The following is a 57671-nucleotide window of genomic DNA, read 5'->3' as shown; positions in this document are numbered from 1 at the left end:
AAAACCCGGGCGGATGATATCCTTCCGGCACTCAAGCCGACCTGGCAGTCCAGTGCCATCTACTTGCCACTACCGGAGAGTGCAGTATTGTCTAACCCGAATTTATAGGCTTGCGAGACTTCCGGAGTTTTCAAAAACTCCGGAAGTCTTCTTATAAAAGATTTGATTATGATGCAGAGAAAATTTTTGCTGTTGTTTTTATGGCTTTTGGCCGCTGTAGGCACAACCTATGCCGCCAAAGGGAAAACCACCGTCACGGGAAAGCTTACTAATTTCAAAGGTGGTGTGGTGTCGCTGAGCTATCAGGAGTATACCTTATTGAGCGGCTTGCAAAAACAAGAAGTGGAGGTGGGAGCAGACGGAGAATTTCGTTTTGACATCGAAATTTCAGGGCCTGCCAGGGCCTTTTTGATATTGGGAGATACGCCTATGCCTGTTGAGGAGAAGTTTACCCTAACCAAGGGAGATGGCCGGGATACAACGATCACGACCACGACCAGACGTAGCGATATGATCTATCTCTACCTCAAGCCAAAGGCTAAGCAACATGTCGAGGCAACTATCGGAGATATCTCCAAAACACTGCACATCACCGGAAAAAACAGTGCCGACAGCTACTATCTGAATGAGGAGGATTGGCGCTTCAACCGATATGAGGATAAGCACCTGAAAAATTACTTTGGCTATGTAAACTATGATGCCGTACAATACCAGGCCTATGTGGAGGAGAGAAGGGTGGAGAGAGCGCAGTTCCTGGCACAGTTTGCCAGAGAACATAAAATGGACAAGCACTTGAAGCATGTCAGCGAATGGGCTATATATACGGATGCGGTCATGGCGAGGCTACTATACCCGTCGATGCGTAGCAGCTACCGCAAGGAAAGCTTCACGGCAGGACAGGACTACTACGGCTTTCTGTCGGATGTAAAAGTGGACAAAGCCAAAGAAGAGAAGGGTATAGGCTATTTTTATTTTCTGGATTATTTCCTGAAAGAATCGTATCGGATATCCGGTTCGCAGGAAGATTATTTTGATTTTGTGGCAGAAAAACTTTCCGGTAGGCCCTTGTACGAATATTATGCCTTTGCTTTACGGACCAATTTCAAGAGAAAACTATATGAGAAATTTGGTGCTTCGTCCCCATATCGTGATATAGCCAAAAAGGTAAAGGAAAAATACAAGGCTATGGAAGGAATGCTCGAAGGCAATCCGGCTCCTTTGGTCGCCTTGCAGGATACTGCTGGCAACACCTTCACCTTTGACAATTGGAAAGGCAAGTATATCTATATTGATTTTTGGGCCACCTGGTGCGGACCCTGTATACAGGAGATCCCATCGCTGAAAAAACTGGAACATGACTATGCAGACAAAAAAATCGTCTTTGTCAGTATATCGATGGATAGGGAAAGGGATCGGCAAAAGTGGATAGATTTTGTGCGCAAAGAGAAACTGGAAGGTATACAGGTCTGGCTGGATGCCGCCAATAACAAACAGATCTCGCAGGCCTTCAACATTCTGCAGATACCGCGCTTTGTCCTGTTGGACGACAAAGGCCAAATCGTCGACGCTAATGCGCCCAGACCTTCGGATGACCGTATACGGACGATCCTGGATAAGTTGTTGTAATTGTAAAGGAGGTGTCCCTAAAGTGCGAATGTTACCCTTTTTGTCATCCTGAACGAAGTGAAGGATCTGAAACTATACAGATTTACAAGTGTTTAGATACTTCGGTAAGCCTCAGTATGACAAAATAAACAGTTTAACAATCCTTTTTAGACACCTTCTTTACAACCCATAATAAATAATAAATCCAACATTCCCTGTAAATTTGTATTTTTCCTCTATAAAGTATTTTTCAATGGCTGAGGAGAGAACGATAAAAATGCTTTTATATATGCGTGATTATAATTGCATGCAACAGCATTTTTATCTAAGTTTGTAGTTTGACAATAAAAGACAAGAATAAAACATGTTTTCAAATCTTCAGGACAAGCTGGATAGAGCCTTTAAGGTATTAAAAGGACAAGGAAATATTACCGAAATCAACGTCGCAGAGACGATGAAAGAAATTCGCAAGGCCCTGTTGGATGCCGACGTGAATTATAAAACGGCCAAAACCTTTACGGACGAGGTCAAGCAAAAAGCGTTGGGCCAGAATGTATTGACCAGTATATCTCCCGGTCAGTTGCTGACCAAGATCATGAACGATGAACTGACGGCATTGATGGGAGGAGAGGTAAACGAATTGGACTTGTCCAAAAATCCAACGGTGATCTTGATCGCGGGGCTCAACGGTGCGGGTAAAACAACCTTTACGGGCAAGCTGGCCAATTTCTTAAAAGATAAGAAAGGCAAGAAACCCTTGTTGGTGGCGGGCGATGTGTACCGTCCTGCGGCGATCGATCAGTTGCAGATCTTGGGCGAGCAGGTCGGTGTCCCGGTCTATGTGGACAGGGAGTCTACCGATCCGATTGCTATTGCCAGAGCAGGTGTAGAAGAAGGAAAACGTAACGGCAACAATGTCGTCATCATTGATACCGCCGGACGCTTGGCAATCGATGAAGCATTGATGACCGAGATATCGGCTGTAAAAGAAGCAACACAGCCCCATGAAATCCTATTTGTCGTCGACTCAATGACAGGTCAGGATGCGGTCAATACGGCGAAGGCCTTTAACGATAGACTGGACTTTACCGGAGTCGTACTGACCAAATTGGATGGTGATACCCGTGGTGGTGCGGCGCTATCGATCAAGTCGGTGGTCAACAAGCCGATCAAATTTATCGGTACGGGCGAGAAAATGGATGCCCTCGATGTATTTCATCCCGACCGTATGGCTTCCCGTATCCTCGGCATGGGTGACGTGGTCTCCTTGGTCGAGCGTGCGCAGCAGCAGTTTGACGAGAAGCAGGCCGCTGAACTGCAACGGAAGATTCGTAAGAACAAATTTGATTTCAACGACTTCAGATCCCAGATCCAACAGATCAAAAAGATGGGTAATATGAAAGACTTGGTCGGCATGATCCCCGGAGCCGGCAAGGCCTTGAAGGATGTGGAGATCGAGGACGATGCCTTCAAGCCCATCGAGGCCATCATCGATTCGATGACACCTTTCGAACGTGAAAACCCCGATGCCATCGACCAAAAGAGAAGGATGCGTATCGCCAAAGGCTCGGGTACGGATATCAACGAGGTCAACAAGCTACTGAAACAATTTATGGACATGCGCAAGGTCATGAAGCAGATGTCCAATCCTGCGATGGCGGCCAAGATGATGCGCAATATGCCCAAAATGCCGGGCAAACCTTTTTAGAATATTTTTGTAGAGACGCAATGCGTTGCGTCTCTACGGATTAAAAAAATAATTCTTAATTTTGTAACATGGACGACCATCCCGCGCAGTTATCAGCTTATGGACACATTCTCTTGATCGGAGTAATAGGAGTCCTATTGGTATGCGTGACCATGTTACTGGCGAAAGTGCTGTCTCCTAAAAAACCTAACCCTATCAAATTAAGTACATACGAATGTGGTGAAGAGCCTACAGGATCATCCTGGACACAGTTCAACCCTCGTTTTTATGTCATCGCCCTTATTTTCCTGTTGTTTGACGTAGAGCTGATCTTTGTATTCCCGTGGGCGACGGTATTTGGCAATAAGGAATTTATCGCGGCGGATGCACGTTGGGGATGGTTTACGCTGATTGAAATGGCCATCTTCATCGTTATTCTGGTATTGGGATTGGTCTATGTCTGGAAAAAGGGATACCTGAACTGGGTGAAGACGACACATGTCGTTCCGACGACGGATGTAGCGATCCCGGCTTCGGTGTACGAACAGTTGAACAACAAAACCTATCCCATAAGGGATTATAAGCGTATAGCAGAGGAAGAGGAATCGCAGCCTGTATCGCAGGCCGATCCTGCCCCGAAACCAAAATTAGGGTTCCGGCCTAAATTCAAAAGTCCAAACGCATGAGTATCGAGCAGCAGTTGAAATCGGATGGTGTGGTCATAGCCAAGATCGATGACCTGTTGAACTGGGCGAGGCTATCGTCGATGTGGCCCGTCAGTTTCGGTATAGCCTGCTGTGCCATCGAGATGATGGGAGCCATGGCGGCGACATACGATCTGGATAGGCTTGGGGTTTTTCCACGCCCGTCGCCGAGGCAGTCCGATGTCATGATCGTGGCGGGTACGGTGACCTTCAAGATGGCGGACAGGATACGGACACTGTACGAACAGATGCCCGAGCCGAGGTACGTGATCTCGATGGGTTCCTGTTCCAATTGCGGAGGGCCATACTGGCAGCATGGTTATCATGTCGTCAAAGGTGTGGACAAGATCATTCCGGTCGATGTGTATGTACAGGGCTGTCCACCGAGACCTGAAGCACTGATCGGCGCTTTTTTGGAATTACAAAAAATAATAGAAAAAGAACATATCCTCCATCAAAAGTATTTTGAGGAAGAGGAGGTATAAAAATCAGAGTAGTTTTTAATACCTTGTGATAAGTAAAACCACATAGAGACATAGAAAAATATTTATAAATAGACCAAGGAGTTATGCAAAGGAAATGTATTTCTCACATAGTAGACTATGCTGATCTATTGTAAAGCTCAAAGAGCCTTAAATATAAAACTGGAGATAGAAAAAACTATGTTCCTATGTGGTTAAAAAGATAAAGAAAGGTCAATAATAATTATGGCAAAAGATTTTTATGGTGAGTTGCAATTAGGTATTCTTGGCGGCGGTCAATTGGGACGTATGCTGATCCAGGAAGCGATTAATTACAATGTCAATATCCATATCCTGGATCCGGACAAAAATGCACCCTGTCGTAAGCTGTGCAACCACTTCGAATGTGGTTCATTGGGCGACTACGATACCGTGTACAATTTTGGCAAGGGACTGGACATGATCACCATCGAAATTGAAAAAGTCAATGTCGATGCCTTGGAAAGATTGGAAGACGAAGGCGTGCTGGTATACCCACAGTCCAGGGTGATCCGTCTCATCCAGGACAAAGGCTTGCAGAAGCAGTTCTTTAAGCAAAACGATATCCCTACTGCGGCATTCCAGCTGATGTCGAATAAGGAGGCACTGGCCAATACCTCGCTCCGACTGCCCTATGTGCAAAAATTGCGTAGGGACGGATACGATGGCAAGGGGGTGAAAATGATCCGTACTTCGGAAGACCTAGCGACAGCCTTTGAAGAACCTAGCCTGGTCGAAGAGATCGTGGATTTTGAAAAAGAGATTGCCGTGATCGTGGCGCGCAACGATCGGGGAGAAGTCAAGACCTTTCCGATGGTCGAAATGGAATTCAATGCACAGGCCAATCTGGTGGAATTCTTGATCTCACCCTCGACCTATAGCTTTGAGATCCAGCAGCAGGCGGAAGAATTGGCTAAAAAAATTGCCAATGACTTGCAGATCGTCGGATTATTGGCTGTCGAGATGTTCTTGACCAAGGAGGGAGAGATACTGGTCAATGAGTTGGCTCCACGTCCGCACAATTCGGGACACCATACGATCGAAGGCAATTATACGTCCCAGTTCGGACAGCACCTGCGGGCTATCTTCAATCTGCCATTGGGCAATACCGAGGCCCGGGCCAATGCCGTCATGATCAACCTATTGGGTGAGGATGGATACGAAGGCCTGGCCAAATACGAAGGTGTAGAAGAGGTGTTGGGATTGGATGGGGTATATGTACACCTTTACGGCAAGAAATATACGAAGCCTTTCCGCAAGATGGGGCATGTGTGCGTCGTGCACCATGATCGGGAAACGGCTATTGCCAATGCCCGCAAAGTACAGGAAATATTGAAGGTGATAGCGTAAATCCTCAGTTGCTGTCGCAAGTTTAGTTCCGATTTATCGGGATAACTTGTGGCAGGTTATAAGCTAAGTTTTCAACTTAGCAGATACATATTGAACATAGCAAGTTATAAACTTGCTTTTTTATGCTTCCAAGTTGCACGTTCTGCCTTACGGACAGCCCGCTAAACTTGAAAGAGGAAGAGCATTCATAAGAAAAACAAAGATGAATACAGAAAATAAAATTCAGGTCGGCATCATCATGGGAAGCAAATCAGACCTTCCGGTCATGCAGGATGCCGTGGAAGTATTGAAAGAGTTGGGTGTGGGCTTTGAAGTGACCATCGTGTCGGCCCACCGCACACCACAACGAATGTTTGACTATGCCGAACAAGCAGCCTCCAGAGGTCTGAAAGTCATTATCGCCGGGGCCGGGGGGGCGGCGCATTTGCCCGGTATGGTGGCATCCATTACCCACTTGCCCGTGATCGGAGTGCCCGTCAAGTCTTCCAATTCGATCGATGGTTGGGATTCGGTACTGTCTATCTTGCAGATGCCCAATGGTATCCCTGTGGCGACCGTAGCCTTGAATGCCGCAAAGAACGCCGGTATACTGGCGGCACAGATCATCGGTACTACCGACGAAACCATAGCCAACAATATTCTCCGCTTTAAGGAAGGTCTTCGTGAGAAGGTAGAGGAAACGGCGGCAGAAGTGGAAAGAATGCGGTTTTAGTTTGTATGAGAAAGCTAATTTTATAGGTGTCGGTATATTCGATTTTCTTGATCATGAAATGGTATGCACTAGCGACCTAGTATCTCACGATGGGATGTAAAATGGTGTAAACGACCTTCAGTAACATCGGCTTCCGCACGTTCTACGAGTGCTTGTTCCTTCTTTGTGATTTCTTTTACAGACTCCTGTGCGTCATAGGTGATATCCATAGCTTCTAAGATAGTCTTAATAGCGGCCCATTTTTTTTTATTGTCGATATGTAAGGTAACCTGTGTCATAAAAAGAGATTTAAAACAAAAATACCGATAAGATACGTGTTTTCAAAATGTTGTATCTCTACAGGCGCAAGCGTCTAACCGACACTGGCGCACGCGTGCCGCGTGTGCTTGAATGGTCACAAGTTACCCTTTGGTAAACTTGCGACAGGTAGGATGCTTGAATGGCCGTGTACCAATAAAATTAAAACTCATCCCCTTATCTTCACCTGGATATCTGCGGTAGACAATTCGGCGGCATCCAACCTCGAAGCATGATAAGGCAATTGCTCAAGCGTGGGCACATCATTGCGGAAGTATTGGATAAAATATTCCCCTTGATAGCTATGCTCTTCCAGATATTGAACCATCTGTCCGATATCTTCTCTGGAATAGAGTGCCTCATGCCAGGTGGTCCTTATCTCAAAAGGAATGGCTGAATGCTGCAGCAAAGCTAAAGTCTTGGCAAAGGTGTGGAAGGTCTTGGATACCGTGATAGCTTCATGTTGTTTTCCGATACCCTTGAAATCCAAGGCTATGTAATCTATAAGCTTTTCAGATAGCATTTTTTCCAACATCTTGGGCCTTGTTCCGTTGGTATCGACCTTGACCAGATAACCCATTGCCTTGGCCTCTCGGGCCAACGAGACCAGTGAGGGGTGCAGGGTGCATTCCCCGCCGCTGAATACAACTCCTTGCAGGAGGTTTTGGCGGGATCGGAGAAACTGTGTCGCCTCCCCAATAGAAAGCTTTCCTTTGCCCAGCACAATGTCTGGATTATAGCAGTACACGCAACGCATATTACAGCCCGCAAACCAGAGGATGCAGGCTGTATGGTTTGGATAGTCCAGCATGGTGAACGGTGTAATGCTATAAATAGGCTTAGGCATACTTTTCTTTAAAGTGTGTGCGTTGGCGATGCTCGCCCTTTTTGCCGATGTTAAAGCTTTCGACCGGTCTGTGATAGCCCATTACACGTGTGTAAACCAGGCATTTGCTGCGTTGTTGCTGATTTTGCTGCAAGATCAGCATACGTTCTGTGGTGTTTGTAATCATCATGTATTTATATTTGAGTGTTTATTTTTGACTTAATACATAACAAAAAAGTTTTTTGTCATTGTGTATGTCCTCTTGTTGTTTGTTCTACAACTTTGTTCTCGAATTGCCTTTGTAGAACGTTGTCCCCCTCTTTGAGGGGGTAGGGGGAGGATGTTACTCAAGTGGCTTATTTTCAGAATTTTGAAAATTTTCCCTCTCCCAATCCAGCCCTTTGCCTTCCACGCCCCTCTCCAGAGAGGGATAGCATTTAACAAAGCCCGTGCAAACACATCGTGTAATGTAGCATGCGTTCTATCTGTATGACGTGTTCTTCTTGTATCATGTATTTATATTTGAGTGGTTTGAGACAATGATATCGTCGCATTGTGGGCAGTATTCGTGCTCGCCATTGAGGTAGCCATGCACGGGGCAGATGCTGAATACAGGTGTGACGGTAATATACGGTAGTTTAAAGTTGGAGAGGACGGTACGTACGAATTCCCGGCAGGCATCGGGCGTACTGATACGCTCGCTCATGTAGAGGTGCAGAACAGTGCCTCCGGTGTACTTACATTGCAGTTGATCCTGTAGCAACAGTGCCTCGAAGGGATCGTCCGTATGGTCCACGGGTATCTGCGAACTGTTGGTATAATAGATATTTTCATCCTCACCGGCTTGCAGGATGTCCGAAAACCGTTTTTTGTCTTCTTTGGCAAAACGATAGGTCGTCCCCTCGGCAGGTGTAGCCTCGAGGTTGTAGAGATTGCCCGTTTCTTCTTGGAATTCACGGAGCCGCGTACGGATATGATCGAGCATATCGGAAGCGAAGGTTTTGCCCCATTCGGTGATCATGTTCTCCTGATCATCGGTAAAATTACGTATCATTTCGTTCATGCCATTGACACCGATGGTCGAGAAGTGATTGCGGAAATGGGGCAGGTAGCGTTTGGTATAGGGGAATAGCCCATTGTCGTACATCTGCTGTATGAATCTTCGTTTTTTTTCCAAGGTAGACTTGGCCAGCAACAGCAACTGATCCAAACGCTCGATCAGCTGCTGCTCCCGACCTTTGTAGAGGTAGCCCAGTCGGGCCATATTGATCGTTACTACGCCGATGCTTCCGGTCATTTCGGCACTGCCGAATAGGCCGTTGCCTCGTTTGAGCAGCTCGCGTAGGTCCAACTGCAACCGGCAGCACATGCTACGTACAGCATTGGGTTTGTAGGCGTCGGGGTTTTCGACCTTTTGGCCATTTTCATCCAGAATGTATTGGCTACCGATAAAGTTTTGGAAATAGGAAGAGCCTATCTTGGCCGTATTCTCGAACAGGAGTTGTGCATTTTCGCTTTGCCAATCAAAATCCTCGGTGATATTGACCGTTGGGATGGGAAAGGTAAACGGTTGCCCATTGGCATCGCCTTCCGTCATGACGGTATAATAGGCTTTGTTGATCATGTCCATTTCGTGTTGGAAATGGCGATAGCAGAGGTCTTCGAGCTGTTGTACACCCCGTTGTTGTGCTTCGAGGAGCAGTTCGGCGTCTTGTAGATTTTTGAATAGGTGCTGTCCTCCTCGTGTGGGCATCTGTTCTTGCAGATCCTGTGGCACGTTCCAGTCCAGGGTGATGTTGGTAAAAGGTGATTGTCCCCACCGGGCCGGTACATTGAGGTTGTAGACAAAACTGCGTACGGCCTTGAGCACTGCTGTGTAGTCCAGTTTGTCCTTGAATACATAAGGTGCGAGGTACGTATCAAAAGAGCTGAACGCTTGTGCACCTGCCCATTCACTTTGAAGGATCCCTAAAAAGTTGGCCATCTGTCCCAAAGCCTCCCTAAAGTGTGATGGAGGGCGGCTTTCCACACGTCCACGGACCCCGTTGAATCCTTCGTCCAGCAGTACCCTGAGGCTCCATCCGGCACAATATCCCGTGAGGCAGTCCAAGTCGTGGATATGGAGGTCTCCATTGCGGTGTGCATAGCCTTCTTCCTTGCTGTACACCTTGTCCAGCCAATAGTTGGCAATGATCTTTCCGGCGGTATTGTTGATCAATCCGGCATTGGAATAGGAGGTGTTGGCATTGGCATTGATGCGCCAGTCGATCTGGTGTATATATTCTTCGACGGTCTGGCTGCTGTCCACATAGGTGGTGTCATCGTTAAAACCGTCGATGTGTTCACGTTGCAACTTGCGGGTGTGCCGATATAGCATGAAGGATCTCATGACTTCGAAATAACCCAGTTCATACAGGTGGCGTTCGATGGCGTTTTGGATTTCTTCCACGCTCCAAGTATCTTGGTTTCTCAGGTCTCGCAAAACTTTCTCGTACACACGGTCATCGATGGGGTAAGCCACACTTTTGAAACCTTTGTCGATGGCGTCCTGGATTTTGTAGGGCAGCAGCGGTTCGTAGTTTCCATTTCTCTTGATTACGTATTTTTCCATGGTTTTGTCGTATTAAGGGGTGATTTGTTGTTTGCTAACAGGCTCTAACAAATATAAACGTGAACCCTTCTTTATTTTATGACCGCAAGCACAAAAGGAAATAATTTTTTAGACTATAGGGTTCTTGCTCCTTATTAACGATCGGACAATCTTAAAATATTATATTTTTGGGATGACAACATGAATTAGGTATTTCTAAAAAAAGTGACATCTGTTATTTTTATGATGGATTCTTTCTGTACCTTTGGTGAAGGTTAATTACGATAAGAACCAGAAAGTTTTGAGAACTCTTTGTACATATATTCTATTGCTCGCTTTGACACTGCAATCATTTTATCGCAGTATCATGGCCGTAGAATATCAGATACACCTGCCCGACTACATTGCAATGTGTATCAACAAGGACAAACCTCAGCTCCATTGTGATGGTCAGTGTGTGCTGATGAAGAAAATCAGGGAAAAAGAGAAAGAGGAGACGAAAAAGAATCTTTTGGTATATGAATACAGTGCGCTTTATGTGCATAAGGAGCGTCCTGTATTGACCCTATACCGGCCCAATGAAGAACCCCTCGACAAACCTTTTTCGCCTTATCTGATTGATTACAGATTTAACTACAATACCCCCATATTCCGCCCTCCGATCAGTTAGTCCATACCGATTGGATGTAGCTTAGTTTCGGCTTGACAGATTTTTAATGGAATTTTCGTCTATCGCTTTGGTGGTGATACGAGATCGAAATTGATCATGCTTGCTACATTCATTTCAAATAAGTTTTCACGAAATATTGGATTAATAATTCATCTCAGATGAAAAAACTACTATTTTTTCTCACTGCATTATGCTTTGCGGTGGTGTCTTGTACCAAAGAAAAAACGGATTACGAAGGGGAAATAGATACGGTAGTTACCGAGTACCATGAGTTTAAAGAGGCTTATACCATACATAGCGATGGTTATGAAGTCAATATTGAAGCCTTGAACGGAACGTTCTATAAGGGCTACAATGAAATCCGTCTAAAGATTACGAATGGCCAGACCAACGAAGAGATAAGTGCTTCGGCGGTGACCTTTTTACCTGTCATGACCAGTGCCGACGGCGGTCAGTCCTCTTGCCCTCATCGATACGACTTAGTGCATGGAACGGATGACAGTTATTATTGGGGATATGCGGTGTTTACGGATGAAAGCAGTTCGGGGCGAAGCTGGGAGCTTTACATCAGCTTCACCATTGCAGGGCAAACCCATACGGCAAAGCAGGATATTTCTATTAAAGAGCAGGTCAATAAAAACCTAAATATGACGGCATTTGTCGGAAAGGACGATGAGCAGTACTTCATCGCTTTGGTGGCACCGCAAAAACCCAAAGTTGGCGAGCATGAACTGATTGCCGGAATTTACAGATACAACAAGCCGACCGACCCGCCATCCGGAGATTTTCCCGATGCCTCGCAGTTTTCGTACACCGAGGTGAGCGGTTATACCTTACAGTTAGACCCACGGATGCCCGAACCTTCCATGGGCAACCATTCCTCCGAAAACAATAAAGATCTGACACAGCAAAACGATGGTTTGTACCACGGGGTCGTGAATTACACCATGACGGGAAACTGGACGTTGAACTTTATCCTATTGAACCAACAGGGGCAGATACTGAAAGGTACTATAGTGCCCACGGACTTTACACCCGGTGTGGAGGGCGTGAAAAGTGAATTACATATCGATATTTTGTTCTAAGATGATAAAAAAGATAAGCATTTCCTTTTTGGTCCTTTCTTTGGGAATGAATGTACAAGCCCAACATAGACATGTGCACAGCGACAGCACCAAACGGCTGGACGAGGTGACCGTGACAGCTATTGCCAAGCGCAAGATCGAGACAGACATGAAAATGGCGGTTTCGGTGGATGAGTTTTTGGCATCGTCCGACAATATCAGTTTTATCAAGCGGGGTGCATATGCTTGGGAGCCTTTGCTCAACAACATGAGTACGGAACGCTCTACGCTCACGATAGACGGAATGCACGTATTTGGTGCCTGTACCGACAAAATGGACCCAATCACCTCGTATGTCGAAAGCAATAACCTGGCGACCATAGACATTACTTCCGGTCAGGAAGGTAGCCTACATGGTGCGACCGTGGCCGGAAGTATAGACCTCAGGAGGAAAAGTACTCCATTCGGTATGGAAAAGAAATGGGGTGGGGCGTACCAGACCGGATTTGAATTTAACAACAGGCAGTATTTCAACCTCGGCAACGTTTCTTATTCCGACGATAGGTTTGTGGCAGACGGTAGTATTTCATTCCGTAAGGCGGGCAATTATTATGACGGAAAAGACAGGGAGATCGACCATTCACAGTACAACAAATTTAACACTTCCCTAGGATTGGCCTACAAGACCAGTCCGCTCTCCTCCGTGCGTATAGATGCGATCTATGATAAAGCCAAAGATGTAGGCTTTCCGGCACTCCCCATGGATCTGTGGCTCTCGCGTGCGATCATTACATCGGCATCCTACAAACAGCTGTTTGAAGATGGGTTGCTGCGGGTCTGGGATAGCAAGATTTATTTCAACGCTGTTGAACACTATATGGATGACACCACACGTCCTGAAAATCTTGTCCATATGGATATGCCGGGTTGGAGTACTACCTACGGGCTAGTGTCCAAGGTCCATCTGAAGAAGGACGATTATTCGTCCGAAATCCAGCTGAACGCTTACGACAACCTCTCCATCGCGGAGATGACGATGTATCCGCAAGACCGGAGCAAGAAAACGATGTTTGCCTATAGCTGGCCCTGGGTCACGACCCGCTTTGCAGGGCTTTCGATGAATAATGCATGGGATATTTCGGAAAGGAGCCGATTGAATTTCGGCGGATCTTTGGGCTGGAATTACAACCATTCCAAATATGTGGAGTTCAACTGGATCTTCCATCCCGGCACACCACAGGAAAAAAATAGGGTGTTGCCCGGCTTGCATACCAGTTATCAACTGCATATAAATCAATTTGATTTTTCTGTCGGAACAGGTTACGGGCATAGAGCACCATCGGTTTCGGAGGGGTATGGATATTATATCTACAACAGTTTTGACCGCTACGACTACATCGGAAATCCTGATCTGAAAAACGAGATTTCCTATGAGGCCAATGCAAGTGCAGGGTTCAAAAATAAGCGAATGGGTATAGAAGCTAAAGCAAACTATTTCCATATACAGCATTATATCGTTGGTCAGATTTTGAGTTTGGGCAGCCCGATGAACTATCAATCGGTCGGGGTGAAGGGATACACTTCCTTGGATCACGCTAAGCTTTTCAATCTGGCACTGAATGCCAATTACGATATACTGCAACACCTGCATTGGAAGGGAACGCTTACCTATGCCCGGGCAACGGACGACAAAAACGGGAACTTACCTTTCATCCGTCCGTTGAGCTACCAGACATCACTTTATTTTATGCACAGGCAGTTTGGTGTTCGTACTGCTGTAAACGGTGACCTCGCACAGCGGAATTACAGTCCTGAATATGGCGAGGATCAGACACCGGCCTATACGGTGTGGAATATCTCCGCGGATTATACATTCAGCTTTAAAAACTATAAAATGGTTTTGCAGACTGGGGCAGAAAACCTGTTCAACGAGCATTACAGTACCTATGCAGATTGGGGCAATATCCCAAGGATGGGGCGCAATATTTTCACTTCGTTAAAATTCAGCTTCTAGAAAGATGAAAAAACCTGTTAGTGTGTTATTGATGGTATTATCCTTGCTGATCGGCTTTCAGCAGGCAATTATCGTGATGCACTTCAAACTCAATCAGGAGATCATCGAACAGAAATTTTGTGTTAACAAAGACAGGCCAGAACTGCATTGTGACGGTACGTGCTTCTTGAAAAAACAGTTGCAGAAATCCGGAAGTTCGGATTCGGCCCCTGCCGCTATGTATCCTAAAGTAGATATGTTGCCCATTTCATTCCACAGGTTTGAGGCGAGAAATATAACGGTTGACATAAGTAGTATTATGCCGCGTTATCAGGAGATTTGCTATAGGGAGCCCTGTCGCGAAATCTTCGTGCCGCCACCGATTGTCTGATTTACTATCAAAGTTTTATTCAAATAGGTCACTAAATCAGAAAACACAATCAAATAATAAATCCATGAAAACATTAACAAAATATTTCTTTCTATTGGCAATGGTATCGGTATTGGCATCCTGTGAAAAGGACGAGAACCCTGTTGCCAACAATATCACATTGCATTTCAACAATACTTTCAAAAATACAACTATCGTACTCGGGGATGCTGCCTCGACTACGGCCACGGTGAACACGTCTGTCGAGGGGCAGGTACACCGCTTTTCAGAATTGAAGTATGTGATCAGTAACATCCGCCTCGTCAAAGCGGACGGAGGTGAGTTTCCGTATCATATCAATGATCTGGACAAAGGAGCGACCGTCGTAAACCATGCAAAACCGCAGACCTTGGACTATGTGCTCAGCAATATTCCCGTAGGAGAATACAGGCAGATCAAATTCGGTCTGGGTGTGAAGTGGGAACTCAACACGTTGGATGAGGTCAAATTCCCTAAATTCTATGCCGAGGCCGGAGCTAATGATACCGAAATGATGTGGCAATGGGCAACCGGTTATCGTTTTACCAAAATCGAAGGTTTTTATGATGTGGATAACAAGTCTATGTCTATTCATACCGGGAGTACCGTGGATGGAACTGAGGGTGATCCAGATACCTATACACAAGGTGTAGACGCCTATCGGGATATCGCCTTGGTCCTTCCTAATAATGCGGTTGTCGGCAAAAATACGCCTAAGATCACGATCAATGCCGATTTTGATAAACTCCTGAGTGGAAAAAGTAACACAATGGTTTTGGTTGGAGGCAATGCGACAACCCCGAGTTATCATAGTAGCATGGAAAATATGGTAAAATTTGTGGATAATATCGGTGGAAACGGGACAAGTGATATCTCGGGCATGTTTTCTATCGGTAGTGTAGAGAATTAATAAATAGTAACATCCAATTGTCATCCCGAAGCTTGCCGAGGGATCTGTCGTATGAAAGGTTACATTGCAGATCTTCCAATGTTCGGACAGGCTCTCCAAAGTCGGGATGACAAAAAAGAAAACTATATCGTCATTCCGAGAGCTTGCCCCGAAAGCATTCGGGGAGGTACGAGGAGGAATCTGAGGACACAAGATAACTTTCTTTCCAGCCATAGATTTCTCTTCGTCGTACCTCCTCATCGAAATGACGGCGCAAGGAACTTGTATTATATATGAAAAAGGTACTCATCATATTATCCATCTTCTTGCTGTTGCTATCCTGCAACAGAGAGGATGATATTGAGCAGATGCCATATGACAATCCCGAAATTCCATTGCATATACCCATGGGCTTTCCGTCCTTAAACACTGCGGTAAACGAAAATAAACCCACAAAATACGGTGTGGAACTGGGCGAAAGGCTTTTCCACGAAAAGAAATTCAGCACCAATAATATGATTTCCTGTGCCAGTTGCCACAATCGGGGCAATGCTTTTGCGGACAATGAGGTGCAGGCTGTGGGGGTTTATGGCCGGGTCGGGCTTCGGAATACGCCACCTATTCAGAATCTGGCGTTTATGAAATTTTATAATTGGGACGGCAGTAAGCTACGTTTGGAAAATCAGCCATTGGTGCCGATCATCACGCACGAAGAGATGAATTCTTCTATTGTGGAAGTTATCGGAAAAATCAGTGATGGCCATGAATATAAGGAGTTGTTCAGAAAAGCATTTGGTGATGAAAATATTACGCCAGACCGTATTTATCGGAGTATTGCGCAGTATGAATATACGCTGGTCTCGGCCAACAGCAAGTACGATAAGGTCAAACGAAATGAAGGTGAAGTATTTACGGAAAGTGAAGCACGGGGCTATCAAACGTTTACAATAAAATGTGCGAGCTGTCACGGTACAGAACTGTTTACCGACCAAAGTTTTCGCAATGTAGGCTTTCCTGTCAACCCGAGTACAGAAGAGGCAGGGCGTGCCAGGGTGACAGGAGTTCCTGCGGACTACATGAGTTTTAGGGTACCTTCTTTGCGGAATGCCGAATACACGGCGCCCTATGGCAGCTTTGGCCAGTTTCCGACATTGAGAGCTGTTTTGGATTATTTTGACACTGGCGTTTTGGAGGCGGATAACCTTGACCCCATTTTGAAAGATAATGGCAATAGGATACCAATGACCGAACAGGAAAAAGAAGATATTATTTCTTTTATCAAGACATTGAGTGACAGAGAATTTGTAGGGAAATAAGGAGAGAATTTTTTTTGATATTAAGAATAAACGAAGGTTTAATTTAATCGATGATTTGTATTTTTTCTCTCCCGCTACCTGTCCGTCCTCATGGCCGGACAGGCCTAGTCCTTTTGTGAGGCAAAAGGACCAAAACCTTTTGCCCATTCCAAGGCATCTTTTCACACAATTCCGACGCTCAATAGCCCTGCAACTGCTACCCTTGGTTTTGTCTCCCTAGGGCCATTGCCCACCAATCCATCAACAAAACTGGACAGAGCTAGGGGCAACCCACCACAAAGCCTCCCGTTGCAGGGCTATTCTTACCGCTGCTGGTGAAATGGACGGGCGCAGTCCACAACGGTTAGCTTTACCTGCACATCAGTACGTTATTTGCTGGGTGAGGTAGAAAGCAATACCTATCATCGACCTTGTGCGGCATGGAGAGCAAGCCCGTGGAGCGACGGTCTTGATGACGGACAGCTGGCACAATGCAAGCCTTTTCAGTCTTTGGGCGGGAATTGTGCGTTGGAGACCTCAAAAGGTGCTTCCGTAGTGGAGCGTGGCGGCTTGAACAGGGTGCACAGAGTCTTGACTTTTTTGCTTCGTTTTTGTGTCAAGACAAAAATGAAGGGCCCGTCCGGCCCAAGGACAAGAACTGTATGATTTATACCTTCGTTTCCTCTCTACACGAAAGTGAACATGTCTAATAAATCAGTTTTTTCTGGGATACCGACTTAAAGTAAATTCAACTGTTCTTTCCCGGCTTCGGAAATCATATTGAAATTCCATTCGGGTTCCCATACAAGTTGGATGGAAGGTGTCCTGTCGGGAAAGGTTTGCCGTAGTACATTCAACACACCCTGTTCAATGGCATCACCCATCGGACAATGCGGCGTAGATAAGGTCATTCGGACAATAATTTGGCCTTCTGTGGAAAAATCAACGCCATACACCAATCCGAGATCGACAATATTGACGTTGAGCTCAGGATCGATGACCTGCATCAGTGCCACCTGTGCTTTGAGTTCCTCCTGTGCATACGGGTTATTCAGCTTTATTTCCATAATCTATAGTGGTTTTATGAAACCTGTATGAGCTGCCACTCTAAAAAGTATATGAATAATCAGATCACGCAAGCTTCATCGCCTTTTAAAAACGATTTATTCTGATGAAAAACGATCCGAAACACATTATAGCCATATACCAAAGCTATGACAATCCATAGTATCGCTGCGGTCTGTATCGTCAGACGGTGATCCACTACGATGCCCAGACATGTCAATACTATAGTACCAATATAAGCATAGTACTGGTACTGGATAAGGTTTTCGTTATAGAGATGCTTTGGCATGGGGATCTTGGCCGTTCCGTTCAGATTTTTGTATCGTTTGTTCCATACGATGAATGGCAAGGTCTTGAACGTTTTGCCGAGGATAATGCCTGTGATCCATCCGAGGAATATCAATGTGCCGTACAGCGCTGTCCATTTGGTTTGATGGTTTGAAAGCATGATCGGGATCACACCAAAAGCAAGTCCTTGTGCGACCAGGGAAATGAGTGTGTGCCGCATCAATGTATCGGCTTTCTTGCGTGCACGATGGCGGTAGGCATCGATAATATAGAGTAGCCAACATAGGGTTCCCAGAAAGACCAACAGTGCATAGAAGTACATCCGTACATGCATAGGATTGAAATAACCATCGGCCAAAAAGGCGATAAGTCCCAGGTTTTGCAGGATCAAGGCGGTATGCAATAGCCAGTTTCTTTTTGATTTTCCCAACAGGAACATGGGGATGAGTTTGGCACCCACGCCACATATCAACTGCAAAAACCAACCGGCAATACCTGCATGGGCATGCAATTTTAAGATGTCCAAATGATTTCGGGGAATGAAATTATAGCTGAGGTTGATGGTCAGCAACAATCCGACCGTTGTCGTAAAACAGAGCCAAAAAGCTGAGATGAGCAGAAAGTTTTGATGTATCTGCGACCGATTGGTATCATTGGCAGTTTTGTAGATATTGAAGGCGTAGAGGTAACTGCTCAGCACCACGGCCGAGCCGGAAACAATCATGGCCCATCCTGTATCAAATATCCAAAAGCAGACAATCAGCCCGATGCTCCCTGCCGTCAATAAAAGGTAGGATAGGAAAGCTAGCCGCGTACTGAATAGCTCCTGTTCGCAGATGACAGGCAGCAATTGATAAGCTGCACCAAAGATGATCATCGTGCCCCAGCCCAATGCGGCCGTATGTACGATAGCTAAAATATGTGGATTGAAATAGTGACCGGTAAGCTCACGGGCCGAAAAACAGAGCAAAAGACTGAGCAATAAAAAGAAGACGGCCGCCGTCGCATAAAATGGAATGACAGCGAGTTCTTTTGGGGCCTTGTTCACAAATATGTCTGCCATGGTCTTTTCTTAGTTTTAGGATCGATAGATCAACAACCGTACGTCACCTTCAGCAACTTCACATATATGGATTTTGTAATCATATTCTTCCATTTCTTCCAGCAGGTGAAGCGGAACGCGCTTGTGGTTGACAAAGAGTACCTGTCCTGTACCGATGCCGGGTAGGGTCTCCAAGATGGTCTCCATAGGCTGTGGCATGGGCAGTTCGCGCACATCGAGACGGATGATATCTTTGTCTGCATATTTATCCAATATAGCTTCAAAATCTGACAGTCCCAACGTAGATATACTAGAGGATGAGTGGGAGGGTACTGCAACAGTTTCTTTGAGAAAATAGGTGCGATATTCCTGCTCGCCGATGGCCTCGACAAATGTCTGGGCTCCCTTGCCTTCCAATAGCTTGATCAGCGGATAGGGAATGAACGTATTGACGATACACAATATGTGTCCCTGGGCCAATTGATGATAGCTTTGATTGATCTCCTTCAATGGATCGTGGCCATCGGCAATGGTTTGGCGGACATCGAGCGTCGTGCAAGGGATATCGTCCGATAGCCAGGCCGGTTTCGTAAGGATCTCGGCCTGGTTTTGATCTTCTCTGATGTTCATTTCGAATCCTAAGGGTTCCAGCACGCGTTTGAAATCGGCTACCGTACATTCACCGATAGATGCCGCTTCCGCAATGGTGACCCGGGAGGCCATGATACGGCGCAACAAAGGATTTTTCAGCTTTTGCAAGGGTTTGGCAAGCGATGCGATGGCGTCAATGCTTTTTTCATTGGCCTTGATCAGTGCCGAAATCTTGGTATGTGGATCTATAGGTATCATGATATCGACGCTTTTTTAGTTTTGATGAAGCGCAATGGCCTTTGGAAAGAGCACATTGTTTTCCAAATGGATATGTTGGAACAGGTCGTTTTCGAACTCCTTTATCTTTTCAAACAGGTAGGTGTACGAATTGCAGGCATTTGGCGGCAATTTGTAGTCCTGGGTCAAGATACGGAACTGGCGCAGTTCTTCGCCTGCACTTTCGTGCTCTTCCTCCATGGCCGAAATGGTACTTTTCACCTCCGGTGTATCGGCCTTTTCGCCTGAAGCCAGTTTTTTGACGATGGGAAAAAGTCTTTCTTCTTCGGTTTTCAAGTGAGCATACAGATCGGCCATAAAAGCATGCATGCCTTCGGCGAGGTGGAACAGCTCATGGTGCTCGGAGCCGTGGCGCATAGCGACCTTGTCGGCCAATTGCTCGATGATCGGGCCTTGTTCACGTACATACTTATGATGTACATTGTAGATATAGTCCGCCAGAAAGCCAAGATCCCAACTGTCAAAATCGTGGGCGGCATTGCTTTGGATATTTTCGGCTTGGGACAAATGGTTTTTCAGCTCGACTTCGCTTATACCTACGGATTCGGCAGCTTGTTTAAGGGATTTTTTGCCGCCACAACAAAAGTCTATACCCAGTTTTTTGAATACTTCGGCTTTGCGGATATCTTTGGCGGCAATGGAACCGACAGTCTCCGCATTTTCATCGGCAGGTTTAGCGATGCGTACGCGCCAACATTGCGGGCCATTTTCCAGGTATTCCCAGGTAAATATATTGCCACGTTCGCCCAAAAGCTGATAGTAAAGCGGCTTGGGGTCATGGTCGTTCAATATCTCGAATTCTTCGCCCTGGACGAGTGCATCGAAATGTTCAAAAATGGTAGGGTGTTTCAACCGTGGTTCGATTTTCGTGACATCTAATTGAGCTGTTTTTATCATGGCTTTTGTATTTTAATGTAGTGTATAAATTATGTAATTTCCCGACTTTCCTCGTGCGGTATATACAAATTTACAGGCTATGCAAAGTGTGTTTTATGCGCGCGCGCATAATGCGGGTAAAAGCTGTCAGAATGATGTCAGTTTTGTTCATTTGCCACGGAGGCTTAAGCCTGTGACAAGTGAAAGGACTATAAGTCCTTCTTCTTAAAATAACGGTTGGACAGCCATAGCGGCACCGCAAACCAAAGCAACATGACACCTAATGTCACGAACATGCCACCTCCAGTTCCGAAGAAATCACGGAAAATAGCACCGGTATATCCCATCATGGCAGAGAGGTCTATCTCCAACAATACCAATATGCGGCTAATGTCTATGGGGTTGAGCATAGATATGGCTACCATAATGTTTTCGATAGGATAATCGGCAAACTGAAAGAGCAGGAACAGCAGTATGGCATCGAAGATCAGCGCAAAATAAAGCCATAGGATAATGGCCAGTCCTATACCTTTGGATTTGTCCCGTATATACACGGCTGTCCACATGGCTAGGGAAACGAATATCACGGAGAGCAATAACCCGGCTACGATCAACATGAGACCTGAGGCACTGTAGGCAAAGATCAATGTGGGTACCCCTATACCGACAAAGAAAGCAAATGCCATCATCACACCCAAACCGACAGCTATGCTCAGCCAGATACTTTGCCTTTTGAGCGGTTGACTGACCAGCAGGCCGATGAACTCCGAGCTGTTGTACAGATATATCGTCGAGAAGACAATACTGACCAACGGCACGACAAAGAGAACAATATTGAGCATACTGGCTATACCTTTGTCGATGTTGTCCTCCATCAGGAATACCCCCAGGGACAAGGCAAGGAGAACCAATGTGTAGAGCAATACCGTGCGGTTGCGCAGCAGATCCGTAATGACGTATTTGATGATCTTTTTACTCATATATCGTTTCTTTTGAAAGTTCTTGTTTGAGAGACATGATGTGGGCAATGGCTTTGGACAGTTTGTTTGTGCCTGTGTCGACCTTTAGCTCGACAAGAGATTTGTGAAACATGACCCTTCCATCCTGCATGTATATGATCTGCGAGACGAGATCATCGAGGTCACTGAGTACATGGGAAGTGATCATGATAAGTTTGTTTTTGTGCTTCTCGTCTATGATTTTATCTTTCAATATCTCGGTCGCCACGGGATCCAATCCGGCCGTCGGTTCATCGAGGATCAGGACTTTGGGACTGAACATAAATGCAAGGCAGGCACTCACTTTTTGGCGGGTACCACCGGATAGCGTACGCATACGCTTGTCCAGCATCTTGTCGAGCTCAAACTTTTCATACAGCTCGGTATCCAGAAGATTTTCCGGTATTTTGCGGATATCCTTCATCATATCCAAGACTTGGCCTATACTCATGTTTTCGGGGTATTCGCCTATCTGTGGCATGTAGCCTATGTCATTGCGGTATGCCCACTCGCGGCTGATATTTTTTCCTTCAAAATGTATAGTTCCCGAACTGGGGATGACCATACCAAGGATGGATTTGATCAATGTTGTCTTGCCACTGCCATTTGGCCCTATCAGAGATATACATTGCCCTCCTTCCAGAGATAAATCGATTTCCCGGAGTACCTGTAGTTTGCCAAAATGCTTCGATAGTTGTTTTATTTCAATCATATTATAGCAGATTTCATGAGCGGTTTGTCGTCCTTCAGATGTTCGGGTGTCAATGAAGGAATCAACTTTTCGCTACGATCAAACAAGGTAACCATAAAACTGCGGAAGAGCAACATCATAGAGGGGTATCGTTCGACCAATATGGAGAAAAGGCTGACCGGATGGTGAGGCACATCGCCGATACCGTCCTTGTCGAGATCATAGCCTTCGTATTTGTCCCAGTAGTTTTCTTCAAAGCGGTTGGTCATTCTGCCGCCGTTTGTCGCGATGTCAAATGTATTTTGGATAAAGCTGTTTCTGCTCAGTGTATTGTTCATGCAGCTGGAAAATATCTTGATGGCCCAACCGTTGTTTTCGAACCTGTTGTCGAGCATCTGTATCCGGTTGCTGCCTTCCATGTAGATGGCGGTGGTGTTCTTGGCAAAGACATTGTGCTGTATGTGGCTATCCCTGATGTCTTTGAGCAGTAGGCCATAGGCTGAATCGCCCCAGTTCTCGTTGAAGACATTGTGCTCCATCCGCACGCGGTCGGTGTACATCACGGCCACACCGGCGCCATTGGACGTGAAGGTATTGTACAGGTAGCTGTTGTCGTGCGAAAACATGAAGTGGAGACCGTAGCGCAGGTTGTTTTGGGAGAGATTGCTGTCCACCTCGGTGTGGGTCACAAACTCCAGGTAGATACCGTCACGGTGCCCCATGATTTCGTTGCCGACAATGGTTATGCTGTCGCTCTTCCAGGCATGGATACCGTTGCCGACGAAGTGCTCGGCTTTTCCATATGCCCGAAGGCGGTTGTTTTCGATATGGCAGTTCCTGGACTCTTGTGCATATATGCCGAAAAAATTGTCGTCCAGAATGTTGTCTGTAATGGTAACGTTGTTCGTATTGTAGATTTTGATGCCAGCAATGTCATTCATCGAAGAATGCCCGGAGTTCTGGATGGTAAATCCCTTTACCGTGACACCTTCAACCCGTATGGAGATGGGTTCGTATTCTTTTTTTCCATCAATGACAGGATGGTCAATACCGATCAGGGTGAGTCTTTTGTCGATGTTGATATTGCCTTCTTGATAAAGGCCGCTATGAACCAGGATGGTATCTCCGGCATTGGCTTTTGCAATGGCGGAGTGGATGGATTTGAAAGCGTGTGTCTTGCCTACATGAATGGTAGCGGCATGAGACATGCCGACTACCATCGATAAACACACATTTAGATTCAATATGAAAAATAGAAAATGATTCATAGCGTGACTTTGTTAGTTCCATAGGTCGTTCCAGGATAGTGGTGTGCCTCCCAGCTCTTTCCTTGCTTTTTCCATAGCTTCCTTATCCGCAAAAGCGGCTATATCTCCGCGCATAGGACTTTTGAGTCCTTCGCTATGGAGGTAATAGAGGTCTTCTGCCGGGAGTAGCTCGTTGCTGACAAAGTCGGGCAGATAGAAAGCTGCTACATCCTCTTTTTTAACTTGGCTTTCTTTGACGAAGGCAATCATACACTGTACATCGTCAAAGTTGTACACCCGGCCTTTTTTGGTTTGCAGCTGTGTGCCGAAGCGGGGATCACTGACGGTCATCTTGCAGTAGACGCACTGGTCTTTACCGTATTTGATGGGCTTTGGGCCAGCAGTACTCGTGCAGGCTTGCAATCCCAGAAAAAGGGAAAAGACAACAAAACCGATTGTGCTAAAAAAAAGTGTGTTGTTTCTCATCTGTGTTGTTTTTTGCTTTAAGCTATAGGCAAGAGGCCTATGCTTATGACTATAGTTTTTTGATAATGACTATTTTTCTCTCGCAAGTTTACTCTGACTTGTCGGGATAACTTGTGAGTAGAGATAAGCTAAATTTTTAACTTAGCTGTAAGACCGATCTTTTCAACAAGTCGTAAACTTGTTTTATATCCCTTCACAAGTTACGCTTTGCTAAACTTGCGAAAGGTTTCGCTTCTTTGCACGTCTGAACTCATTCCATGTACAATAGGCCAAGATAACGCCGACAGCTATAAACATCCAGCCGCCTAAATCGGGAATCGAGAAAGCGCCAAAATTGAGCAACTGCTTAAAGCCGATGAGCGGAGGCTGATAGGCCATGCCGGGCACGATAATAGGTGCGTTAGGGTCGAGGTCGTGACCGTAATTGTACAGCCACCGGTAAAAATCAACCATAGCGACAATACCAAACAGTAAAAATGCACCAAACAGGACATAGACAAATTTCCTCTTTCTGCTTAGTGCTACACCCAAGAAAGCCAAGACAAAGAAGCCTATAATGTAAGGAAGAACTGTGAATTCGATGAAATCATCGGCATGAAGCGTCTTCATGCCGATGTAGTGATTGAGCCCATTGATGATATCCACTTGACCGGCTAGCTTATTGCTGTATATCTGTAGTTCCAGTCCTTCCGGATATTGGGCTGCATCCAGTTCGATGCGCCAAATGGGCAGAAAAATGACAGCCAATAGTGCTATACTACAGAGTATAAGCAAGAGGCGGTTGGTGGATGATATGGGGCTTGAATTTTTCACTTCTTATTTGTTTAATGTAAGCTGTAAGCATTAGGCTTTAAGCGTTATTTAGCCTATAGCTTAATCCCTACAGCCTAAATGCTGATTTATTCTGCCTTTTCGCCTGTGTAGCTTGAGATCGGCACGTTGCTTCCTTTAGGAGAGACCCTGACATATCCGGACATCTCCTGGTGCAGTGCTGAACAGAAGTCTGTACAGTAGAATGGGAATATACCTACACGATCGGGTACCCATTTCAATGTAGTGGTTTCGCCCGGCATCACAAGCAGTTCAGAATTGTTTGCTCCCTTGATAGCAAATCCATGTGGCATATCCCAGTCTTGTTCTATGTTGGTCACGTGGAAATAAACCTCATCGCCTAGCTGTATACCTTCGATCACGTCGGGCGTAATGTGCGAACGGATGGTGGTCATGTACACGCGTACAGTGTTGCCATTGCGCTCGACCTTTGCTTCGCTCTCACCATTGGTTTTGTGGGGGTGCTTGTTGGCATTGATGTCGTAAATTTGCAATGATTTGTCCATCAATAGATCGGCCGGCACAGCCTGCGCGTAATGCGGCTCACCAATAGTTGGAAAATCCAACAAAAGTTCCATTTTGTCTCCACTGATGTCAAATAACTGTGCACTGTGGCAAAGCTCTGGCCCGGTAGGTAAGAAGCGGTCTTTCGTGATCTTGTTGTATGCTACCAAATATTTGCCATACGGTTTTTTGGAATTTCCTCCGGCGACCATCAAGTGTCCTACAGAGTAATATGTAGGCTGTCTGTCGAGGATTTCCAGATCTTTGATACGCCATTTAACGACTTCGGAAGAGACAAAGAATGAGGTATAAGCATTTCCTTTGTCGTCAAACTCAGTGTGCAATGGGCCTAAGCCTGGCTTTTGGACTTCACCGTGCAGTGCGGATTCGTATTTGATGACCGGAACACCGTCGTAGCGTTCGCCTTCAAAATCTTTGTTTGCAATGGCTTTTTGGAATTTTTCGAAACTGAATACCGGGATAAGCGCGGCCAATTTTCCACTACCTACGATATATTCGCCTGTAGGACTGACATCGGTTCCGTGAGGGGATTTCGGACATGGGATCAGGTACACCAAATCGTCAAACTCTGTCACGTCCAGTACGGTAACCTCTGTTTTGATTTCGTGGGTGGCTGAATGCGTATGCTCATCCCATTTGTTGTGGGCATAGCGTACATTCGTTTGTTTTTTTCCTCTTCCCGCTTTGACATACTCTTCGGCTTTCTTCCAATTGATCGCCATGATAAAGTCCTTGTCGTTTTTGGAAGCATTGACTTCCAATAGTGTGTGGGCCTGCTCGGTGTTGTAGCAACTCATGAAAAGCCATCCGTTGGATACGCCTTTACCGGCGCTGGACAAATCAAAGTTTACGCCTGGAGTTTTCAATTGGAATGCGATGTCAAATTCACCGGTTTCTTTGTCTACACTCACAAAACTAACGTGCCCTTTGAAATTTTCTTTGTAAGAACTAATAGGTACATCGCTTTCGGGTCCATCTGGTGGTACACTGAAACGTGTAGCTGCAATAACGTACTCTGAATTTTCTGTGGTGAATGGTGAACAGTGGTTTCCTCCTGTGTTGGGGATCTCAATGATCTCATCTGTGCGGTAGGTCTTTAAATTGATTCGGGCCAGACGAGGGGTGTTATTGGAGTTGGCAAACATCCACTTGCCATCGGGCATTCCATCGGTAAAGGAAGCTTCGATATGGTGGAGGTCATCCCAAGGCACAAAGCCATGTGAGGTCTGCAACATAGGTTTGGTCTCTTCGCTGAATCCCCATCCTTTCTCTGGATCTACCGAGAAAACGGGAATCACACGAAACAAGCGCCCGCTAGGAAGTCCATAGACACTCATCTGTCCACTGAATCCTCCCGATACAAAATTATAGAACTCGTCGTACTGCCCTGGTGGAACGTATGTTCGTTCGGCAGCATTGCCTGCTACGGCACTACCTGCCCCTCTGGGCTTGCAGGCTTGGAAAGATGTGGCTGCAACAGCTACGGCCGTAACCCACATCAGGTGTCGTTTTAGATTCATATGATAATAGTTTAAGGGTTTTTTATTTTTAAAGGTATGAAGTGAAATGGGTTACAGAAATGATGTTCATTTCATAACTGTATAACTATCGTCACTATCTTTACTTTTTATTTCGAATCATTTCACACCATCATTTTGCCGCATGAATTCCAATATTTTACGTGCGTCATCATCCGAAAGATTTTGGTTCGGCATACGAACCAGACAGATCTCTAGCTGAGCTTGCAACTCAGGGTCCTTGTCGATCATTGGATCCGGATTGGTGATGAAGTTCATGATCCATTCCGGTTGGTGCTTGTTGCTCACACCTGCCCATCCTGGTCCGACGAGCTTTTCGTCTGTGTACTTGTGGCAACTTGCACATTTGAGATTGGCAATAGTTTTTCCTTCTTCGGCCATCTTAGCGTCCAATTTGTCCCCCAATTCGACCTTATCGTGCTTTCCTTCTCCTCTTTTGGGATCATAGTCGCTTGTTGTAGCCTTAGAAGACGAATTTCTGGAACTCGTGCTGCTGTTTTGGTTGCTGTTGTTCGAACAGGCATAAATGAATATGCCGATTGCGAAAAAAATAATTAACTTTTTCATCAGAATAATTTGTTTTTTTTAATGGTGATGAAGCTTACATGAATTGTTCACATCCTTTTGTCAAATGGCAATTCATGCAGGTTTCATCAGAATAATGTGTTTACTGTTTGTTCTCTCTTCTGTTTGTACTTATTACTGCAAATTTATTTTCAAGTGCTACACTTGTTTATGCGTTTAATCATAAAAACAATTATCTCTTTAATTTGTTCTCTTTATGTGTCTGTTTTTCAGTTTATTAGGTGTTTAATGATACTTGTCATATAGAATAGTGATGATAGTCAGTAGTAATAGGATGTAAAAAAGGATAATTTTGTCTTTATCTATTATGTATAATACCTTAACAGGAAGAATGTTATGATTCCCATAAATTTACTTTTAGAAAAAGGAGCTACCTATCGTAAGGTAGATTCTGGAGATGTTATTTTTAATGAGGGTTCTGCCGCTTCGTTTTACTATCAGCTGACCTCCGGTCGGGTGCGCTGGTGTAGTCTGACGGACGACGGTAGGGAGGTATTGCACAAGGTCGTCTATCCAGGAGAGAGCTTTGGCGAATTTCCGCTCTTTGATGGTGGTGTGTATGAAGCCAGTGCTATCGCAGACTCGCCTTGCACGATGTTGCGTTTGTCTATTCCTACATTTCATACGTTGCTGAGACAGTACCCCGAAATACATTTCAAGTTTACCGAATCTTTGGTCAAGGACCTTCGCTTCAAATTTATGCTGACCAATCTGCTGTCCAATAATAATCCAGAAGAGATCATAAAAAGCTTGATTCAGTATTTCAACCAGCAGGGTAAGTTGATATGTCAGGATTGTAACCGATTGATGATGACACGTCAGCAGTTGGCCAACATGACAGGGCTACGTGTGGAAACCATTATCCGTACCATTAAACAAATGGAAAAAGAAGATAAACTGAGTATTATAAAAGGAAAGGTCTTTGTTCCTGCCGATGGGATACATACGGATTGATTTGGATCGTGTTTGAAAAACCGCATAATTACTTAGACACCCTCGTACTCCTACCTGGTTAAGAAAAAAAGATGTACTATTTGGGACAACATATCAAACTTTAATGAATAGTATTATAAACTACTTTACGGTAAAGCGATGGATGGTCTTAGGTGTTGTCAACCTATTGGTAGTGGCCAGTTTTGGAGTATTGATGCGGCTCAAAGTACTGCTGCCTTTGGCATTTGTCGACCAGAAGCATATCATGCATGCCCATTCGCATTTTGCTTTTTCGGGATGGATTTCCCATGCACTTATGTTATTGTTGGTCATGGTCGTCCATGATAAAAGTAGGAAAGAGAGATTGCCCGGAAAGTACCAGTTTTTGCTTTTTGGAAACCTTCTTGTTGCCTATGGCATGTTGGCGACATTTGCTTATCAAGGGTATGGCACATATTCGATTTGTTTTTCAACGTTGTGCATATTGCTCTCTTATGTATTTGCTTATATGGCGTGGCGTGATATACGTGTATCAGAACTGAACCTTACGGTGCAACGTTGGTTTCGATCAGCATTACTGTTTTTGGTGCTTTCGTCGGTAGGCACATTCTATCTGGCCTATCTGCAAAAAACCGGAAGTGTGGATACACGGCAACAATTGGCGGCAGTGTATTTTTTCCTCCACTTTCAGTACAATGGCTGGTTTTTCTTTATGTGTATGGGGCTGGCCAATCATTGGCTGGCGCGGCAGGGCATTGTTTTGCCTATCGGAAAGTTGGTGTGCCGTGTATTTTCCTGGGCGTGTATTCCGGCATATATGTTGTCTATCCTGTGGTATAATTTGCCGATGTGGCTATATGTGCTGCTGGTGGTAGTGGTCATTCTCCAATTGTTGGCTTGGGCAATGTGGATTTGGGCGATCTCTCGGCAATTGCCGAGAATAAGGTCTTTGTTATCTTCTTCCTTGGTCAAGGGTTTACTGTGTGCAGTAGCTCTTGCGGCAAGTATTAAATTTCTGTTACAGACTTTTTCTGTCATCCCTTCGTTGAGCGTGTTGGCGTATAGTTTTCGACCCATTGTCGTCGGGTATCTTCATCTTGTTTTGTTGGGTGTGATTACGTTGTTTTTGCTAGCTTTTGCTTTTCAAACAGGAATCTTTTCCAGAATACGTTTGGCCGGGTTTTCGGTTACAGCATTTGTCGTCGGGGTGATCTTGAATGAGCTTCTACTCATGATACAAGGTGTAGGCGGTATGGTAGGAGTCTACGTGCCTCATATTCCTATAGCGCTGGCTGTAGCGGCGGGAGTGATGCTTGTAGCGCTTGTTTTTTTGTGCGTTGCTGTGGCACGAAATAGTGGAGACGCTGCATGCAATGTCTCTACAAGAGAATGACAAAACTTATCTTATTTTTTCGTAACTTTAGAGGACAAGTTCAATATACGCCATCGCTATGTCAAACATCGATTTTATCCGTGAAGAAACCGCTGCCAATATCGGGAATTTTTTGGTTGGTCGCTTATTGCCTTTTCGACAGAAAAGGCATATCGGTCCTTTTGTGTTTATCGATCATATGGGGCCGGCTTGTCTAGCGGATCACGAGAATCTGGACGTAGGTCCGCATCCCCATATTGGTCTTTCCACATTAACTTATCTGTTTGAAGGATCTATTTTTCATCGGGATAGCATAGGGTCTGCCATGGAGATCAAGCCGGGTGCCGTCAATTGGATGACAGCGGGCCGGGGAGTCGTACACTCAGAACGTACGCCCGAATATCTACGCCAAAAAGATAAATTTCTGCATGGATTGCAGATTTGGGTCGCTTTGCCCAAGGAGTTGGAATTTATGGATCCCGAATTTCACCATACCGAAGCGGATGATATCCCTTCGTGGGAAGAGGACGGCGTGTCGTACAAGTTGATCGCAGGGGAGGCCTTTGGACGTAAATCGCCTGTGCCTGTGTACAGCAGGTTGTACATGATCGAAATCAAATCTTCCCAAGAAGCTTTTATCGATATCCGTGGGGAATTATACGGAGAAAGCGGCTTGTATATATTGGAGGGAGAGATAGAAAGCAACGGCTATACATATGGACCAAAGCAAATCCTGATTACCAGAGATGCTCACTTATGTTCATTTACGATGAACGTCGGAACAACGGTTTATATTTTTGGAGGAGAGCCTTTCCCGGAAGAAAGGTTTATTTATTGGAATTTTGTTGCTACAAGCAAAGATACTATTGCAGAAGCAAAACAGAAATGGATTGACAGAGAATTTCCTTCAGTGCCGGGAGACAGGGGCTATGTTCCGTTGCCGGGGTATTGATATTAGTTAATGGTTCTGGGTTGTTGGTTTGTATATATCCATAACAATAATGGCGGATTTCAAATCCGCCATTATTGTTGTTATGATACAGTTTTTTATTCTTATAGATGGATCACTTCTCCGTAAGCGTCTGCGGCCGCTTCCATGACAGCTTCGCTCATGGTGGGGTGAGGGTGTACGGATTTGATGATTTCGTGACCAGTAGTTTCCAGTTTGCGGGCGACGACGACTTCGGCGATCATCTCTGTCACGTTGGCACCGATCATGTGTGCACCCAAAAACTCACCGTATTTGGCATCAAAGATAACCTTCACAAAACCATCTTTGGCGCCAGCTGCCGAAGCTTTTCCGGATGCGGAGAACGGGAATTTTCCAACTTTGACTTCATAACCGGCTTCACGAGCTGCTTTTTCGGTATACCCTACAGAAGCGATCTCTGGTGAACAGTATGTACAGCCGGGAATATTGTTGTAGTTAATTGGTTCCACGTGCAATCCTTTGATTTTTTCTACACAGGTGATGCCTTCTGCCGAGGCTACGTGTGCCAGGGCTTGCCCCTTGACGATATCTCCTATTGCGTATACACCATCGATATTTGTTTTGTAGAAATCATCGACCAATATACGTCCTTTGTCAGTCTTCACGCCGACTTCCTCTAAGCCTAGATTTTCAATATTCGGGGTGATACCTACCGCCGATAGCACGACCTCAGCCTCGATTACTTCGGTACCTTTTGCCGTTTTGATATTGACTTTGGAAAGGGCTCCTTTTGTATCGACCGATTGTACTTCCGATTTGGTCAGGATATCGATGCCGATTTTTTTAAGGGATTTTTCCAGTTGTTTGGATACTTCTTCGTCCTCTACGGGTACTATCCTGTCCATAAATTCGACGATGGTGACTTTCGTGCCTATGGCATTGTAAAAATAGGCGAATTCTACACCTATGGCTCCCGATCCAACGACTACCATCGATTTGGGTTGAGCAGGCAGGTTCATTGCCTGGCGATATCCGATGATTTTCTTACCGTCCTGTGGCAGGTTGGGTAACTCTCTGGAGCGTGCACCTGTCGCGAGGATAGTGTGCTTGGCCGTATATTCTTTGCTACTGCCATCGGCTCCTTTGACTTCTACCTTTCCTCCTTTTTTGATTTTTGCAGTGCCCATGATGACATCGATCTTGTTCTTTTTCATCAAGAACTGTATGCCTTTGCTCATGCCTTCTGCTACACCACGACTTCTTTTGACGATAGCACCAAAATCGGCTTCTCCACCTTGTACTTTGATGCCATATTCTTCAGCATGATTCAAATATTCGAATACTTGCGCACTTTTCAATAAAGCTTTTGTCGGGATACATCCCCAGTTTAAGCAGATACCGCCTAGGGCTTCCCGCTCTACAACGGCCGTCTTAAAACCTAATTGAGCTGCACGAATAGCCGCAACGTAACCGCCTGGGCCACTTCCAATCACGATGATGTCGTAGTTCATATATTTTCTGTATTTAATTTTAAACAATGAATAGCCAAAAATACATTTTTTTTTTGGTTGACCGAATTCATTTCTCTATTATTCACCCCGCTATCGCTCCCCAGGCATCAGACAGATGAGCAATCAGATCCGAAGCGATCAGGCTTTTGGGATGGAGGTGTTGTGTGGCAATATCTCCGGCGAGGCCGTGGAGGAAAACGCCAGTGATGGCAGCATGCTCCGGCTGTAGCCCTTGTGCCAGTAGGGAGGTGAGGACACCTGTGAGCACATCCCCACTCCCTGCGGTCGCCATCCCCCAATTTCCGGTGGCATTAAAATGGATTTGACCATTCGGGCAAATAACAGCGGTATGGGCTCCCTTGATCAAGGTGATCAAATCATATTGTGTAGAAAAAGCCTTTGCTTTTTGGAGTTTGTCAAAATCGTTTTCCCAAGGGCCGATCAGCCGTTGCAGCTCTTTGGGATGTGGGGTCAAGATGCTTTTTGATGGTATAGAGGAGAGCCATTCCGGATGTAGCGAAAGGATGTTGAGTGCGTCGGCATCCAATACCAGAGCAGGTACTTTCTCCATTTTTGTGAAGGCTTGTAGAAGGGCTTTCAATGCATGTTGGCTTTGTTCGGATGTTCCCATACCTATACCTACACCAATGGCATCAAAAGGAGAGAGGTCTTTGGGGAAGGTGGACAGGGCATCATGATCGGGATCTGTCATTACCATGGCTTCGGGAAAGGTACTCTGCAATATACTGTAGCCACATCGAGGAATATATGTGGTGACCAGCCCACAGCCAGTCCTGAGGGATGCCTTGCTGCTTAGGACGGTAGCACCGATTTTTCCATAGCTTCCCCCTGCGATCAAGGCATGGCCATATGTGCCCTTATGTGCATATTTTTGGGCTGGAGGTACAAATTGAACAATCTCTTTTTTCTCACTGTAGATGTATGCCGTCGGCAATTCGTGGATGAATGTCTCTTCCAGTCCAATGTCCAATATTTTAAATTGACCCGAGTAGGGGGCATTCTCCGGCAATAGCAAAGCCAGTTTGGGACAATGGAAGGTATACGTCAGATGAGCCTTGACGATCGGATGTCGTGCGTCTGTGTGTTGATCGGCCAATAGTCCGGAAGGGAGGTCGATAGAAATGACAGGGGAAGGCTGTTCATTGATCTGTTGGATGATATACGCCCAATCGGTATCCAACGGTCTTGTCAGCCCATAACCAAAAAGGCAGTCCACAATAGTCGTGTTCTCGGGAAAATAGAATACTGTGGAAAGATCAAACTGTTCGATCGGAATACCGAGTTCGGACAGGCGGAGCTGGTTGCTGTGGTTGTCGACAGAATACTTATCGTGTCTTAAAAGAAATACCCGTACAGAGAAATTGACATTGTATAGCATGCGGGCCAAAGCAAGACCATCCCCGCCGTTGTTTCCTGCGCCGCAAAGTATAGTGAAGCTACCCTTGAAGTCTTTGAAATCTGCTGTCAGCTGTTCGAAAATAGCATTTGAGGCCCTTTCCATCAAATCCAAAGAGGTGATGTGCTGGCCTGTGATGGTTTGAGCATCAGCCTGTTTCATTTGGGCTGCTGACAGGATTTTCATGCGTCTAGTTTCTGATTTAAAAACCTTTACGGTAAAGGTACAAAAAAGCAGGATAAAAAAACTCTGCTTCCATATGGAAGCAGAGTTCTATAATATAGTGTAATATTATATAAAATGCATTTTCCTACGCTGGCATTATCCAGTTCAGGTAATAAGGGTTTTTTCTCAGCCTAAAAATTAAGCACCCCTTGCACTTGTATAATAAGGACGCGCCAGATTGAAAAAGGTTCAGAAAAAAATAATATTTTTTTAATATCGGGTTTTTCTGTTGAAAAAAGTGAGAGCGAAGAATACGACTCCTCCTAAAAACAGGATAGAACCACTTACAATGATAGCCGTTGCCCATCGTTGGTCGATGACGATCCAGGCCAATCGCATCAGTGTAAGTCCGACAATAATGGATATACCTGCTGTTAACAATCTTTTATTTCTTTTTCGTCTGTTTTCCACCTGTAGTTAGTGTGTTGTTTAATGCTAACTAATGAGATGGAAAATTGTTTTGTAAAAAAAACCCGAAGCGGGGAACTTCGGGATTTCTTAACTAACCAATTATTAACCTAAATTATGAATTACCTTTATAACGTGGTATTGCAGGACTTAGTATAAAAATATTCTTGTGTAATATGTTTTTTACATTTAGGGCTTAGTATATGGATATTTTCATAAAGCAGGTATGCCTACACCCAATTTGTGATAGCACCCAAACAACGAAATACTCTCCGCAGGAAACCCTTTTCTGGCGCAAGTATAAACGTAGTGGTCCTTATGCCTACTTAGGAATTCGGATATATTCAGTACCTTTGTGACACTTGTTAAAAGATGAACAATATGAGTACACAAAAAGGACCTATATCTCAGTTTTTGGAGAAGAATTACCTTCATTTTAATGCTGCTGCGTTGGTAGATGCAGCAAAGGGCTATGAAACACATCTCTTGGAGGGGGGCAAGATGCTCATCTCTTTAGGGGGAGCAATGTCCACAGCCGAGTTGGGCATTTCCCTGGCTGAAATGATCCGCCAAGATAAGGTGCATATCATATCCTGTACAGGAGCCAACCTAGAGGAAGATGTCATGAATCTGGTCGCACATTCGCATTACAAGCGTGTGCCCAATTACCGTGACTTGACCCCTGAACAAGAACGTGAGTTATTGGATCAACATTATAATCGTGTGACAGATACCTGTATTCCGGAAGAAGAGGCTTTTCGGCGTCTTCAAAAGCATTTGGAAGATGTATGGCATGCTGCTGAAGCAAAAGGAGAGCGTTATTTACCACACGAATTTTTATATCAAGTGGTCAATTCGGGAGTATTGGAACAGTACTATGAAATCGATCCGAAAGATTCGTGGATCGTGGCTGCGGCAGAGAAGAACCTACCTATCGTATGTCCGGGATGGGAAGATTCGACTACCGGAAATATCTTTGCTTCCAATGTGATCAAAGGCAAGTTGAAGGCTTCTACCGTAAAATCCGGTATCGAGTATATGATCTATCTGACGGAGTGGTATCGTGAGAACTCAGGAGGGAAGGGAGTAGGGTTTTTCCAGATTGCAGGAGGTATATCGGGGGATTTTCCGATCTGTGTCGTGCCGATGATGTACCAGGATCTGGAATGGGAAGACGTGCCTTTCTGGGCGTATTTCTGTCAGATCTCCGATTCAACAACCTCTTATGGTTCGTATTCGGGAGCGGTACCCAATGAGAAGATCACCTGGGGGAAATTGGATATCGATACACCTAAGTTTGTGATCGAGTCTGATGCGACCATCGTTGCACCTTTGGTGTTTGCTTGGATTTTGGGACAGTAATACTTTTTGGAACAAGGATTGTTGGACTTTTAGATTAAGGACGAAAGGAGCAAAGAACAAGGACAAAAGGCTATATGACATCTTTAATCCAACAATCCTTGCTCCTTGATCCAATAGTCCTTGCTCTTTAATCCTTTATCAATCAAAGAAAAATGGATAATCTGTCTACAAATCACCTGGTAGCTTTACAGGCCTTAATGTCGGAAACGATTTTCACGACAGGTTTTTCTGTGCAGAATAATGATGAAGTAAAGGATAACAGTCTTGGAACGGTACAGGATCCCTCTGTTCAAGCCCCTGTGCCGCAAGAGGAGTTTGTATATCAGGGAGACAAGGGTACAGGGGTTTTATTTATCCTTCGTTATCCGGATTATCCTTATTTTTCGCCGCAGGCCGAAGATGCTTTTGTCAAGACCATAGGAGCATTGCAATTGACATTGCAGAATGTGGCCGTGGTCAATCTGGCCAATCCCCTGAACCCCAATGACTTCAAACGTATCATGGATTTTTTTCAACCGAAAAAAATCACCTTATTGGGGGTAGAGCCAGCTTCGCTGAAATTGCCCCATATCGCACACAATTCGTATATGCGGGGCAAAGTGGCTACTGTGTTTAATACTTTTTCTTTTGAAGAGATGTTTGCTGATGTCAACAAGAAAAAGCTATTCTGGACAGAGTTTAAGGCTTTTATTAATAATGGTTAATGCTTGATGGTTAATGATTAATGATGAGATGCGAGATATTTACAATTAACAACTAACCATTAACAATTATCACTATGCGGGATAATGTCATTAAAAATCTCAGTTTTGGATTTGCAGTTCGGGTTGTGAAACTGTACCAGTATTTGTGTGAGCAGAAAAAAGAGTTTGTTTTAAGTAAACAATTGCTTCGTTCGGGTACGAGCGTAGGAGCAATGGTTCGTGAAGCAGAACATGCAGAGTCAAAAGTAGATTTTAAACATAAAATGAGCATTGCCCAAAAAGAGATCAATGAAACTATTTATTGGTTAGAACTGTTAAAAGAAACAGGTTACTTGACAAGTGATCAATTTGAAAGTATGAACAGCAATGCAGTTGAAATAATTAAATTGATTACAGCGATCATAAAAACAGCTAAAGCTAACATCGCAAAAAGTCATTAACCATTAACCATTCATAATTAAATTATGCTTGATTTAGTTTTTGCAACGAATAACGCCCATAAGCTGGAGGAAGTACAAGCCATTGTAGGAGACAGGTTTAGGATAAAATCGCTGGACGACATCGGTTGTCATGATGATATCCCGGAGACCGGTCATACTTTTCGGGACAATGCCCGGCAAAAGACGGATTACTTATTCTCAAAATACAATGTCGATTGTTTTGGCGATGATTCCGGTCTGGAAGTTGATGCCTTGAACGGAGAGCCCGGTGTGTATTCAGCAAGGTATTCCGGTTCGCGGGACATGGAGAAGAATATTGATCTTGTCTTGGAAAGATTAGCGAGAAAGGAAGATCGTACAGCACGTTTTAAGACCGTGATTTCTTTGTTATTGAATGGGGAACAATATTTTTTTGAGGGTGCGATAGAAGGACGTATTATCATGGAGAGGCGAGGCGAACAAGGGTTTGGATATGATCCTATATTTATCCCCGATGGATACGATAAGACTTTTGCCGAGATGTCTGCCGAAGAGAAAAATAAGATCAGCCATCGAGCTGTTGCCGTACAACAATTGGCTGCATTTTTAAAGGAAGTGTCGAAGGGGTAGTAGAGTTTTACTTCCCTTTTTTCTTATACTTCTTGATATTGCCTTCTCTGATATATTCTAAAGCTCCTTCCTTACAGTAGCCTGTCAGATAAACTGAAAATTTGTTGCTCTCACGCTTGTCCGAATCGAGCTCCTCCAACACTTCGGAAACACGTTTGGGACTTTGAAAAAAATCCGTGTTATTGACCAGATAATTTAACTTCTTTGTTGTTTCTATCCTTTTTCTCGATTCGGGAGGGAGGTTGTACAAGGGAGTAAGGTCTATATTTTCTTTGAAGACCTGTTTGGGTTGGACTTGCAGGGCACGACATATCAACAAGAAACTGTTCATGGAAAAATTTTTACCTTTTTCAATTGCAGAAATACTATTGACTGTAAGTCCTGTCATATTGGCGACATCTCTTTGTGAGTAAGACAGTTCTTCTCTTCTTTGGCGGAGGAAGGCTCCAATGCCGGAGAGTATATGTTTGTTGATGTCGTGCACATAACAAATTGAGAAATTATTTGCGCAAATAAGCTACAAAAATATTTTCCCAATAATTTGTGTATTTCAAGTTGTTGATTATCTTTGTAAGAGGAGATGAAAAAAGCTCGTTCGGTACGACACGAACATGTATAAAAAATACAGCTTGCTCGGCTCCCGATCCCACAGGAACTGCCAAGAACCTGGGGGCCGACGCAAGTTGTTATAATTGAAACAAAAAAAGGACTTGCTCTCGCAAATCCTTTTATTCCTTTTTTAGAAAAACAGACTTATTTTGTTTCTGTTGTCAATTTGTCCAAGATTGCATTATTTTTCACAATCTGACTATCTTTCGATAATTTTGACCGTGAGCCCAACTCTACGTTGCGTCCCAATTTCAAAAACTGAACTTCAAGACGTGCAGTAGTCTTGTTTCTTCTATCTTTTCTTTTTAAACGTGTAACTCCCATGGTATTATTTAATATTTTTTTAATATGCCCCTTTGTCCAAAAAACGAGGTCGGAAGCGGATTCGAACCGCTGTGGGAGGTTTTGCAGACCTCTGCCTAGCCACTCGGCCATCCGACCCTTTCCCCTAGAGGGAATGCAAAAGTAATGCTTAATTTTTATAAATACAAAAAATATTATTGTAGACTTCGGAAGTTAAAAATATGAAAAGATTAAAGGTAAACTTCCGAAGTCTTCGCAAAAGTCATCTAAACATATATTTAAGCCTTTTTAATATTTTTTGGTCTGATACTTGCATTGTGATACAAAACAAGTGAATAATAGTATGAAAAAAATTGTACTTACATTGGGCGCAGCTTTCCTGCTAGTGGCGGGAGCGCAAGCGCAGACAGGCTTCGGTTTGAAGGCAGGTGTTAATTTTCCGTCGTACAGCTATGGTAGCTCGGATGAACTGTCGGATACCAAGTCTACGGTGGGGTTTCATGTGACAGGGTATCTGGATGCGCCAATAGCCCCGGGCCTTTATCTCCAACCCGGCGTATCCTTGCAAGGAAAAGGAGCTAAGTTTGCAGAAGTCAAATTTGGCGGTACTACATACGACGTATCCCAAAATACAATGTGGTTGGAAGTACCGGTCAATTTTGTGGGTAAATTTCCTGTAGGACTAGGCAATGTGTTTATCGGTGCAGGTCCTTACGTTGGTTTTGGTTTGAGTGGTAAAAACAAAGTCAACAGTAGAGATGGCAGCGGCGATGGATCGTCCAATACATTGAATGAGTTTTCTTTTGGTAAGGATGAGGAGCTGAAAGGAACAGACTTTGGTGTCAATTTCCTAGCCGGATTCAAACTGGGAAATGGCCTGCTTCTGAATGCAAATTATGGCTTAGGATTGACTAATATTGCAGGTGCCAAGAGTTTTTCGGATGATATCAAAAACAGAGGATTTTCAGTGGGCTTAGGTTTCGAATTCTAAATAAAAAGGCCGAGTTCCATAAAACGATTTGCGAATGTAAATCGTTTTATGGAATTTTATCCCCTATGGACTGCATGAAAAAACTCTTACTGGCATTAGGTGTCGCATTTTTGTCAGCTGTAGGTGTACAGGCACAAGTAGGTTATGGCATTAAGGCCGGAGTCAATCTGGGCAAGTATTCCAATGTGCAAGAAAATGTGGAGGATCATATCAAGATGAACCCCTCGTTTTACCTTACGGGATATGCAGATCTGTTTGTAGCTACCAATGTTTCCGTTCAGCCCGGGATTTCCTTGCAGGGTAAAGGAGACAAATTTTCCTATGTAGAAGAAGGGTATTCTGAAAAAGAGACCAGAAATGTGATATCTGTTGAGATTCCCGTGAATGTGGTGTATTATATTCCTGTGGCTGATGTGGGATCGGTATTTTTGGGAGGAGGTCCGTATGCAGGTTACGCTATCAGTGGACGGTACAAATGGACGTTACAAACAGATGAAGATTCAGATTCCCTTGATGAAAAAATTAAATTCTCAGGTGCCGACAAGAGCATGAAACCCTTTGATGCAGGCATCAATTTTCTGGTTGGTTTCAAATTGGCCAATGGCTTTTTGGTCAATGCGGGGTATAATTTGGGATTGACCAATCTTTCACCAAGTGACGATACCGGCCTTAAATTTTCCAATCGTGTACTGTCTTTTGGAATTGGTTTCCAATTCTAGGTGTGGAGCTTTAAAATTATATACCGCTTTTGCGGTATTTTTGTTGATTTTCGTAAAATAATTTGTATATATGGATTGTTTTACAGACATTTAGTCAATTTTTATTGAAATTTTAAAAAAATAGATGTTATGAAAAAAATTTTACTATCATTAGGTGCAGCATTTTTGTTGGCCGCAGGTGCTCAGGCACAAGTTAGTTATGGGGTTAAAGGAGGTTTGAACTTGGGCAAGTATGCTTACAAGGCTCCAGCTGGAGATGAGGATGATGAAGAAGAAGATGGTGTCAAACTTAACCCGTCTTTCTACATCACGGGTTATGCTGATATACCTGTAGCTCCGAATTTTTCTATCCAACCGGGAATATCCTTGCAAGGCAAAGGACAAAAAGTTTCACTTACGGGCTCGGAGGAAATTATGGGTGATACTTACGCATACTCTACAAAAAGCACAAGAAATGTGATGTCTGTCGAAATTCCGGTGAATGCGGTTTATTCTATCCCTGTTGGACCTTCGGGATCTGTATTCTTAGGAGCAGGCCCTTATGCAGGATTTGCTATCAGTGGAAAAGATAAGTGGGATAATAAATTGACTATTAATGGAGAGGCCGTTACTGATGATGAAACGGGTAAAGGAGACGAAAAACTTAAATTTGGAAGCGGTGATGACAAGGATATGAAAGCTTTTGAGGCAGGTATCAATTTCTTGGCTGGCTTTAAATTGGCCAATGGTTTCTTGATCAATGCCGGATATGGGTTGGGGTTGACTGATTTAAATCCTGAAAAAGTTGACGGTTACAAGGTGTCAAACCGTGTATTGTCATTTGGTATTGGTTTCCAATTCTAATTGAATTAAAAAAATAATTTTTGAAGCCCCTTGTTTATTGCAAGGGGCTTTTTTTGTCAGATCGTAGAGACGTAAGATCTTACGTCTCTACTGCCGAAGAATTCTAGACCTGCCAGGTTTTCAAAAACCTGGCAGGTTCTGTTACAAAATGATATTCAACCAACACATTAAGGCTACATCATATCCGAAATATCCTTACCTTTGCATTATGATTGAACTTCCCGTAATACCTGCTCATCAGACACAGCGTAAGCCGGATTGGTTGCGCGTGAAACTGCCCGTTGGCAAAGAGTACCGTCATGTGCGCAACCTTGTGGATGAGCACAAGCTCCATACTATCTGTGAGAGCGGCAACTGTCCCAATATGGGAGAATGTTGGGGTGCAGGTACGGCGACTTTTATGATCCTGGGCAATATCTGTACGCGATCATGTTCATTTTGTGCAGTAGCGACGGGTAGACCTCTGCCCGTAGATATGGACGAGCCTAATCGTGTGGCGCAGTCGGTCAAGCTGATGCAAGTCAAACACTGTGTGATCACTTCCGTAGACCGGGATGATCTCAAAGACGGAGGTTCTACGATCTGGGCAGAAACTATATTGGCTATACGTCGGGAGAGTCCCGAAACCACTTTGGAAACGCTGATCCCTGATTTCAAAGGGCAATGGGATAATCTGGACAGGGTGTTGGCCGTACGCCCCGAGGTCGTGTCGCACAATCTTGAAACCGTGAGGAGACTGACCCGTGAGGTACGTATACAGGCTAAATACGATCGGTCGCTGGAATGTTTACGTCGTATTTCGGAAGCCGGATTGCGTACAAAATCGGGAATTATGCTCGGTCTAGGCGAAACCGAAGAAGATGTTGTCGAAGCGATGCAGGATCTGTATGATGTGGGTGTACATATTATCACTTTAGGACAGTATCTACAACCTACAAAAGCCCATCATCCTGTGATCGATTGGATCTCTCCCGCTCAGTTTGAGAAGTATAAAGAAATAGGTTTACAAATGGGCTTCAAGTATGTCGAGTCCGGGCCATTGGTGCGTTCTTCCTACCATGCGGAGAAGCACTTGTTTGATATGCAGTAGGCGCAAAAGCTGTACCTTGTCGTCAAAACGCAAAACCTTAATAAGGTAAGGGGGGGGTACAATGGAAGCGGTCATATGATATAGGTCATACTACAGCCATGAGAAATGCCGTGGGCATGCCCTTTCGGTAAAAAGCCGTCATCTCTATATCAAATCTCGTAGGGATGACCTTATGGTATGGTCGCTTAATCGGAACAGGCTCTATGGAGCTTGGATGTGGGGTTGCTTGCGGTTACCATAAGGTTCGCCCCTCTGGGGCTTCTTTTTGATGCGGTTGCTCTGCAGCGTATGATATCCCTGCCTACTAGACAAAAAATTTGTACCTTTGCCAAGATTTTAGGATAAGGGGTACGGATAACGATATTTGAACGAAGCCTTAATGGGAAAGAAAATAACAAACTTACTGTTGGAATTTGCTAGGTTGCATAGCTTCCTTATGCGGTTCTTCCGTGAATTGGTGAGCCCTCCATATGAGTTTAAAGAAATCATACGCCAGTGTTACGAAGTAGGGTGGAAATCATTTCCCCTGATCAGTCTGACAGGTTTTATCGTTGGCTTTGTATTTACCAAGCAGTCTAGGCCCTCGTTGGAAGATTTCGGCGCAACGTCTTGGCTGCCGGCATTGATATCGATCGCTATTGTCCGTGCTTTGGCACCATTGGTCACAGCTTTGATCGCCTCCGGGAAAGTAGGTTCGCAGATCGGTGCTGAATTGAGCTCTATGAATGTGACCGAACAGATCGATGCGATGGAAGTTTCGGGTACTAATCCTTTCAAATTTTTGATCGTTAGCCGTATTATAGCTACGACTATTATGATACCTATTCTTTGCTTTTATATAGCCGCTATAGGTTTGTTCGGGGGGTATTTGAGCATTATTGCAAATGACCAATTGAGCTTATTGAGTTTTTATACACAGGTTTTTGATAAAATCGGTATGATAGATGTGTTTGCGATGGTATTGCGAGCTGTGGTGTTTGGTTTTACACTAGGTTTTGTAAGCTGCTATTCGGGTTATTATTCTTCGAAGGGTACCGAAGGCGTGGGTAAGGCAGCCAATAGTGCCGTAGTCGCATCCATGTTTATCATATTTATCGAAGAACTTCTGATCGTCCTTTTACTGGGCTTTGTTACACCTTTAATTACCGGAGTATGATAAAGAGTAAGGTAGATATCAACTACGATGAGGTGGTGATTGACGTTCGTGGTGTCAGCAAATCATTCGGTGATCTGCATGTCCTGCGTGGTGTAGACCTTAAGCTGTATGATCGGGAAAACCTCGTGGTTTTGGGTAGGTCAGGGACAGGTAAGTCTGTCCTTATCAAATTGATTACCGGTCTTTTGAAGCCTGATGCTGGGGAGATCGATGTGTTGGGGCAGGTTGTCAACCAGTTGAACGATAGGGAATTGCGGGCATTGCGTCAGCGTATAGGTTTTTCTTTTCAAAACAGTGCCTTGTATGACAGTATGACCGTTCGGGAGAACCTTGAATTTCCCTTGGTACGAAACAAACGTAACCTCACACGGATGGAGATAAACAAAGAGGTCGAGGATGTACTGGATGGCGTCGGCTTGCTACAGACGATCAACCAGATGCCATCCGAACTGTCGGGAGGACAGCGCAAGCGTATAGGTATCGCACGCACACTCATTCTGCGTCCGGATATCATGTTGTACGACGAGCCTACAGCTGGGCTGGATCCTATTACCTGTCTGGATATCAATGGGCTGATCAACGAAGTGCAGGAAAGGTACAATACCTCCTCCATCATCATCACCCACGATTTGGCCTGTGCCAAGATGGTCGGCGATCGTATTGTGATGCTGTTGGATGGCAAGTTTGAGCGACAGGGTACATTTGAAGACATATTTGATACGGACGATGCGCGCGTCAAACCATTTTACGATTACAATTTTACAGAAGAAAACTAACAATATGGCAAAAAATGAAACCACATAGCTATATAGTAATACATAGTCTAAGGAGACATAAGAAACACCATAGTCACCCGACCAGTCGGGTGCTATGTGTAGTTATGCTTCCCTTTCAATGGATTATGTTAGCTATAAATCCTATGTGGTTAAAAAATGTCATTTACTAAAAGAAGAAAATTAGGTTACGATGAACATGAAAGAAAATAAACGTTCTATTATTGTCGGTCTTTTTGTGCTGGTAGGACTGGTTATATTGGTGGCAGGAATATTGGTGTTGGGGACGCAACAAAATAAATTCAGCAAGAATGTCTTGGTAAGCACGCATTTCAAGGATGTGAAGGGGCTTAAGGTGGGCAATAATGTCTGGTTTTCGGGTGTCAAGGTGGGTATCATCAAAGAGATAGGCTTTGAAGATGTAGAAAATGTGCGTGTAGTGATGAGTATTGAAGAAAAGTCCAGTTCATTCATCCGTAAGGATGTAGTAGCCACCTTAGGTTCGGACGGATTGATCGGAAATGCAATTATCAGCTTGGTAGGCGGTACGGAGAGCTTCCCATCTATAGAAGACGGAGATGAGGTCAGGTCGGGACCAGGAGGGGGGATGGAGCAGATGATGTCACTGTTTCAGGAAAATGGGGATAACCTCAAGGAAATCACCAAAAATTTTGCCACACTATCGGCACAGATGGTGGAAGGAAAAGGTACGGTAGGAGCCTTGTTGACAGATGACGCTATCGCTAGTAACTTGCGGCAAACCACAGCCTCATTGACCCAAATCATGGTTGATGTCCAAAAAACAATGAACAATATGGTCGCTTTGTCAAACCGGCTCAACAGTGATCAGGGGTTGATCCATGATCTGACCACAGACACAGCTGTCTTTGCAAGTTTTCGTCAATCGGCCAATCAGCTAAATGATATTACGAAAGAAGCCAACGCCATGATGGCCAATCTTAATCAGGTGACCGAACGTCTCAATGAAAAGAACAACGCTGTAGGCGTATTGACCAACGACCCGGCCGCAGCTGCCGAAATCAAGCAGATATTGAAAAATCTCAACACCAGTACGCATAAGCTGGATGAAAATATGGAAGCGCTGCAGAGCAATTTTCTATTGAGAGGCTTCTTTAAAAAGAGGGCGAAAGAAGAAGCTAAAAGGGCAAAGGATTCTCTTTCCCTGCAATAAACAGTTGTTCGCAAAGATTGTACATTATAGGAATGGATATTTCTGACAATGACGTTTTATTTGAGGACAATCATTTGATTGCCATCAACAAACGGGCGGGAGACATCGTACAGGTGGATCCGTCGGGAGACCGTTCTGTCGAGGAAATGGTTGCCGCGTATCTGGCCCATAAATACAATAAGCCCAACAGTGCATTTGTAGGTGTTATTCATCGGCTGGATAGACCGGTAAGCGGCATGCTCCTCTTAGCCAAGACGAGCAAAGGGCTGGATCGTATGAACCGGCTATTCCACGATCGGAAGGTTCAAAAAACATATTTGGCCGTCGTCAAGGACAGACCACCTCAATCTTCGGGTAAATTGCAGAATTGGTTGTTGCGTGACCGAAAGAAAATGATCACCAAGGCATATGATAGGGAAGTGAAGAATGGAAGTTTTGCCGAATTGGATTACGAAGTCATAGGCCAGCTAAATGGTTATTACCTTTTAAAGATTAAACCGTTGACAGGGCGTACCCATCAGATAAGGAGCCAATTGAGCTATATGGGATGCCCCATTGTGGGTGATAACAAATACGGTTATCCCAGAGGATCGATGCGGCGTACGATCTGTCTGCATTCCCGTGCATTGGAATTTGAACATCCCATCAAAAATGAAAAAATGAAAATCGAAGCTCCGCTGCCTGTTGATGGATTTTGGGAGAAGTTCAATGTGTTGCTATAGCACGTCGTTGTAGCTGGCGCACGAATCCGTTCGTGTGCCTTACTAGTCAAGCACACGAAATGATTCGTGCGCTAGCATGAGTCTATCTCTTTTGACATAGAAATGAGTTTTTAAAATCGTATCTTTGTAAGATGAAAACAATCCGTTTTATCATATCCACTTTTGTCATGCTGTTGTTGTCCTACATGGTGTTGCCGAATGCTTCCAAAGCACAATGTGCGATGTGTTCGTTGAATGCGGAGAACAGTACCAAAGGAGAAAATACCCAAGGCAAAGGACTGAATAGCGGTATCTTGTTTTTGTTGTCCATGCCTTTTCTTATTGGGGCAGGAATAGGTGTGCTTTGGTATGTCAAATTCCGTCATAAAGAAACGAAATCATCTGTTTTATAGGTTATGAAAGTGAAGGAAGCCATGGCCCCATAACAATCATAACCCTCATAACTTTTACCACTTTATTATTATGGCTCTTTCAAAATTCCAGGCAGTTTTACATTCCAAATGTCCCAAATGTCGTACGGGCAATATGTTCGAAGGGCGTGTATATGGATTGAAAAGACAGAAAATGTATGAAAACTGTCCCCATTGTGGATTCAAATTCGAGATCGAACCCGGTTATTTCTATGCCGCTATGTATGTGAGCTATGCTTTTTCTGTAGGACAGGTGCTCGTCTCGGCATTGATTACGGCATGGTTGACCAAAAGTGATTCGCCATGGGTGTACACAGGGGTTTTATTTTTTACTATACTGGTTTTTGCACCTTTCAACTACCGATACTCCAGACTGATACTGTTGCATTATCTGTCGCCCAAGGTGTCGTTTAACCCTAATTTGGCTGCAGGAAAAGAGGGAAAGGTAGTATAGTCTAGAAAGCCTGCCTGACGGTAATCAGGCAGACACTTGTGCTTGATTTGGATATTTGTCGTGCATTCTATTCCAAATATTCCATTATACTGTCAAAAAGAAAAGCTTTGTCAGCATGTTGGGTAGAAATGTGTTGTTGTAAAATTTGAAGATAGTCCACATGAAAAGCCTGGATATCCTGCTCGGTGTCCATGACAAGCTGTATGCAGTACGTGTGCCCTTCGTGTGGGCTATGCAGCATCCTGAGCAGCTTCACATCCAGTTGCACTTTCGGTAGCCATTCTTTTTTCACCCAATCCAACAGGGATGCGTGTGACTTTTCTTCTACAATGACAGAAATGTTATACAGATACATGGCGCTAAGATATGAAATAATTTATTTAACTCTCCCCGCGCTGGCGCACGAACAATGTCATTAAGTTAAGGATGTAACTAGATCCCTCCTATTCCCGAATGCTTTCGGGACAAGCTGTCGGGATGACAAGAGAACACTAACTTTATATCATTTTTCTCTCCGGTGTAAAAATAAGGTTGCAAAGACAATTAAATGTTAAAAAATTCTAATCTTTGAATTCAAGAGGCTAACAAGATGAGGTTGAATAGATATACATGTTTGCTGCTATGTTTTATCCTGGGAATGGCATGGTCGTGTACGGGCAAAAAGAACGGTTCTTCACAGATACCCATTGAAGATTTTTTTGAAAAACCGGATAAGTCCAGTTTTAAGCTTTCGCCGGATGGCAAACAACTTGCCTATATCGGCATGGACGAACATTGTCGCAATATTTTTGTTCTTCATCTCGAAGATGCGCGCTTGTCCAAGCAGTTGACCTATCAGGATCACATGAATGTGCAGTATTTCTTTTGGGCTAATAATGATACCTTAGTCTATTCCAATAGCCAGTCGCCCGATGACAGTGTTCGCCTCTTTACGATCGATGTCCACACGGAGAAAGAGGCTCCGCTGATGAAACCGCTGATGGCCAAATTGCGATGGGTATCTCCGGCAAAATCTACCAACGGGCATTTATTGGCCATGATGAATATGCGGGATTCATCTGTATTTGACTTATATAGAATTCCGATGGATGGATCTGGGCCAATTCTTGTCGAGCAGAATGAGCAGGGATTTATGTCTTGGTATGCCTCTTATGATGGAAAAATCCGTTTAGCCATGTCTACCGATAGTGTTCAGGAAACGTTGTGGTATCGTGATGAAGAAGACCAGGACTACCGTATGGCTTTCCAGACAGATCCCTCGTCACGGATAATATTTCTGGGGCCTGTGAAAGATCGCAAAGACCAGGTATATGCGCTATCTAATCTTAATAGGGACAAATTGGCCTTGGTAAAACTTGATCTGCAGCAGGGGGAGGAACTGGAGGTATTGCATGCAGATCCAAATTATGATGTCAATAGGGAAGGATATTCTTTTGGCACCAAAATGGCTCTGTATAGTTCTGTGTTTGACGAAAAGAAGAAAACAGTGGTCCACGATCCCGAACTGGCAAAGATATACAATAGAATCACCGGTGATTTTGAGGGGTACACCATTGATATAGTCGATGTAGACAGCCTTTTTCAAGCGGTTGTCTTCAAAGCCTACAGCGATATCAATCCGGGCAGTATTTACTATTATCACAAGCTAAAGGATACGATTGTCGAATTGTCCGCACAGAATCCTTCTTTGGCTGGCAAGACGCTCTCTAAGATGGAACGTGTGACGTTCAATGCCCGGGATGGGAAGACCATTCATGGTTTTATGACCTATCCCCAAAAGAAGCAAGGAGAATACCCCGTTGTCGTATTGGTGCACGATGGGCCTAACCGTAGGGATGTATGGGGTTTCAATTCAGAGGTGCAGTTTTTGGCAAATCGTGGTTATTTGGTCTTTCAAATAAACTATCGCGGTTCCACAGGCTTCGGCAAGGAGTTTTATACAGCCGGATTCAAACAATGGGGAGGAAAGATACAGAGTGATATCAACGATGGGGTGACTTGGCTGATCAATGAAGGTATAGCGGATCCAAAACGCATTGCCATCATGGGGACCGGTTTTGGGGGGTACTCGGCACTATATGCCACCTGTTTCAGTCCTACATTGTATAAATGTGCCATTTCTTCTTCGGGGTACACCAATCTCTTTACTTATTTTAGGGAGTTGCCACCTTATTACCAATCGTATATCTCCCTGTACCATCGCATTATAGGTGATCCTCAGAAAGAATCCGAACTGTTCAAAGCTATATCTCCATTGTTTCATGCCGAAAAGGTGAGGACGCCTTTGTTGATTTTCCAGGGAGGCAAGGATAGGTTCAACAGTACGACGGATGTCAATCAATTTGTACAACGGGTCAAAAACAACAATATCCCAGTGCGGTATATCTATAACAAGGATGAGGGCAAACGGTTCCGCCGAGAGGAAAATATCATCATTTACTACCAAGAAATCGAACAGTTCCTGGCTGTTCACCTTAAATAATGCGGCAATACAATCTGCGATATCGGAAAAATTGGGGATTGCTGATAGCGTTTTCGCTATTGGTGACCATACTTTTTGCCGTCGCTGTTTATTTTGCCCGTATCATGACGATCAATTTTGTCGAGACTGAATTCAATAACAAGAAGGTCGAAATTTTTGACGAGTCTATACAACAGTTCAATGAATTCTTTACCGAAAAGATCCCTGAGATATCCTATTATCAAGGTTATATCGATTCGGTACAGGCTACGGATATTTCCAACGTCTTCCTAAGGAAATATCCTTTTGTCAGCGATATTACCTTTTATGATATCCTGTTGACCAATAAGGATTCGATAGGTGAGGGTTTGAAGGCCAAGAACCTAAATGTTTTGGTGAAATCGAAGATTCGTTATGCACTCAATAAGGAGTACAAGTTGACTCGGGATATGCAGTCTGCAGACAAAAGGGGAAAGATATCAGAAGATTTCAACAATATGATGCTGAAGCTGCTTAGTTATCTCGATCGGTCTCCCGATTCGTTGCATCTGGCCGATCTGGATTATTATAAAGTCTTTTATGGCGTACAGCCGGGTAAGGTGTCCTATCTGAATATCCCTCGTACTTCGGACCTTATCCTCTATCAGGATCTTATGAATCGTGACCATTTGCCGATCATGACTTATAACCATGATTTGTTTGTCTTTGATATCGACCCCCGCAAATTGCGGATCACGAACAAATATCCGGATCTTTATGAGAATATCAGTATCCGGCCTGTGGTGGATCAGACCGTGAGTGATCATGCACCCTATCTGACGACAGAGCTACCTCTACCGGGGGCCTTGTCCGAATTTAAATTACAATTCGATTCATCCAACCATTTTATCTCCAATAACATCAACAAACGTTTTTTTCCTGTGATCAGCGGATTGGTCTTTATCTACTTGATATTGCTGGCCTTTGTCTATATGATTTACCGTAATGCAATGATCAACAGTCGGTTGTATCAATTGCAGTACGATTTTATTAATAATCTGACGCATGAGTTCAAGACTCCGGTAAGCGTGATCAAGATTGCGGGAAATAATATCCGAAGTGCGGACAATATTTCGGATGGAGAACGGGAGATGTATGGCCGTATATTGGATCAGGAGGCGGACAAGCTGAACAACTTGATGAACAAGTTACTTTCCTTTGCACAGATTGAAAATAAGTCGTTGAAATTCAATGGAGAGTATATCGCTATAAATGAGTTCTGTCAGCGTCTCATCGATGCAACCAAGCTTAAATACCCGGATTTCAAGGTAGAGTTTTCTACCAATGCCACACAAGAGATGTTCGCTGACCCTGTGCTGTTGAACAGCGTTTTTCAGAACTTGATCGACAATGCGTATAAATATTCACCACCAGACAGGAAAGTCTTGGATATTAAAGTTGAACAAAACAAAAAAAATTTTGTTATTGAGTTCAAAGATCAAGGGATCGGTATAGATAAAAAAGAATTTAATAGTATCTTTAAGAAGTTTTATCGTGTCAAGAACCAGTTCAATCAACAAGGCAGTATAGGGCTGGGACTAGCATTCTGTAAGGAGATTACGGAATTCATGCGAGGGGAGATCAAGGTAGAGAGCCAGATAGGCAAGGGTACGGTATTTACATTGATATTTCCATTGGATAAATAAAATCGTAGAGACGCAAGCATTGCGTCTCTATATGATAAAAAAAACATTATGGACAAAGAAATAACAATCGCAGTCGTAGAAGACGATGAAAACCTAAGATTTTTGATCAGTCATAGGTTGCAGACCGAAGGCTATAATGTGATACAAAGCGGCAACGGCGATGAAGCTGAGCAGATGATATTTGAAAAAACGCCGGATATTGTGCTGTTGGATTGGATGCTGCCTGGCAAAGAGGGGATAGAGGTGTGTCAAGCATTGCGCAAGGGAGGATTTGAAAATATCATTATCATGATGACCGCCAAATCCCAGGATGTAGACAAGATCGATGCGTACAGCTATGGGGTGACGGACTATATTACGAAGCCGTTCAATATGGACCTCTTGGTCGCTATGATCGAAAATAAGGTGCGCTTTTTTGTTCCGAAGAACGGAAAAGATGTGTACACTTTCGGCGATACAGAACATCATCCCAATATCCATTCCTTGGTACGTGATGGCAAAAAGATCGAGTTGACCATATTAGAGAATCGGATCCTGCTGCATTTTCTGCAGAATATGGGTCGTGAGATTACCCGGGAAGAATTGATGGAAGTCGTCTGGGGATATAGCTCCAATGTAAATACCCGTACACTCGACATGCACGTGGTGCGGTTGCGCAAGAAGATAGAGCAAAACCCGGATAAACCAATGTATCTACAGACTGTTCGGGGATTGGGGTATAAGTTTGTGGATGAGGAATAACGACTATAATTTGGATATATCAGATAATTAACTTATCTTCGTAAGTAACGAACAAGACCGCATCCCTCGCATACGGGGGTATGTGGTCTTGTTTCTTTTTTGTTTAAAATTTAGTGTTAAAAAAGGTTAAGTTAAGTATTAATAATTATGGCAGAAGTAACGTATTACACAGAAGAAGGTCTAGCAAAACTGAAGGAAGAATTGCAGTACTTGAAAACGGAAGGCCGGGCTAAAATTGCCAATGCAATTGCTGAAGCAAGAGATAAGGGGGACCTTTCGGAAAATGCAGAGTACGATGCGGCAAAGGAAGCACAAGGCTTGCACGAAGCCAAGATCGCAAAGCTGGAAGAAGTCTTGGCGAGTGCCCGTCTTATCGATGAATCAAAATTGGATAGCTCCAAAGTATTGGCGCTATCCATCGTACGCATAAAAAATGTAAAGAACGGTGCCGAAATGAAATATCAGCTGGTATCGGAGACCGAGGCAGACCTCAAAGCAGGAAAGATTTCGGTCAAATCTCCTATTGCGCAAGGGTTGTTGGGCAAATCTGTGGGAGACATTGCTAAAGTCAATGTACCTGCAGGTGAATTGGAATTCGAGATTTTAGAGATCTCACGCTAACGCGGTTCTTGAAGGTTATGAGCGGACGCCATAACCGCTCAATAACACACTATGAATTCGATAAAGAGAAAGGCCCGACAGATTTTAAAATCTGTCGGGCCTTTCTCTTTACTGGTGCCCGGAGAGAGACTCGAACTCTCAAGGGACAATTCCCAACGGCTTCTGAGACCGCAACGTTTACCAATTTCGCCATCCGGGCAGCACCTACGCACAAATATGTTTTGCTAACGTCTCGCAAAAATAGGATTTTAATTGGAAAAGCAAGAAATCTGTTTGTGTTTTTTTATCGCTACCCCTTTACTTGTAGAGACGCAATGCATTGCATCTCTACCTTGTTTCGTGGTTCGTACGCCAGCCTTGGAATTTCAACATCCCGCACCCGCCCCTCGTCAATCCCCAATCAAAAATCGTCAATCAAAATCTCATCACCCCATCACCAGATTGTTCGTTCTGTATTCCAACGGTGAACAGCCGAATTCGGCTGTAAAATTGCGATAAAAGGAAGCTCTTGAACGAAAGCCACAGGCCAGTCCCAGATCATCAATGGTACCTTCGAAATCACTCTTGCCCAATTCTTCGGCCGCATAGTCCACGCGAAGCTTATTGATGAACGCTGAAAATCCCTTACCGTACGTATTGTGCAGAAAAGATCCTAGATGCCTGGATGGTATTTTGGTTTTTTCGATAAACTTATCCCTATTGAGCTTAGGATCGGCAAAACCTTTCTTTTGAATAAATAACTCTACGCTACGCTTATACTCATGTTTCTGTTCGGATGTGAAACCGTCATTATCAGGCTTGTCTTCTTCCGTAGATTCTACAGAAGGATATATTTTGGCAGAATGATACGCCCCGCGATAGGATAAGACACCCCTGTTTACCCATACACGTACAGATAGCTCCCAAGCTAAAAACAGTGTGATTAGATAAAAAAATGTATGGGCGATCTCCTGCATATCCACATAAAAGCTTCCTCTCCATATTTTCGAAGACGTGACGAGCAATGTACTGCATGCCAATAAAAATAAGATCATGGCCAGTCCCTCACGTTGTAATAAGGCATAGGATCGAGTACCAATCCTTTCACTCCACAGCAATACAGACCAGGTACAATAACCCACTACCGAGAAAAATGCGAAAAGATAAATGATCCAGTAGTACGAGGCATAGTACTGATAGCGAAAATTGTCGTTCGTGATAAACACAACGTAAAAAGGAAGACTTAAGATAAAAGGTATAAGATGAAGAAAAATCATTTTATCCGTTTTTTCCCCTCTCCGCGCCAGACTTAGAAGATAGAAGGCAGGTCCTAAAAGAAGACAAAACGGAAAAGCTAAAGCATAGTAATCCAGTGTATGAAATACACCGCAGAACAACAATGAAATAACACTGTACATCCCAAGTATCGACAATACATAAATGCTTACCCGATTAAAAATCGGCGTGCGTCGCGGCCGTTGAAGAGTAAGCCCCACAATGGACAAGACCGCTGTGAGTACGTTTAAGGTAATATAGGATATGGTATAAAATGTCGGTGCCACGATGCTAGTTTTAATTCTTTTATTTTTAATAATCAATTTATAACCTCACTGTCGGCGTGTGATTCCTCTTGCTTGTCCTTATTAAATCAATGCGTTAGCAAAAGGGGGTGCTTAGTCAATAATTCTCATATTTAATGAGGTAAAAATAAAAAAAGATATAGCAAAATTTTGCTATATAAAATATTTTGTAGAGCTCTAGCTACAAGTCGACTATTGTGTTAAATCTGGCTTTATGAGTGCACATACGACATGTCCTGTCTCAATTTCTTTTTTTTGTAGCGGCATAGCTACCTCTGTTTGCGAATGCGAAGCAAATGCTATCCAATTTCTGAAAACTTACATCATGATCTCAAATGACCTTCTCAAAAAATATGTTTAAGTATAACTTGTTGATATACAGTTTTATAGTGTGTTAGTTTTTTAGGAAATTCCTATGTCTCAATTTTTTATCATCACCTTTTTTCAAGATTTGAGATATTTTTTTACGATCAAGTATGATCTACATTTGAAGCGTTATCGATAGTGCAAGCATGTTGCAAATCCATGAATAAACTGTGCTCGATAGCCAAATCAAGTAATCAAATTAATTTACACTATTAACTATGTTTTATGTCGTTCCCTCATTTTTTCAAGCAAGGTCTTAGTTATATAGACCCCTTTTTCGGAAAGGACTTTTGCTTAGTTCGGTTGACCGTGACAGGCGTCGTGGTACTACTGGCTATATTGGCCTTTCCCATTGTTCTACTGCTACGCCGTATGGCCGTGGAAGACAAGAGGGGTACCGAAGCAGACAGATCTGCACCTGTACCAAATGTTTTCTTACCGCCTTATCGGCAGAGTGATATACAAAAGATCTAGAATCAAAAAAAATTATGAATAATTCTTTTAACAATCGTTTATTTCAGTTTGTGCTGACCCTGTTTGCAGTTTTTTACTGGCTAGGGGCACATGCTGATGGGTCAAAGGATCTGTATCCTGATGGTGCATCGGGGTATCGTGCGTTTTTGCGAGCGTATACCACGCCTACAAACAACTGGCCCTTTGCCAATCAAGGTGTACATTATGTGTATGCCCGACCCGGCGAGATTATTACACTGGCATCCAGTGCTCAGAATCAGAATTCTGGTCGGATCAGGCTGTACAGTCCAAGCGGCACCGAAGTCGTCAATAATGACACCGATGGCCGCATTCTCAATCGTACGCAAGAAACTGCCGGCCCCCAGCTGGTTGGCGGATCTGTTGCAGATCGGTATACGCCTATTTACTATAACGTAACCCAAGAGGGGATTTACCGTGTCGAGTTTGTCTCTAGGTCAACCTCCTCTGATTCCGCGCCGACCACGGTCAATGCAAATGGTTCCTGGTCACAGCCCAATAGTGTCTTTATAGCGGCATGGGATGTCTCAGTGATCAATACGGCAGGTACGGGATTTGTCGCTGGTCGTGTATACACGAATGTGCTGAACCTAAACAACGGATCGAATAGCCCTGATTCGAATGGGTTTTATGGTGTCGTACATGTATTGACCAAGGATGGTTATATATACCGTGTTAATAATAATGGCAACAACGGTCTATACTTTACGTTCTTTGTCAACAATAAGGGAGTCGTCGACCCGGTTACGCAGGAGGCGACCTATAAAAGTTATAATTCGTCAAACGCAACTAACTTGGCCACTCGGGTACACAATCCAAATAATCAGGATGTGACAGCCAATAACCACGTTACCCACAAAATGTTTTATACCGATCCTGATCCCGGAATGCCGACAACGGCATCTATCGATATGACGGGGGGATTGACCTGGTTAAGGACAGTGCCGCAGACTCCTACAGTGACTGGGGTACAGCTCGTCGGTATGGACGGGACACCTTCGCAGGTGGGCAATAAAGGGGGATATGTGCGCTTCAATGCAAATGTGGCAAGTTCCTATTCGATCGTTATCGAGAGCACAGGTTCGCCGTCGTTCCCGACCAGAACTATTACAGGATCTGCTGCTGCTGGATTAAATGAAGTATACTGGGACGGTAAGGATGGTGCTACTACGCCTATGCCATTACCTGCAGGTAGTGTCCCGGCAAAAGTTATCGTACAATTGCAAGGTGCTGAAGTACATTTCCCATATATTGATATGGAATACAATCGGCTTGGGACGATTATCGAGTTGACAAATGGCCCTGACGGACCAGCTGCGCCGGATCGGTATAATGTCTATTGGGATGACACTACCATCCCTACAGGGACTGCGTTTGTGGGATCTGCTCCTTCACCTGTAAACAACAGTCATTTGCCACCAGCTAATAGTACAGGTGTCAATAGTACGACAAACGGACATATTTGGGGTGTTGGGGGATCAGGAAGTACCGGAAATCACTTTGGAAATGAAAGAACTATAGATACCTGGACATTCATCCGAAGCCAAGCTGTTGAGTTCAATACGACCTTGGCTGTGAAGGAAGCCGATTTACAGATACCAAGTATCACGCCGAGTACAACGACGGTCCTATCGGGAGGCCCATTGACCTATACAGTAACGGTGTTTAACGATGGCCCAAGTGATGTGACGGGTGCTCCTTTCACATTTACTGTACCCGCCGAGTTTGACCCGACCGGTTTTACACCGACATTTAATGGCAATTCTTGTGGTACACAGGCTACTGCTGTGACATACAATCCTGCAACAAGAACCTTCTCTTCGGTGCTTGATCTGCCGGACGGTTGTACGGTGACCTATACCTTTACCGGTACGGTGACAGCAGTGCCCCCTGGTGGTAATCTGCTCGTGGAGGCCACTATTTTGCGACCAAATGACGTGACAGATCCGGATGCGACCAATCAGAGTGATCCAAACGATCCGCTCACGTACGTACCACCCACCGATCCGTATTTTGAATGTTCGGACAATGGTTTGGGCACACCTTGTAATAATATACTGACAAATAATGTTGTTGCTGTGGCTTCAGCCCCTCAGGCTGACCTGCGTATTACAAAAGTAAGAGCAGGCGGTGCGACCACGTATGCACCGGGTAGTACAGTGACCTATATCGTGACCGTATATAATGACGGTCCTGACGATGTCACAGGTGCTACAGTAGCCGATTTGCTTCCTGCCGGTACCAATGGTACATGGACTGCCACATTTAACAATGCGACAGGCAATGCATCCGGTACAGGACACATCAATAATGAAACAGTGAATATCCAAAGTGGAGGCAACATTGTCTATACGGTCAATGTCGTGGTACCGTCCAACTATACGGGCGACCTCATCAATACCGCTACGGTGACACCTCCTCCTGGTATCGAAGATCCCGATGAGGACAACAATAAATCTACGGTAACCAATCCGCCGGCACCTTTGGCCAACCTGTCTGTCGTAAAAGACAACGGTCAGACCCAATATACGCCGGGTACTACAGTGACCTACACCATTACCGTGGCCAATGCAGGCCCTTCCGACGCGTCGGCTGTGACGGTGACGGATCTTCTTCCTGCCGGTATCACCGAAGCAACGTGGACAGCCAACTATCTTGGCGGAGCAGGAGCAGGAGGTGCGGCCACTTCCGGTACGGCTAATGCGACACACATCATCAATGAGACAGTGAGCATTCCTAACGGGGGTAGTATCGTCTATACCGTCAATGTCGTGGTGCCGTCTAACTTCACAGGCAATCTGCGCAATATAGCACGGGTTGATCTTCCTGCACCTGATCCGGCTGATCCGAGCATACCTACGGATCCTACACCGGGTGACAACGAAGACTTCGACGAAGATACGCCGGCTCCTGTAGCTGAC

58 protein-coding genes, 2 tRNA genes and 1 riboswitch (2 of these 61 cut by a window edge) are annotated in these 57671 nt (G+C 44.4%); of the genes, 36 read left to right on the top strand and 24 right to left on the bottom strand.

From position 1 onward, the window contains the following. From G5B00_RS00550 to purE, 7 genes are all read left to right on the top strand, one after another. A protein-coding gene (locus G5B00_RS00550; protein WP_163871295.1) for a RagB/SusD family nutrient uptake outer membrane protein crosses the window boundary here: on the top strand, positions 1-108 show its final stretch. 1314 nt of this gene lie to the left of the window's left edge; the window shows 108 of its 1422 coding nt (coding positions 1315-1422); the start codon falls outside the window, past its left edge; its stop codon occupies positions 106-108. Between the two features lie 60 nt (positions 109-168). Further along, complete coding sequence (locus tag G5B00_RS00545; RefSeq protein ID WP_240894337.1) at positions 169-1626, top strand: TlpA family protein disulfide reductase; 1458 nt, start codon at positions 169-171, stop codon at positions 1624-1626. Between the two features lie 343 nt (positions 1627-1969). Beyond that, entirely contained in the window at positions 1970-3313 is a 1344-nt protein-coding gene (gene ffh / locus G5B00_RS00540) for a signal recognition particle protein (RefSeq protein ID WP_163871294.1), read from the top strand. 68 nt (positions 3314-3381) lie between these two features. Beyond that, positions 3382-3978, top strand: a complete 597-nt coding sequence (locus tag G5B00_RS00535; RefSeq protein WP_163871293.1) for an NADH-quinone oxidoreductase subunit A — start codon at positions 3382-3384, stop codon at positions 3976-3978. Further along, on the top strand, positions 3975-4481 hold the full coding sequence (locus tag G5B00_RS00530; protein WP_163871292.1) for an NADH-quinone oxidoreductase subunit B: 507 nt from the start codon (positions 3975-3977) through the stop codon (positions 4479-4481). Before G5B00_RS00535 ends, G5B00_RS00530 begins: the two co-directional genes overlap by 4 nt. A 222-nt stretch (positions 4482-4703) precedes the next feature. Then, on the top strand, positions 4704-5846 hold the full coding sequence (locus G5B00_RS00525; protein ID WP_163871291.1) for a 5-(carboxyamino)imidazole ribonucleotide synthase: 1143 nt from the start codon (positions 4704-4706) through the stop codon (positions 5844-5846). A 202-nt stretch (positions 5847-6048) separates the two neighbouring features. Further along, a complete protein-coding gene (purE, locus tag G5B00_RS00520) occupies positions 6049-6558 on the top strand; it encodes a 5-(carboxyamino)imidazole ribonucleotide mutase (RefSeq protein WP_163871290.1) in 510 nt (169 codons plus the stop codon). 68 nt (positions 6559-6626) lie between these two features. Here purE and G5B00_RS00515 read toward each other — a convergent pair whose 3' ends face one another. The 4 genes from G5B00_RS00515 to G5B00_RS00500 all read right to left on the bottom strand — a co-directional run bounded on the left by G5B00_RS00515 (position 6627) and on the right by G5B00_RS00500 (position 10292). Then, a complete protein-coding gene (locus tag G5B00_RS00515) occupies positions 6627-6836 on the bottom strand; it encodes a hypothetical protein (RefSeq protein ID WP_163871289.1) in 210 nt (69 codons plus the stop codon). Between the two features lie 188 nt (positions 6837-7024). Beyond that, complete coding sequence (locus G5B00_RS00510) at positions 7025-7702, bottom strand: anaerobic ribonucleoside-triphosphate reductase activating protein (RefSeq protein ID WP_163871288.1); 678 nt, start codon at positions 7700-7702, stop codon at positions 7025-7027. Beyond that, a complete protein-coding gene (nrdD, locus tag G5B00_RS00505; protein ID WP_163871287.1) occupies positions 7695-7871 on the bottom strand; it encodes an anaerobic ribonucleoside-triphosphate reductase in 177 nt (58 codons plus the stop codon). The genes G5B00_RS00510 and nrdD overlap by 8 nt, the downstream gene beginning before the upstream one ends. A gap of 318 nt (positions 7872-8189) precedes the next feature. Beyond that, a complete protein-coding gene (locus G5B00_RS00500) occupies positions 8190-10292 on the bottom strand; it encodes a ribonucleoside triphosphate reductase (protein WP_163871286.1) in 2103 nt (700 codons plus the stop codon). 346 nt (positions 10293-10638) lie between these two features. Here G5B00_RS00500 and G5B00_RS00495 point away from each other — a divergent pair, with 346 nt between their 5' ends. The 6 genes from G5B00_RS00495 (at position 10639) to G5B00_RS00470 (ending at position 16612) form a co-directional block, all read left to right on the top strand. Continuing rightward, on the top strand, positions 10639-10941 hold the full coding sequence (locus G5B00_RS00495) for a hypothetical protein (protein WP_205966232.1): 303 nt from the start codon (positions 10639-10641) through the stop codon (positions 10939-10941). Between the two features lie 158 nt (positions 10942-11099). Then, the gene (locus G5B00_RS00490) at positions 11100-12026 is read left to right on the top strand and encodes a hypothetical protein (RefSeq protein WP_163871284.1); all 927 of its coding nucleotides are present in this window, start codon (positions 11100-11102) and stop codon (positions 12024-12026) included. 1 nt (position 12027) lies between these two features. Continuing rightward, positions 12028-14019 carry a TonB-dependent receptor plug domain-containing protein gene (locus G5B00_RS00485; RefSeq protein ID WP_163871283.1) on the top strand — a complete coding sequence of 664 codons (1992 nt, stop codon included), beginning with the start codon at positions 12028-12030 and terminating at the stop codon, positions 14017-14019. Positions 14020-14023: 4 nt separating this feature from the next. Then, positions 14024-14389 carry a hypothetical protein gene (locus G5B00_RS00480; protein WP_163871282.1) on the top strand — a complete coding sequence of 122 codons (366 nt, stop codon included), beginning with the start codon at positions 14024-14026 and terminating at the stop codon, positions 14387-14389. Between the two features lie 64 nt (positions 14390-14453). Then, a complete protein-coding gene (locus G5B00_RS00475) occupies positions 14454-15317 on the top strand; it encodes an MbnP family protein (RefSeq protein ID WP_163871281.1) in 864 nt (287 codons plus the stop codon). Positions 15318-15589: 272 nt separating this feature from the next. Further along, complete coding sequence (locus G5B00_RS00470) at positions 15590-16612, top strand: cytochrome-c peroxidase (protein WP_163871280.1); 1023 nt, start codon at positions 15590-15592, stop codon at positions 16610-16612. A 716-nt stretch (positions 16613-17328) separates the two neighbouring features. Here G5B00_RS00470 and G5B00_RS00465 read toward each other — a convergent pair. The 11 genes from G5B00_RS00465 to G5B00_RS00415 all read right to left on the bottom strand — a co-directional run bounded on the left by G5B00_RS00465 (position 17329) and on the right by G5B00_RS00415 (position 27633). Continuing rightward, positions 17329-17658, bottom strand: a complete 330-nt coding sequence (locus tag G5B00_RS00465) for a metal-sulfur cluster assembly factor (RefSeq protein ID WP_163871279.1) — start codon at positions 17656-17658, stop codon at positions 17329-17331. A 59-nt stretch (positions 17659-17717) separates the two neighbouring features. Continuing rightward, positions 17718-19007: a hypothetical protein gene (locus tag G5B00_RS00460; RefSeq protein ID WP_163871278.1), complete on the bottom strand. Its 1290-nt coding sequence runs from the start codon at positions 19005-19007 to the stop codon at positions 17718-17720. Positions 19008-19022: 15 nt separating this feature from the next. Further along, positions 19023-19835: a DUF2249 domain-containing protein gene (locus tag G5B00_RS00455; RefSeq protein WP_163871277.1), complete on the bottom strand. Its 813-nt coding sequence runs from the start codon at positions 19833-19835 to the stop codon at positions 19023-19025. Between the two features lie 15 nt (positions 19836-19850). Continuing rightward, on the bottom strand, positions 19851-20771 hold the full coding sequence (gene ric / locus G5B00_RS00450) for an iron-sulfur cluster repair di-iron protein (RefSeq protein WP_163871276.1): 921 nt from the start codon (positions 20769-20771) through the stop codon (positions 19851-19853). A 188-nt stretch (positions 20772-20959) separates the two neighbouring features. Further along, positions 20960-21730 carry an ABC transporter permease subunit gene (locus G5B00_RS00445; RefSeq protein WP_163871275.1) on the bottom strand — a complete coding sequence of 257 codons (771 nt, stop codon included), beginning with the start codon at positions 21728-21730 and terminating at the stop codon, positions 20960-20962. Continuing rightward, positions 21723-22460, bottom strand: a complete 738-nt coding sequence (locus tag G5B00_RS00440; RefSeq protein ID WP_163871274.1) for an ABC transporter ATP-binding protein — start codon at positions 22458-22460, stop codon at positions 21723-21725. Before G5B00_RS00440 ends, G5B00_RS00445 begins: the two co-directional genes overlap by 8 nt. Beyond that, complete coding sequence (locus G5B00_RS00435; protein ID WP_163871273.1) at positions 22457-23707, bottom strand: nitrous oxide reductase family maturation protein NosD; 1251 nt, start codon at positions 23705-23707, stop codon at positions 22457-22459. The genes G5B00_RS00440 and G5B00_RS00435 overlap by 4 nt, the downstream gene beginning before the upstream one ends. Positions 23708-23719: 12 nt before the next feature. After that, a complete protein-coding gene (locus tag G5B00_RS00430; RefSeq protein ID WP_163871272.1) occupies positions 23720-24172 on the bottom strand; it encodes a nitrous oxide reductase accessory protein NosL in 453 nt (150 codons plus the stop codon). Between the two features lie 210 nt (positions 24173-24382). Further along, positions 24383-24985 carry a hypothetical protein gene (locus tag G5B00_RS00425; protein ID WP_163871271.1) on the bottom strand — a complete coding sequence of 201 codons (603 nt, stop codon included), beginning with the start codon at positions 24983-24985 and terminating at the stop codon, positions 24383-24385. Between the two features lie 86 nt (positions 24986-25071). Further along, positions 25072-27048 carry a Sec-dependent nitrous-oxide reductase gene (nosZ, locus tag G5B00_RS00420; protein WP_163871270.1) on the bottom strand — a complete coding sequence of 659 codons (1977 nt, stop codon included), beginning with the start codon at positions 27046-27048 and terminating at the stop codon, positions 25072-25074. Between the two features lie 117 nt (positions 27049-27165). Then, on the bottom strand, positions 27166-27633 hold the full coding sequence (locus G5B00_RS00415) for a c-type cytochrome (RefSeq protein WP_163871269.1): 468 nt from the start codon (positions 27631-27633) through the stop codon (positions 27166-27168). Between the two features lie 354 nt (positions 27634-27987). Here G5B00_RS00415 and G5B00_RS00410 point away from each other — a divergent pair, with 354 nt between their 5' ends. The 3 genes from G5B00_RS00410 to G5B00_RS00400 all read left to right on the top strand — a co-directional run bounded on the left by G5B00_RS00410 (position 27988) and on the right by G5B00_RS00400 (position 30908). Further along, positions 27988-28605: a Crp/Fnr family transcriptional regulator gene (locus tag G5B00_RS00410; protein WP_163871268.1), complete on the top strand. Its 618-nt coding sequence runs from the start codon at positions 27988-27990 to the stop codon at positions 28603-28605. A gap of 103 nt (positions 28606-28708) precedes the next feature. Continuing rightward, entirely contained in the window at positions 28709-29977 is a 1269-nt protein-coding gene (locus G5B00_RS00405; RefSeq protein ID WP_163871267.1) for a hypothetical protein, read from the top strand. A gap of 58 nt (positions 29978-30035) precedes the next feature. Then, a complete protein-coding gene (locus G5B00_RS00400; protein ID WP_163871266.1) occupies positions 30036-30908 on the top strand; it encodes a pirin family protein in 873 nt (290 codons plus the stop codon). A gap of 101 nt (positions 30909-31009) precedes the next feature. On the opposite strand, the gene lpdA is transcribed toward G5B00_RS00400, so the two are convergent. The 3 genes from lpdA to G5B00_RS00385 all read right to left on the bottom strand — a co-directional run bounded on the left by lpdA (position 31010) and on the right by G5B00_RS00385 (position 34421). Beyond that, positions 31010-32398 (bottom strand): dihydrolipoyl dehydrogenase, encoded by a 1389-nt coding sequence (lpdA, locus tag G5B00_RS00395; RefSeq protein ID WP_163871265.1) that lies wholly within the window; start codon positions 32396-32398, stop codon positions 31010-31012. 82 nt (positions 32399-32480) lie between these two features. Beyond that, the gene (locus G5B00_RS00390) at positions 32481-34001 is read right to left on the bottom strand and encodes an NAD(P)H-hydrate dehydratase (protein WP_163871264.1); all 1521 of its coding nucleotides are present in this window, start codon (positions 33999-34001) and stop codon (positions 32481-32483) included. A gap of 102 nt (positions 34002-34103) precedes the next feature. Beyond that, a riboswitch (TPP riboswitch) is annotated at positions 34104-34200 on the bottom strand. A 50-nt stretch (positions 34201-34250) separates the two neighbouring features. Next, complete coding sequence (locus G5B00_RS00385) at positions 34251-34421, bottom strand: hypothetical protein (protein WP_163871263.1); 171 nt, start codon at positions 34419-34421, stop codon at positions 34251-34253. Positions 34422-34829: 408 nt separating this feature from the next. On the opposite strand from G5B00_RS00385, the gene G5B00_RS00380 reads away from it, so the two are divergent. From G5B00_RS00380 to G5B00_RS00365, 4 genes are all read left to right on the top strand, one after another. Beyond that, a complete protein-coding gene (locus G5B00_RS00380) occupies positions 34830-35810 on the top strand; it encodes a deoxyhypusine synthase family protein (RefSeq protein WP_163871262.1) in 981 nt (326 codons plus the stop codon). A gap of 152 nt (positions 35811-35962) precedes the next feature. Continuing rightward, a complete protein-coding gene (locus G5B00_RS00375; protein ID WP_163871261.1) occupies positions 35963-36514 on the top strand; it encodes a hypothetical protein in 552 nt (183 codons plus the stop codon). 74 nt (positions 36515-36588) lie between these two features. Beyond that, positions 36589-36954, top strand: coding sequence for a four helix bundle protein (locus G5B00_RS00370; protein ID WP_163871260.1), 366 nt, complete (start codon positions 36589-36591; stop codon positions 36952-36954). 24 nt (positions 36955-36978) lie between these two features. Then, entirely contained in the window at positions 36979-37563 is a 585-nt protein-coding gene (locus tag G5B00_RS00365) for a non-canonical purine NTP diphosphatase (protein WP_163871259.1), read from the top strand. A 7-nt stretch (positions 37564-37570) separates the two neighbouring features. Here G5B00_RS00365 and G5B00_RS00360 read toward each other — a convergent pair whose 3' ends face one another. The 3 genes from G5B00_RS00360 to G5B00_RS00350 all read right to left on the bottom strand — a co-directional run bounded on the left by G5B00_RS00360 (position 37571) and on the right by G5B00_RS00350 (position 38613). Beyond that, entirely contained in the window at positions 37571-38047 is a 477-nt protein-coding gene (locus tag G5B00_RS00360) for a helix-turn-helix domain-containing protein (protein WP_163871258.1), read from the bottom strand. A 269-nt stretch (positions 38048-38316) separates the two neighbouring features. Continuing rightward, on the bottom strand, positions 38317-38496 hold the full coding sequence (locus tag G5B00_RS18090; protein WP_163871257.1) for a spore protein: 180 nt from the start codon (positions 38494-38496) through the stop codon (positions 38317-38319). A 46-nt stretch (positions 38497-38542) separates the two neighbouring features. Next, positions 38543-38613 (bottom strand) — tRNA-Cys (locus tag G5B00_RS00350). A gap of 205 nt (positions 38614-38818) precedes the next feature. Here G5B00_RS00350 and G5B00_RS00345 point away from each other — a divergent pair. The 10 genes from G5B00_RS00345 to G5B00_RS00300 all read left to right on the top strand — a co-directional run bounded on the left by G5B00_RS00345 (position 38819) and on the right by G5B00_RS00300 (position 46825). Further along, positions 38819-39466, top strand: coding sequence for a porin family protein (locus tag G5B00_RS00345; protein ID WP_163871256.1), 648 nt, complete (start codon positions 38819-38821; stop codon positions 39464-39466). A gap of 74 nt (positions 39467-39540) precedes the next feature. Then, positions 39541-40185: a porin family protein gene (locus tag G5B00_RS00340; protein WP_163871255.1), complete on the top strand. Its 645-nt coding sequence runs from the start codon at positions 39541-39543 to the stop codon at positions 40183-40185. 129 nt (positions 40186-40314) lie between these two features. After that, positions 40315-41028 (top strand): porin family protein, encoded by a 714-nt coding sequence (locus tag G5B00_RS00335; RefSeq protein ID WP_163871254.1) that lies wholly within the window; start codon positions 40315-40317, stop codon positions 41026-41028. A 208-nt stretch (positions 41029-41236) separates the two neighbouring features. Further along, complete coding sequence (gene lipA, locus G5B00_RS00330; protein WP_163871253.1) at positions 41237-42118, top strand: lipoyl synthase; 882 nt, start codon at positions 41237-41239, stop codon at positions 42116-42118. 379 nt (positions 42119-42497) lie between these two features. Beyond that, on the top strand, positions 42498-43274 hold the full coding sequence (locus G5B00_RS00325; RefSeq protein ID WP_163871252.1) for an MlaE family ABC transporter permease: 777 nt from the start codon (positions 42498-42500) through the stop codon (positions 43272-43274). Further along, on the top strand, positions 43271-44050 hold the full coding sequence (locus tag G5B00_RS00320; protein ID WP_205966231.1) for an ABC transporter ATP-binding protein: 780 nt from the start codon (positions 43271-43273) through the stop codon (positions 44048-44050). Before G5B00_RS00325 ends, G5B00_RS00320 begins: the two co-directional genes overlap by 4 nt. Positions 44051-44246: 196 nt before the next feature. Continuing rightward, the gene (locus G5B00_RS00315) at positions 44247-45239 is read left to right on the top strand and encodes an MlaD family protein (RefSeq protein ID WP_205966780.1); all 993 of its coding nucleotides are present in this window, start codon (positions 44247-44249) and stop codon (positions 45237-45239) included. 32 nt (positions 45240-45271) lie between these two features. After that, positions 45272-45961 carry an RluA family pseudouridine synthase gene (locus tag G5B00_RS00310; RefSeq protein WP_163871250.1) on the top strand — a complete coding sequence of 230 codons (690 nt, stop codon included), beginning with the start codon at positions 45272-45274 and terminating at the stop codon, positions 45959-45961. 131 nt (positions 45962-46092) lie between these two features. Then, positions 46093-46353: a hypothetical protein gene (locus G5B00_RS00305; protein WP_163871249.1), complete on the top strand. Its 261-nt coding sequence runs from the start codon at positions 46093-46095 to the stop codon at positions 46351-46353. A 70-nt stretch (positions 46354-46423) separates the two neighbouring features. Continuing rightward, positions 46424-46825 carry a DUF983 domain-containing protein gene (locus G5B00_RS00300; protein WP_163871248.1) on the top strand — a complete coding sequence of 134 codons (402 nt, stop codon included), beginning with the start codon at positions 46424-46426 and terminating at the stop codon, positions 46823-46825. 67 nt (positions 46826-46892) lie between these two features. Here the strand turns inward: G5B00_RS00300 and G5B00_RS00295 are convergent, their stop codons facing one another. Next, a complete protein-coding gene (locus G5B00_RS00295) occupies positions 46893-47180 on the bottom strand; it encodes a DUF4286 family protein (RefSeq protein ID WP_163871247.1) in 288 nt (95 codons plus the stop codon). Positions 47181-47414: 234 nt separating this feature from the next. On the opposite strand from G5B00_RS00295, the gene G5B00_RS00290 reads away from it, so the two are divergent. The 4 genes from G5B00_RS00290 (at position 47415) to greA (ending at position 52333) form a co-directional block, all read left to right on the top strand. Then, positions 47415-49307, top strand: a complete 1893-nt coding sequence (locus G5B00_RS00290; protein WP_240894336.1) for an alpha/beta hydrolase family protein — start codon at positions 47415-47417, stop codon at positions 49305-49307. Beyond that, entirely contained in the window at positions 49307-50971 is a 1665-nt protein-coding gene (locus G5B00_RS00285; RefSeq protein ID WP_163871246.1) for a sensor histidine kinase, read from the top strand. The genes G5B00_RS00290 and G5B00_RS00285 overlap by 1 nt, the downstream gene beginning before the upstream one ends. A gap of 48 nt (positions 50972-51019) precedes the next feature. Further along, entirely contained in the window at positions 51020-51712 is a 693-nt protein-coding gene (locus G5B00_RS00280; protein WP_163871245.1) for a response regulator transcription factor, read from the top strand. 147 nt (positions 51713-51859) lie between these two features. Next, positions 51860-52333 carry a transcription elongation factor GreA gene (gene greA / locus G5B00_RS00275; RefSeq protein ID WP_163871244.1) on the top strand — a complete coding sequence of 158 codons (474 nt, stop codon included), beginning with the start codon at positions 51860-51862 and terminating at the stop codon, positions 52331-52333. Positions 52334-52445: 112 nt separating this feature from the next. Here greA and G5B00_RS00270 read toward each other — a convergent pair. Next, positions 52446-52532 (bottom strand) — tRNA-Leu (locus G5B00_RS00270). A 226-nt stretch (positions 52533-52758) separates the two neighbouring features. Continuing rightward, positions 52759-53589 carry a helix-turn-helix domain-containing protein gene (locus tag G5B00_RS00265; RefSeq protein WP_163871243.1) on the bottom strand — a complete coding sequence of 277 codons (831 nt, stop codon included), beginning with the start codon at positions 53587-53589 and terminating at the stop codon, positions 52759-52761. An 894-nt stretch (positions 53590-54483) separates the two neighbouring features. Here G5B00_RS00265 and G5B00_RS00260 point away from each other — a divergent pair. Both G5B00_RS00260 and G5B00_RS00255 read left to right on the top strand, forming a co-directional pair. Beyond that, on the top strand, positions 54484-54732 hold the full coding sequence (locus G5B00_RS00260; RefSeq protein ID WP_163871242.1) for a hypothetical protein: 249 nt from the start codon (positions 54484-54486) through the stop codon (positions 54730-54732). 14 nt (positions 54733-54746) lie between these two features. After that, positions 54747-57671: the 5' portion of a gliding motility-associated C-terminal domain-containing protein gene (locus tag G5B00_RS00255; RefSeq protein WP_163871241.1), read on the top strand. Its footprint extends 6513 nt past the window's final position; only the first 2925 of its 9438 coding nucleotides appear in the window; the start codon lies at positions 54747-54749; the stop codon falls past the right edge of the window.

It is taken from the genome of Parapedobacter sp. SGR-10, from assembly GCF_011030405.1.
In the GTDB taxonomy this organism is placed as follows: Bacteria; Bacteroidota; Bacteroidia; order Sphingobacteriales; family Sphingobacteriaceae; genus Sphingobacterium.
This window is presented reverse-complemented; position numbering and strand designations above follow the sequence as displayed.

Coding starts and splice junctions, on each gene's coding strand:
- G5B00_RS00545 (WP_240894337.1), top strand. CDS start 169: ATGATGCAGAGAAAATTTTTGCTGTTGTTTTTATGGCTTTTGGCCGCT.
- ffh (WP_163871294.1), top strand. CDS start 1,970: ATGTTTTCAAATCTTCAGGACAAGCTGGATAGAGCCTTTAAGGTATTA.
- G5B00_RS00535 (WP_163871293.1), top strand. CDS start 3,382: ATGGACGACCATCCCGCGCAGTTATCAGCTTATGGACACATTCTCTTG.
- G5B00_RS00530 (WP_163871292.1), top strand. CDS start 3,975: ATGAGTATCGAGCAGCAGTTGAAATCGGATGGTGTGGTCATAGCCAAG.
- G5B00_RS00525 (WP_163871291.1), top strand. CDS start 4,704: ATGGCAAAAGATTTTTATGGTGAGTTGCAATTAGGTATTCTTGGCGGC.
- purE (WP_163871290.1), top strand. CDS start 6,049: ATGAATACAGAAAATAAAATTCAGGTCGGCATCATCATGGGAAGCAAA.
- G5B00_RS00515 (WP_163871289.1), bottom strand. CDS start 6,836: ATGACACAGGTTACCTTACATATCGACAATAAAAAAAAATGGGCCGCT.
- G5B00_RS00510 (WP_163871288.1), bottom strand. CDS start 7,702: ATGCCTAAGCCTATTTATAGCATTACACCGTTCACCATGCTGGACTAT.
- nrdD (WP_163871287.1), bottom strand. CDS start 7,871: ATGATGATTACAAACACCACAGAACGTATGCTGATCTTGCAGCAAAAT.
- G5B00_RS00500 (WP_163871286.1), bottom strand. CDS start 10,292: ATGGAAAAATACGTAATCAAGAGAAATGGAAACTACGAACCGCTGCTG.
- G5B00_RS00495 (WP_205966232.1), top strand. CDS start 10,639: ATGGCCGTAGAATATCAGATACACCTGCCCGACTACATTGCAATGTGT.
- G5B00_RS00490 (WP_163871284.1), top strand. CDS start 11,100: ATGAAAAAACTACTATTTTTTCTCACTGCATTATGCTTTGCGGTGGTG.
- G5B00_RS00485 (WP_163871283.1), top strand. CDS start 12,028: ATGATAAAAAAGATAAGCATTTCCTTTTTGGTCCTTTCTTTGGGAATG.
- G5B00_RS00480 (WP_163871282.1), top strand. CDS start 14,024: ATGAAAAAACCTGTTAGTGTGTTATTGATGGTATTATCCTTGCTGATC.
- G5B00_RS00475 (WP_163871281.1), top strand. CDS start 14,454: ATGAAAACATTAACAAAATATTTCTTTCTATTGGCAATGGTATCGGTA.
- G5B00_RS00470 (WP_163871280.1), top strand. CDS start 15,590: ATGAAAAAGGTACTCATCATATTATCCATCTTCTTGCTGTTGCTATCC.
- G5B00_RS00465 (WP_163871279.1), bottom strand. CDS start 17,658: ATGGAAATAAAGCTGAATAACCCGTATGCACAGGAGGAACTCAAAGCA.
- G5B00_RS00460 (WP_163871278.1), bottom strand. CDS start 19,007: ATGGCAGACATATTTGTGAACAAGGCCCCAAAAGAACTCGCTGTCATT.
- G5B00_RS00455 (WP_163871277.1), bottom strand. CDS start 19,835: ATGATACCTATAGATCCACATACCAAGATTTCGGCACTGATCAAGGCC.
- ric (WP_163871276.1), bottom strand. CDS start 20,771: ATGATAAAAACAGCTCAATTAGATGTCACGAAAATCGAACCACGGTTG.
- G5B00_RS00445 (WP_163871275.1), bottom strand. CDS start 21,730: ATGAGTAAAAAGATCATCAAATACGTCATTACGGATCTGCTGCGCAAC.
- G5B00_RS00440 (WP_163871274.1), bottom strand. CDS start 22,460: ATGATTGAAATAAAACAACTATCGAAGCATTTTGGCAAACTACAGGTA.
- G5B00_RS00435 (WP_163871273.1), bottom strand. CDS start 23,707: ATGAATCATTTTCTATTTTTCATATTGAATCTAAATGTGTGTTTATCG.
- G5B00_RS00430 (WP_163871272.1), bottom strand. CDS start 24,172: ATGAGAAACAACACACTTTTTTTTAGCACAATCGGTTTTGTTGTCTTT.
- nosZ (WP_163871270.1), bottom strand. CDS start 27,048: ATGAATCTAAAACGACACCTGATGTGGGTTACGGCCGTAGCTGTTGCA.
- G5B00_RS00415 (WP_163871269.1), bottom strand. CDS start 27,633: ATGAAAAAGTTAATTATTTTTTTCGCAATCGGCATATTCATTTATGCC.
- G5B00_RS00410 (WP_163871268.1), top strand. CDS start 27,988: ATGATTCCCATAAATTTACTTTTAGAAAAAGGAGCTACCTATCGTAAG.
- G5B00_RS00405 (WP_163871267.1), top strand. CDS start 28,709: ATGAATAGTATTATAAACTACTTTACGGTAAAGCGATGGATGGTCTTA.
- G5B00_RS00400 (WP_163871266.1), top strand. CDS start 30,036: ATGTCAAACATCGATTTTATCCGTGAAGAAACCGCTGCCAATATCGGG.
- lpdA (WP_163871265.1), bottom strand. CDS start 32,398: ATGAACTACGACATCATCGTGATTGGAAGTGGCCCAGGCGGTTACGTT.
- G5B00_RS00390 (WP_163871264.1), bottom strand. CDS start 34,001: ATGAAAATCCTGTCAGCAGCCCAAATGAAACAGGCTGATGCTCAAACC.
- G5B00_RS00380 (WP_163871262.1), top strand. CDS start 34,830: ATGAGTACACAAAAAGGACCTATATCTCAGTTTTTGGAGAAGAATTAC.
- G5B00_RS00375 (WP_163871261.1), top strand. CDS start 35,963: ATGGATAATCTGTCTACAAATCACCTGGTAGCTTTACAGGCCTTAATG.
- G5B00_RS00370 (WP_163871260.1), top strand. CDS start 36,589: ATGCGGGATAATGTCATTAAAAATCTCAGTTTTGGATTTGCAGTTCGG.
- G5B00_RS00365 (WP_163871259.1), top strand. CDS start 36,979: ATGCTTGATTTAGTTTTTGCAACGAATAACGCCCATAAGCTGGAGGAA.
- G5B00_RS18090 (WP_163871257.1), bottom strand. CDS start 38,496: ATGGGAGTTACACGTTTAAAAAGAAAAGATAGAAGAAACAAGACTACT.
- G5B00_RS00345 (WP_163871256.1), top strand. CDS start 38,819: ATGAAAAAAATTGTACTTACATTGGGCGCAGCTTTCCTGCTAGTGGCG.
- G5B00_RS00340 (WP_163871255.1), top strand. CDS start 39,541: ATGAAAAAACTCTTACTGGCATTAGGTGTCGCATTTTTGTCAGCTGTA.
- G5B00_RS00335 (WP_163871254.1), top strand. CDS start 40,315: ATGAAAAAAATTTTACTATCATTAGGTGCAGCATTTTTGTTGGCCGCA.
- lipA (WP_163871253.1), top strand. CDS start 41,237: ATGATTGAACTTCCCGTAATACCTGCTCATCAGACACAGCGTAAGCCG.
- G5B00_RS00325 (WP_163871252.1), top strand. CDS start 42,498: ATGGGAAAGAAAATAACAAACTTACTGTTGGAATTTGCTAGGTTGCAT.
- G5B00_RS00320 (WP_205966231.1), top strand. CDS start 43,271: ATGATAAAGAGTAAGGTAGATATCAACTACGATGAGGTGGTGATTGAC.
- G5B00_RS00315 (WP_205966780.1), top strand. CDS start 44,247: ATGAAAGAAAATAAACGTTCTATTATTGTCGGTCTTTTTGTGCTGGTA.
- G5B00_RS00310 (WP_163871250.1), top strand. CDS start 45,272: ATGGATATTTCTGACAATGACGTTTTATTTGAGGACAATCATTTGATT.
- G5B00_RS00305 (WP_163871249.1), top strand. CDS start 46,093: ATGAAAACAATCCGTTTTATCATATCCACTTTTGTCATGCTGTTGTTG.
- G5B00_RS00300 (WP_163871248.1), top strand. CDS start 46,424: ATGGCTCTTTCAAAATTCCAGGCAGTTTTACATTCCAAATGTCCCAAA.
- G5B00_RS00295 (WP_163871247.1), bottom strand. CDS start 47,180: ATGTATCTGTATAACATTTCTGTCATTGTAGAAGAAAAGTCACACGCA.
- G5B00_RS00290 (WP_240894336.1), top strand. CDS start 47,415: ATGAGGTTGAATAGATATACATGTTTGCTGCTATGTTTTATCCTGGGA.
- G5B00_RS00285 (WP_163871246.1), top strand. CDS start 49,307: ATGCGGCAATACAATCTGCGATATCGGAAAAATTGGGGATTGCTGATA.
- G5B00_RS00280 (WP_163871245.1), top strand. CDS start 51,020: ATGGACAAAGAAATAACAATCGCAGTCGTAGAAGACGATGAAAACCTA.
- greA (WP_163871244.1), top strand. CDS start 51,860: ATGGCAGAAGTAACGTATTACACAGAAGAAGGTCTAGCAAAACTGAAG.
- G5B00_RS00265 (WP_163871243.1), bottom strand. CDS start 53,589: ATGATTTTTCTTCATCTTATACCTTTTATCTTAAGTCTTCCTTTTTAC.
- G5B00_RS00260 (WP_163871242.1), top strand. CDS start 54,484: ATGTCGTTCCCTCATTTTTTCAAGCAAGGTCTTAGTTATATAGACCCC.